Origin of the sequence: Marinovum sp. (assembly GCF_048263515.1) — a bacterium.
Classification (GTDB): domain Bacteria; phylum Pseudomonadota; class Alphaproteobacteria; order Rhodobacterales; family Rhodobacteraceae; genus Marinovum.
The window spans coordinates 54,765-102,329 of the sequence record NZ_JBLXEC010000016.1 but is presented as its reverse complement, the minus strand read 5'-3'; the positions used below and the strand labels follow the sequence as shown (position 1 = coordinate 102,329).

The 47,565-nt window shown below is 67.4% G+C and carries 42 protein-coding genes and 1 pseudogene (1 of these 43 cut by a window edge); 30 read left to right on the top strand and 13 right to left on the bottom strand.

The window, feature by feature from the left end; all coding sequences use genetic code 11:
- Window positions 1-854 (top strand): annotated as a pseudogene (locus ACN0SE_RS14955) (IS256 family transposase); the annotation flags it as partial.
- A 300-nt stretch (window positions 855-1,154) separates the two neighbouring features.
- Here the strand turns inward: ACN0SE_RS14955 and ACN0SE_RS14950 are convergent.
- Window positions 1,155-1,715 (bottom strand): TetR/AcrR family transcriptional regulator, encoded by a 561-nt coding sequence (locus tag ACN0SE_RS14950; protein ID WP_417525335.1) that lies wholly within the window; start codon window positions 1,713-1,715, stop codon window positions 1,155-1,157.
- An 82-nt stretch (window positions 1,716-1,797) separates the two neighbouring features.
- On the opposite strand from ACN0SE_RS14950, the gene ACN0SE_RS14945 reads away from it, so the two are divergent.
- From ACN0SE_RS14945 to ACN0SE_RS14935, 3 genes are all read left to right on the top strand, one after another.
- Window positions 1,798-2,865: an alcohol dehydrogenase family protein gene (locus ACN0SE_RS14945; protein WP_417525334.1), complete on the top strand. Its 1,068-nt coding sequence runs from the start codon at window positions 1,798-1,800 to the stop codon at window positions 2,863-2,865.
- A gap of 82 nt (window positions 2,866-2,947) precedes the next feature.
- The gene (gene htpX, locus ACN0SE_RS14940) at window positions 2,948-3,850 is read left to right on the top strand and encodes a zinc metalloprotease HtpX (protein ID WP_417525333.1); all 903 of its coding nucleotides are present in this window, start codon (window positions 2,948-2,950) and stop codon (window positions 3,848-3,850) included.
- Window positions 3,851-3,988: 138 nt separating this feature from the next.
- Window positions 3,989-4,981 carry a DnaJ C-terminal domain-containing protein gene (locus ACN0SE_RS14935; protein ID WP_417525332.1) on the top strand — a complete coding sequence of 331 codons (993 nt, stop codon included), beginning with the start codon at window positions 3,989-3,991 and terminating at the stop codon, window positions 4,979-4,981.
- A 10-nt stretch (window positions 4,982-4,991) separates the two neighbouring features.
- Here ACN0SE_RS14935 and ACN0SE_RS14930 read toward each other — a convergent pair whose 3' ends face one another.
- The 5 genes from ACN0SE_RS14930 to ACN0SE_RS14910 all read right to left on the bottom strand — a co-directional run bounded on the left by ACN0SE_RS14930 (window position 4,992) and on the right by ACN0SE_RS14910 (window position 12,584).
- Complete coding sequence (locus ACN0SE_RS14930) at window positions 4,992-5,798, bottom strand: hypothetical protein (protein ID WP_417525331.1); 807 nt, start codon at window positions 5,796-5,798, stop codon at window positions 4,992-4,994.
- Between the two features lie 148 nt (window positions 5,799-5,946).
- Window positions 5,947-7,461 carry a sensor histidine kinase gene (locus ACN0SE_RS14925; protein ID WP_417525330.1) on the bottom strand — a complete coding sequence of 505 codons (1,515 nt, stop codon included), beginning with the start codon at window positions 7,459-7,461 and terminating at the stop codon, window positions 5,947-5,949.
- A 181-nt stretch (window positions 7,462-7,642) separates the two neighbouring features.
- Window positions 7,643-8,779, bottom strand: a complete 1,137-nt coding sequence (locus ACN0SE_RS14920) for an AI-2E family transporter (protein ID WP_417525329.1) — start codon at window positions 8,777-8,779, stop codon at window positions 7,643-7,645.
- A 198-nt stretch (window positions 8,780-8,977) separates the two neighbouring features.
- Complete coding sequence (locus ACN0SE_RS14915) at window positions 8,978-11,812, bottom strand: vWA domain-containing protein (RefSeq protein ID WP_417525328.1); 2,835 nt, start codon at window positions 11,810-11,812, stop codon at window positions 8,978-8,980.
- A gap of 70 nt (window positions 11,813-11,882) precedes the next feature.
- On the bottom strand, window positions 11,883-12,584 hold the full coding sequence (locus tag ACN0SE_RS14910) for a hypothetical protein (RefSeq protein WP_417525327.1): 702 nt from the start codon (window positions 12,582-12,584) through the stop codon (window positions 11,883-11,885).
- A gap of 508 nt (window positions 12,585-13,092) precedes the next feature.
- Here ACN0SE_RS14910 and ACN0SE_RS14905 point away from each other — a divergent pair.
- Window positions 13,093-14,220, top strand: a complete 1,128-nt coding sequence (locus ACN0SE_RS14905) for a HupE/UreJ family protein (RefSeq protein WP_417525326.1) — start codon at window positions 13,093-13,095, stop codon at window positions 14,218-14,220.
- A gap of 7 nt (window positions 14,221-14,227) precedes the next feature.
- Here the strand turns inward: ACN0SE_RS14905 and ACN0SE_RS14900 are convergent, their stop codons facing one another.
- On the bottom strand, window positions 14,228-14,965 hold the full coding sequence (locus ACN0SE_RS14900; RefSeq protein WP_417525325.1) for a prepilin peptidase: 738 nt from the start codon (window positions 14,963-14,965) through the stop codon (window positions 14,228-14,230).
- Window positions 14,958-15,638: a rhombosortase gene (gene rrtA, locus ACN0SE_RS14895; protein ID WP_417525324.1), complete on the bottom strand. Its 681-nt coding sequence runs from the start codon at window positions 15,636-15,638 to the stop codon at window positions 14,958-14,960. Before rrtA ends, ACN0SE_RS14900 begins: the two co-directional genes overlap by 8 nt.
- A gap of 44 nt (window positions 15,639-15,682) precedes the next feature.
- Here rrtA and gspG point away from each other — a divergent pair, with 44 nt between their 5' ends.
- The 8 genes from gspG to ACN0SE_RS14855 are packed head-to-tail and all read left to right on the top strand — an operon-like array spanning window position 15,683 to window position 20,904.
- The gene (gene gspG / locus ACN0SE_RS14890) at window positions 15,683-16,141 is read left to right on the top strand and encodes a type II secretion system major pseudopilin GspG (RefSeq protein WP_417525323.1); all 459 of its coding nucleotides are present in this window, start codon (window positions 15,683-15,685) and stop codon (window positions 16,139-16,141) included.
- Window positions 16,126-16,608, top strand: a complete 483-nt coding sequence (locus ACN0SE_RS14885; protein WP_417525322.1) for a pilus assembly FimT family protein — start codon at window positions 16,126-16,128, stop codon at window positions 16,606-16,608. The genes gspG and ACN0SE_RS14885 overlap by 16 nt, the downstream gene beginning before the upstream one ends.
- Window positions 16,590-16,979 (top strand): prepilin-type N-terminal cleavage/methylation domain-containing protein, encoded by a 390-nt coding sequence (locus ACN0SE_RS14880; protein ID WP_417525321.1) that lies wholly within the window; start codon window positions 16,590-16,592, stop codon window positions 16,977-16,979. Before ACN0SE_RS14885 ends, ACN0SE_RS14880 begins: the two co-directional genes overlap by 19 nt.
- The gene (locus ACN0SE_RS14875) at window positions 16,976-17,572 is read left to right on the top strand and encodes a type II secretion system protein GspJ (RefSeq protein WP_417525320.1); all 597 of its coding nucleotides are present in this window, start codon (window positions 16,976-16,978) and stop codon (window positions 17,570-17,572) included. Before ACN0SE_RS14880 ends, ACN0SE_RS14875 begins: the two co-directional genes overlap by 4 nt.
- The gene (gene gspK / locus ACN0SE_RS14870; protein ID WP_417525319.1) at window positions 17,569-18,504 is read left to right on the top strand and encodes a type II secretion system minor pseudopilin GspK; all 936 of its coding nucleotides are present in this window, start codon (window positions 17,569-17,571) and stop codon (window positions 18,502-18,504) included. The genes ACN0SE_RS14875 and gspK overlap by 4 nt, the downstream gene beginning before the upstream one ends.
- Window positions 18,501-19,682 (top strand): type II secretion system protein GspL, encoded by a 1,182-nt coding sequence (gene gspL / locus ACN0SE_RS14865; protein ID WP_417525318.1) that lies wholly within the window; start codon window positions 18,501-18,503, stop codon window positions 19,680-19,682. Before gspK ends, gspL begins: the two co-directional genes overlap by 4 nt.
- Window positions 19,679-20,170, top strand: a complete 492-nt coding sequence (gene gspM, locus ACN0SE_RS14860; RefSeq protein ID WP_417525317.1) for a type II secretion system protein GspM — start codon at window positions 19,679-19,681, stop codon at window positions 20,168-20,170. The genes gspL and gspM overlap by 4 nt, the downstream gene beginning before the upstream one ends.
- Window positions 20,167-20,904 (top strand): hypothetical protein, encoded by a 738-nt coding sequence (locus ACN0SE_RS14855; protein ID WP_417525316.1) that lies wholly within the window; start codon window positions 20,167-20,169, stop codon window positions 20,902-20,904. The genes gspM and ACN0SE_RS14855 overlap by 4 nt, the downstream gene beginning before the upstream one ends.
- Before the next feature lie 5 nt (window positions 20,905-20,909).
- Here the strand turns inward: ACN0SE_RS14855 and ACN0SE_RS14850 are convergent, their stop codons facing one another.
- On the bottom strand, window positions 20,910-21,431 hold the full coding sequence (locus tag ACN0SE_RS14850) for a tetratricopeptide repeat protein (RefSeq protein ID WP_417525315.1): 522 nt from the start codon (window positions 21,429-21,431) through the stop codon (window positions 20,910-20,912).
- Between the two features lie 176 nt (window positions 21,432-21,607).
- Here ACN0SE_RS14850 and ACN0SE_RS14845 point away from each other — a divergent pair, with 176 nt between their 5' ends.
- The 16 genes from ACN0SE_RS14845 to ACN0SE_RS14770 all read left to right on the top strand — a co-directional run bounded on the left by ACN0SE_RS14845 (window position 21,608) and on the right by ACN0SE_RS14770 (window position 41,863).
- On the top strand, window positions 21,608-22,411 hold the full coding sequence (locus tag ACN0SE_RS14845) for a type II secretion system protein N (RefSeq protein WP_417525314.1): 804 nt from the start codon (window positions 21,608-21,610) through the stop codon (window positions 22,409-22,411).
- Window positions 22,398-24,326 (top strand): type II secretion system secretin GspD, encoded by a 1,929-nt coding sequence (gene gspD, locus ACN0SE_RS14840; RefSeq protein WP_417525313.1) that lies wholly within the window; start codon window positions 22,398-22,400, stop codon window positions 24,324-24,326. The genes ACN0SE_RS14845 and gspD overlap by 14 nt, the downstream gene beginning before the upstream one ends.
- Window positions 24,327-24,331: 5 nt before the next feature.
- Entirely contained in the window at window positions 24,332-25,795 is a 1,464-nt protein-coding gene (locus tag ACN0SE_RS14835) for a GspE/PulE family protein (RefSeq protein WP_417525312.1), read from the top strand.
- The gene (locus ACN0SE_RS14830) at window positions 25,792-27,009 is read left to right on the top strand and encodes a type II secretion system F family protein (protein WP_417525311.1); all 1,218 of its coding nucleotides are present in this window, start codon (window positions 25,792-25,794) and stop codon (window positions 27,007-27,009) included. Before ACN0SE_RS14835 ends, ACN0SE_RS14830 begins: the two co-directional genes overlap by 4 nt.
- A gap of 138 nt (window positions 27,010-27,147) precedes the next feature.
- Window positions 27,148-28,254 carry an MlaE family lipid ABC transporter permease subunit gene (locus ACN0SE_RS14825; RefSeq protein ID WP_417525310.1) on the top strand — a complete coding sequence of 369 codons (1,107 nt, stop codon included), beginning with the start codon at window positions 27,148-27,150 and terminating at the stop codon, window positions 28,252-28,254.
- The gene (locus tag ACN0SE_RS14820) at window positions 28,251-29,048 is read left to right on the top strand and encodes an ABC transporter ATP-binding protein (RefSeq protein WP_417525309.1); all 798 of its coding nucleotides are present in this window, start codon (window positions 28,251-28,253) and stop codon (window positions 29,046-29,048) included. The genes ACN0SE_RS14825 and ACN0SE_RS14820 overlap by 4 nt, the downstream gene beginning before the upstream one ends.
- 3 nt (window positions 29,049-29,051) lie before the next feature.
- The gene (locus ACN0SE_RS14815) at window positions 29,052-31,229 is read left to right on the top strand and encodes an MlaD family protein (RefSeq protein ID WP_417525308.1); all 2,178 of its coding nucleotides are present in this window, start codon (window positions 29,052-29,054) and stop codon (window positions 31,227-31,229) included.
- Window positions 31,230-31,240: 11 nt separating this feature from the next.
- Window positions 31,241-31,870: an ABC-type transport auxiliary lipoprotein family protein gene (locus tag ACN0SE_RS14810; RefSeq protein ID WP_417525307.1), complete on the top strand. Its 630-nt coding sequence runs from the start codon at window positions 31,241-31,243 to the stop codon at window positions 31,868-31,870.
- Window positions 31,871-32,285: 415 nt separating this feature from the next.
- Window positions 32,286-33,806 carry a sulfatase gene (locus tag ACN0SE_RS14805; protein WP_417525306.1) on the top strand — a complete coding sequence of 507 codons (1,521 nt, stop codon included), beginning with the start codon at window positions 32,286-32,288 and terminating at the stop codon, window positions 33,804-33,806.
- Window positions 33,807-33,819: 13 nt separating this feature from the next.
- The gene (locus tag ACN0SE_RS14800; RefSeq protein WP_417525305.1) at window positions 33,820-34,974 is read left to right on the top strand and encodes a mandelate racemase/muconate lactonizing enzyme family protein; all 1,155 of its coding nucleotides are present in this window, start codon (window positions 33,820-33,822) and stop codon (window positions 34,972-34,974) included.
- Window positions 34,975-35,001: 27 nt separating this feature from the next.
- Window positions 35,002-36,921 carry an ABC transporter substrate-binding protein gene (locus ACN0SE_RS14795; RefSeq protein ID WP_417525304.1) on the top strand — a complete coding sequence of 640 codons (1,920 nt, stop codon included), beginning with the start codon at window positions 35,002-35,004 and terminating at the stop codon, window positions 36,919-36,921.
- A 76-nt stretch (window positions 36,922-36,997) separates the two neighbouring features.
- Window positions 36,998-37,981, top strand: a complete 984-nt coding sequence (locus tag ACN0SE_RS14790) for an ABC transporter permease (RefSeq protein ID WP_417525303.1) — start codon at window positions 36,998-37,000, stop codon at window positions 37,979-37,981.
- Window positions 37,978-39,123 (top strand): ABC transporter permease, encoded by a 1,146-nt coding sequence (locus ACN0SE_RS14785; RefSeq protein ID WP_417525302.1) that lies wholly within the window; start codon window positions 37,978-37,980, stop codon window positions 39,121-39,123. The genes ACN0SE_RS14790 and ACN0SE_RS14785 overlap by 4 nt, the downstream gene beginning before the upstream one ends.
- The gene (locus tag ACN0SE_RS14780) at window positions 39,113-40,135 is read left to right on the top strand and encodes an ABC transporter ATP-binding protein (RefSeq protein WP_417525301.1); all 1,023 of its coding nucleotides are present in this window, start codon (window positions 39,113-39,115) and stop codon (window positions 40,133-40,135) included. The genes ACN0SE_RS14785 and ACN0SE_RS14780 overlap by 11 nt, the downstream gene beginning before the upstream one ends.
- A complete protein-coding gene (locus ACN0SE_RS14775) occupies window positions 40,128-41,114 on the top strand; it encodes an ABC transporter ATP-binding protein (protein WP_417525300.1) in 987 nt (328 codons plus the stop codon). Before ACN0SE_RS14780 ends, ACN0SE_RS14775 begins: the two co-directional genes overlap by 8 nt.
- Window positions 41,115-41,197: 83 nt before the next feature.
- A complete protein-coding gene (locus ACN0SE_RS14770; protein WP_417525299.1) occupies window positions 41,198-41,863 on the top strand; it encodes a GntR family transcriptional regulator in 666 nt (221 codons plus the stop codon).
- Between the two features lie 6 nt (window positions 41,864-41,869).
- On the opposite strand, the gene ACN0SE_RS14765 is transcribed toward ACN0SE_RS14770, so the two are convergent.
- Complete coding sequence (locus ACN0SE_RS14765) at window positions 41,870-43,789, bottom strand: acyl CoA:acetate/3-ketoacid CoA transferase (protein ID WP_417525298.1); 1,920 nt, start codon at window positions 43,787-43,789, stop codon at window positions 41,870-41,872.
- A 131-nt stretch (window positions 43,790-43,920) separates the two neighbouring features.
- On the opposite strand from ACN0SE_RS14765, the gene ACN0SE_RS14760 reads away from it, so the two are divergent.
- Window positions 43,921-45,999 carry an FAD-binding protein gene (locus ACN0SE_RS14760; RefSeq protein ID WP_417525297.1) on the top strand — a complete coding sequence of 693 codons (2,079 nt, stop codon included), beginning with the start codon at window positions 43,921-43,923 and terminating at the stop codon, window positions 45,997-45,999.
- Here ACN0SE_RS14760 and ACN0SE_RS14755 read toward each other — a convergent pair.
- From ACN0SE_RS14755 to ACN0SE_RS14745, 3 genes are all read right to left on the bottom strand, one after another.
- Window positions 45,966-46,985 carry a LacI family DNA-binding transcriptional regulator gene (locus tag ACN0SE_RS14755; protein WP_417525296.1) on the bottom strand — a complete coding sequence of 340 codons (1,020 nt, stop codon included), beginning with the start codon at window positions 46,983-46,985 and terminating at the stop codon, window positions 45,966-45,968. The two genes, ACN0SE_RS14760 and ACN0SE_RS14755, sit on opposite strands and share 34 nt — an antisense overlap.
- A 69-nt stretch (window positions 46,986-47,054) precedes the next feature.
- A complete protein-coding gene (locus ACN0SE_RS14750; protein WP_417525295.1) occupies window positions 47,055-47,372 on the bottom strand; it encodes a Dabb family protein in 318 nt (105 codons plus the stop codon).
- A 10-nt stretch (window positions 47,373-47,382) separates the two neighbouring features.
- Window positions 47,383-47,565, bottom strand: the 3' portion of a protein-coding gene (locus tag ACN0SE_RS14745; protein WP_417525294.1) for a GMC family oxidoreductase. It continues 1,410 nt past the right edge of the window; 183 of the gene's 1,593 nt are visible here — the last part of the coding sequence; the start codon falls outside the window, past its right edge — the gene reads right to left on this strand; the stop codon is at window positions 47,383-47,385.

Sequence of the window (47,565 nt, the reverse complement as noted above, 5' to 3'; positions counted from 1 at the left end):
CGCGTCGGGTCAAGCGGGCGCTGTTCGGGTTGTTCGAGGGCGCTGTCAGCAAGGACTTGGTCAGCCGGGCTTGGCGGAAGGTCAAGGTAGACTGGGACGCCTGGTGTGCCCGCAGTCTGGCCGATGAGGACATCGTCCGCCTGATCCTCGACGGCACCGTGATCAAAACCCGGCTGGACCGGAAAGCCACGAACATTTCTGTGCTGGCCGCCATCGGCGTGCGCCGAGATGGACAGAAGGTTCTGTTATCCATAAGAAATATGGGCGGCGAGAGCACGGCGGCTTGGCGCCAGTTTCTGGATGACCTGGACGCGCGCGGCTTGAAACGACTAGGGCTCGTGATCGTCGACGGCGCCCCGGGCCTCGAGGCCGCGCTGGTGGCGCTGTGGGGCGACGACCTGCCAATCCAGCGCTGCACGGTTCACAAACACCGCAACCTCCTGGCCCATGCGCCGAAGCATCTCCACGACGAGCTGACCGAGGGCTACCGCGACATGATCTATGCCGACACCGCAGCCGAGATCGAGAAGAGGCGCAAGGCATTCCTGCGCAACTGGCGCCTGAAATGCCGGGCCGTGGCCGAAAGCTTCGAAGAAGCAGGCGATCGGCTTTTCACCTACACACGGCTTGACCCGTCGCAATGGAAATCAGCCCGGACCACCAACGCCATCGAGCGCCTGAACGGAGAGTTCCGCCGCCGCATCAAGACCCAGACCGTGCTGCCCTGTGCCGAGACCGTGCCCATGCTGCTCTGGGCGCTGTGAGCCTCCGGCCAGATCCAGATGCGCAAGGGCGATGGATGGGAAACCCTCTCTCAGCCACTCGAACCGATGTCCCTTGATCTCGCCGCCTGAGGAGCCGAACCTTCACAAGCCCGGAACGCTGCCAGACAATTTCCACAGCTTTCGCGACACGACCCTTACACCATCTCTCGGGGCACTACCACGGAGACCCGTTACCGAAGTCCTGAGCCTAGGCTCAATTGCGTGTTGACAGCTCCCATGGCAAAATCTCCTCATTAGATAACCCATTGGTTTCTGATAGGAGGCGCACTTCAAGGTAGCGCGCGCCCCTCAGAGCCCGGCACGCAAGATGACGTGTATAGAAGATCAGCACTTGTCCAAGGCGACTAGAGAATCTCTCGGGACACCTTCTTAAGCGTCACCCCCCACCCAAATCCGCCCATGACAGGCAACGTCACCCAATCTACCCCCCCCCCGCAGCAAATCCCCCAGCCGCTTCGCCGCAGCCACGGCGGCATCGCCCTGCAGTGGCCAAGCCTGGGTCAGCCCCTCGATAATCACCATCAGTTCGATCGCAGCGTCGGGCAGACCGCAGGCTTCGGCGGCGCGAGAGGCGACTTCGGTCTTGTGGCGTTCGAGCAGGGCGCGCAGGGGGGCGCTGGAGGGATCGGCGGCGACGGCGGCGTGGAAGAGGCAGCCGTGGGACGCTTCGGTCTGCATCCACCGGCCGACCCGCGACACCATCGCGTCGAGCGCTTCGGCCGGCGCTTCGGGCAGCCCCTCGAAGACCTGCGCCATGTAGCGTTGGTGACGGTTTTCCAGCGCCGCCAGCACCATCTCGGCGCGGGAGGGGGTGTATTTGTAGAGCGTGCGCAGGCTCACGCCGGCGGCATCGCGGAGGTCTTCGACGCTGGGGTCGGCAAAGCCGCGGCTGGCGAAGGCGCGTTCGAGCCCGGCGGAGATCTTGCTCATCATGTCAGACATGGTTGACGATGTAGAGGGATCCCTCTACCTACGCAAGTAGAGTAATCATTCTACACCCGGAGCCTGCGTCATGACCCTTCCCGCAACGATGAAAGCCATGCTGCTCACCGGTCACGGCGGGCTGGACAGGCTGGAATGGCGCGAGGAAGTGCCGGTGCCGCAGCCGGGCGGGGGCGAGGTGCTGATCCGGGTTGGTGCCTCGGCGGTCAACAACACCGACGTCAACACCCGCACCGGCTGGTATTCCAAGGCGGTGCGCGGCGACACCGGTTCTGCTGCGGCAGAGGGTTATGGCGGCGCCTCCGACGCCGACGGCGGCTGGTCCGGGGCGCTGAGCTTTCCGCGCATCCAGGGCGCCGACTGCTGCGGCGAGATCGTTGCAGTGGGCGCGGGTGTCGACCGGGCACGCATCGGCCAGCGGGTGCTGGTGCGGCCGATGTACCACCCGGGCGGTGCGGCGGACGCGCTCGAAACCTTCGGGTCCGAGCGCGATGGCGCCTTTGCCGAATACACCACCGCCGCCTCCGAGCATGCGGTGCAGGTCGACAGCCGGCTGTCGGATATCGAGCTTGCCTCCTTTCCGTGCGCCTTTTCCACCGCCGAGGGCATGATCCAGCGGGCTGGACTGGGGGCTGAAAGAGTGCTGATCACCGGCGCCTCCGGCGGTGTCGGCTCGGCGGCGGTGCAACTGGCGAAGCTGCGGGGGGCGCATGTGACGGCCTCGACCAGTGCGGCGAAGAGGCAGGCGCTGGAGGCGCTTGGAGCGGATGTCACCGTTGATCGCACGAAGGCGCTGCCGGCTGACGCCTTCGACGTGGTGCTCGACCTCGTGGGCGGGCCGCGCTGGGGGGACCTGCTCGACGCGCTGGTGCCGCAGGGGCGCTATGTGACCTCGGGGGCGATTGCCGGGCCGATCGTCGAGCTCGACCTCAGGACGCTCTACCTCAAGGACCTGACCCTGATCGGCAGCACCCGACAGGCGCCGCGCGTCTTTACCGATCTGGTCGGCTATATCGAGGCCGGCGAAATCCGCCCGGTGGTGGCCGAGAGCCATCCGCTGCGCGATCTGCCCAAGGCCCAGGAGGCCTTTCTGACCAAGGCGCATATGGGCAAGATCGGCATCCGGATCGCGGGCTGAGAGGCACAAGGCCGACCGATCCAACTTGCCGAGACCCGGCAGCCGACCCATATATTCCGGCAGATCGCAGGAGAGATTGCAGATGTCGGGATACATGCGAACAGCCATGTTGATGGCGGTGATGACGGCGCTCTTCATGGGCATGGGTTGGCTTCTGGGTGGCAGTTCCGGGGCGTTGATCGCGCTGATGGTGGCCGCTGCGATGAACCTCTTCACCTGGTGGAACTCCGACCGCATGGTGCTCTCGATGCAGGGGGCGCGGCCGGCCACCGGGCCCGAGACGCGCGAGCTGAACGCCATGCTGGCCGAGCTGTCGCGCAATGCCGGCATGCCGGTGCCGGCGCTCTACATCATCGAAACCGATCAGCCCAATGCCTTTGCCACCGGCCGCAGCCCCGAGCGCGCGGCGGTGGCGGTGACCCGCGGTCTGTTGCGCAGCCTCAGCCGAGAGGAGGTGGCGGCGGTGATCGCCCATGAGCTGGCGCATATCAGGAACCGCGACACGCTGATCATGACGGTGACGGCGACCTTTGCCGGCGCGATCTCGATGCTGGCCAACTTCGCGCTGTTCTTTGGCGGGCGGCGCGACGGGCCGCTGGGGATCATCGGCGTGATCGCCATGATGATCGTGGCACCGTTGGCGGCGATGCTGGTGCAGATGGCGATCAGCCGGGGCCGGGAATACGAGGCCGACCGGATCGGGGCCGAGATCTGCGGTAACCCGATGTGGCTGGCTTCGGCGCTGCAGCGCATCCAGGGGCTGGCGTCGCGGATCGACAACCACGCAGCCGAGCGCAATCCCGGCATGGCGCATATGTTTATCATCAATCCGCTGCATGCGCATGGTTACGACAACCTGTTCGCCACGCACCCGAAGACCGAGAACCGCATCGCCGCGCTGCAAAAGCTGATGCCCGGGCAGGGCGGCCGGCGCGCCGCGCGGCCTGCTCCGTCGCAGTCAGGCGGGGCCGGGCCCTGGGGCTGAGCCGGGCGCGCGAATGTTGCGCTCCGGCCCTTCAAAACGCGCCTTGCGCCTCCTAATTCCATGAGGAACACGTAACCTTGCCCGTCCGGGAAGGACCGGTTGCGGCTGATCTCTCGGCGGGCGTTTCCAAGGCTCCGAATGACGATGACCCAGAACCCGTATGATGTCCTCGGGGTGTCTAAGACGGCCACGCAGGACGAGATCAAGAAGGCCTATCGCAAGCGCGCCAAGGCGCTGCACCCCGATCTGCACCCCGACGATCCCGAGAAACAGGCGGCCTTTCAGGCGGCCGCCGCGGCCTATGACCTGCTGAGCGATCCCGTGCGCCGCCGCCGCTTTGACGTCGGCGAGATCGACGCCTCGGGGCAGGAGCGCCACGGCTACCGCCATTACGCCGACGAAGCGGCGGGTGCCGGATTTGGCGGGCAGGGCTTCGGGCAAGGGTTTGGCGGCGGGTTTGGCAAGGACTTCGGCAAGGACTTCGGGCCCGGTGTCGGCGGCGGCTTCGGCGTCGGGCAGGGCGAGGACCTGTCCGACCTGTTCTCGAGGCTCTTCGGCCGTGGCGCGCGGGGCGGCCCAGGCCACCCGGGCGTCCAGACCCGCGGCGAGGACCTGCGCTACAATCTCGAGGTCGAGTTCCTCGACGCCGCCCGCGGTGGCAAACGCGCCGTGACCATGCCCGACGGCAACAGGATCGAGATCACCATCCCCGCCGGAGTGCGCGACGGCCAGACCCTGCGTCTGCGCGGCAAGGGCGCGCCGGGGCAGGGACAGGCCGGGGATGCGCTGGTGACGATCGCGGTCAAACCGCATCCGGTCTTTGTCCGCGACGGCGACGATATCGAGATCGACCTGCCGATCACCTTTGACGAGGCCGTGCTGGGCGCGAGGGTCGATGTGCCGACGATCCACGGGCCGGTGACAATGACAATCCCGGCGGGGGCGTCCTCGGGCCAGCGGCTGCGGCTCAAGGGAAAGGGCATCCGGCGCGGCAAGAGTGCCGGCGATCAGCATGTGCGGCTGAAGATCGTACTGCCCAAGGGCCCGGATGACGAGATGCGCCGGCTGGCCAGGCGCTGGCGCGATCACAGCCGCTTCGATCCGCGCGCCGAGCTGCGGCGCAAGACCTGACGACCCGGTTTCAGAACTCGAACTGCTGCGACCAGCGCTCGAGCGCGTCGAGGTAGGCGTGATCGTCCAGCCCGTCCGGCGGATAGAACCGCGGCAGCTCTGCCAGGGCGATCCGCCAGGCGCGGATGGCCTGCGCGTCGCCGCGCTCGACCGCGCCGCGAAACAGGGTGACCAGCCCGCGGGGCAGCCTGCGCGTCTCGAAGGGCGAGGAGTAATAAAGCGCCATCGGCACCGAGTTCAGCCTGACGATCAGAGTCGCCAGATCGGCCAGCGTGCCGGGGGTGTCGGCGACCCGGCCATCCAGCAGCTCGGCCGTGGTCAGAAAGGCGCGGCCCTGCGACACCGCCTGCGTGGTGTTGAGCACGAAGCTGACCGAGAGCGTCAGGATCACCATGCCGTTGACCGCCACCAGCACCGCCGCCAGCGCCCAGCCGACATCGCCGGGCTTGCCCAGCGAGCCGCCCAGGGTGGAGAGCAGATGGCCCACATAAGCCATGTCCATCCACCAGGCCGCGGGCGCCTCGTCGGCGCTGCGCACGATGGCCCGGGATTGCAGCTGAAAGATCAGCGTCCAGGCCAGCGCCGTGCCGATGATCCAGTAGGAGGCGACGCTGGTCATCACCACGGGCCCGATGCAGACCCGGACCCAGCGCCGGTCGGGCAGCGCCCAGGACACCAGCCGCCACATGCTGCTGGCAATCCGGTGTGACGGGACTTCGAAAAACGCCGCGCTGATGGTGACCAGCAGAAAGTCGGCCACGACGATCAGCAGCAGCAGGACACCGACGAGCGCCAACAGGATGCCTGCGAGGTCCATCAAATGATCTGCGTCCGGTCGCTGTCCTGCATCCGCGCTCCGCGAAGTGGTGTCTGTAGGGGCTCCTGAGAGGTCAACCGCTCTGCGGCGCATGGGTTCCGACCGGGACGATCTGAGGTCCGGTCCGGCACGGCGCTGTCGACGCGCGTCAGCCCTCGGCCACGTCCGCCGGCGCCGAAATGCGCTCGGTCGGCAGGCGCAGGGTGCAGGCAAAGCCGGTCTCGTCGAGCTGTCGCGTGATGCTCCCGCCCAGACGCCCTTCGACCATCAGCTGAATGAGCTGGGTGCCGAAACCCACGCGCTCTGGCGCAGGGGGCGGAGCCGAGAGCGGAGTCGCCCGGGTTTCGCGCCACTCGAGCACGAAGTGGCTCTGGTCCGGCTCCACTTGGCCGCGGATTGACAGATGGGTGTCCTCGTAGGCGGCGGTGTGCTTCAGCGTGTTGGTCGCAAGCTCGTTCAGCACCAACACCAGCGGCATGACGTTCTCGCCGCTGACGAAAAGCTCGGGGGTCTCGATGGCGATGCTGTCATGGTAGGGCAGGATCTCGATCGCCGCCCGGATCAGCGCCGGCATCGCGAGGCCACGGCCGCCATCCTCGACGGCAATGCGGTTGGCCTGACCGACCGCCATCAGCCGGCCGAGGAAGGCCTCGTCCAGCTCCGCCTTGTCCTTGGCCACGCGCGAGCAGCTGCGGTAGATCGAGGCCAGCACCGTCAGGCTGTTGCCCACCCGGTGACTCATCTCGCGGCGCAGGGTCTCGCGGTGCTCGTTGCTTTCCTTGCGCCGGATGGCGACGCCGATCTGGCTGCCGATGGTCTGCAGCATGCGCAAGAGCTCGTCGTCGAGCCGCGCCTCTTCGGTGCCGAAGAACTCCAGCACGCCGTGCACCTGGCCACCATGCGACACCGGCAGGGCGACGGCGCGGGTCAGGCCGACCCGGGCAAAGACCTCGCGGCGCAGGAACTGATCGCAGGCCACCAGGTCATCGAGCGCCTCGAGCGACCCCGAAGCCCAGGCTCGCCCCGGCAGCCCCTCGCCGCGGCGAAAGCGCAGCGGCGTGGTGACCTCGGCCACCGGGCCAAAGCGCGGATCGGCGAGGTGCCAGATGCCCGTCGGGCGCAGGCAGGCCTGATCGCCGGTGCCTCGGACCACGTGGAAATGCCCGGCCTCCATGCCCGAGACCGAACAGATGGTGTCGAGACAGAACTGGGTGAAATCATCGAGCGAGACATCGTCCAGCAACTTCTGCGCCACCGCCAGCAGCGCCTCGCCCTCGCGGGCGCGCAGCTCCTGCTGGCGGCGGGCGGCCTCTTCGACGACCATGCTGCGGATGAAGGCGTAGAAGCTCTTCTCGCCGGGCATCGGAAAGATCGACAGCTCGACCGGAAACTCATGGCCCTCGCGGTGCAGCGCGGTGATGCGGATGCGTTGTTCGAGAACCGGCCCTTCGCCGGTGCGGTTGTAATGTGCCAACCCCTTGGCATGGGCCTCGCGGTGCTGCGGCGGCACGATCAGGTCGCCCATCGAGGCGCCGAGGGCCTCGTCGCGGGACCAGCCGAAGATCTCTTCGGCGGAACCATTCCAGGCGGTCACACGTCCGGCGTCGTCCATGCCGACAACGGCATCAAGCGCACGGTCGAAGAGGGATTGCAGAGATACCATCGGGCCTTTCCGCGATTTCAACAAGAGCTAGCGCTCACAGGCCCATATGTCGAGACACATGGCGCTTTGGCTGACCCGGCGTCGTCATGCAGGGCGCGGGCCCGGCTTTGGGGCCGAGCCTCGCAGATGGTTGCAGGGGGGCGCCGTTCGACACGATCGAGGCGCTGCACGGCGGCCGCCGTCACGCCTCGGTGTCCTTTGCCTCCGGCTTGGTCTCGAACTCCGCCCCCCGGGCCGAGAGGAAATGCCCGAAGCCCTCCAGCGCCGGCACGTGTTCGGCAAAGGTCCGCACCGCCACCAGCAGCGGCGTCGCCACCAGCATGCCGACGACAGACCAGAGCCAGGCAAAGAGCGACACGCTGAGAAACACCACCACGGTGTTCAGCCGCAGGCTGCGGCCGACGAAATAGGGCGTGATCAGCTGGCCTTCGATGCTGGTCAGCAGGAAATAGGTGCCCGCCGCCATGAAGGCCTGGTTGATCGGGTCGAGGCTGACGATGCCCACGACCAGCGCCAGCGCCATGCCCACGACCGAACCGACGTAGGGGATGAAGTTCAGCAGGAAGGCGAGGATGCCGAAGAGCGCCGGGTTCGGCATGCCGTACCACCACATCGCCATCCCCACCGAAAGGCCGAGGCAGGCGTTGATCAGCGCGATGGTGAAGAGATAGCGCGACAGCTTGCGCTCGATGTCATAGGCAATGCGGATCGCCCGCCGCTTGTCCTTGAATGCCGGCAGGACGTGGACGATCTTTTCATAGAACATGTCCCCCGAGGCCAGCAGAAAGAGCAGCAGGATCAGGGTGAAAAGCACCTGCGCCAGCAGGGCGGGCAGCGACATGGCGATATACATCGCATTGCCTTCGGGCTCGACCTTGACGCGCTGCACGCCGGGCTCCTCCTCGCCCTTGGTGACCTCGTCGAGCTGTTCGGCGGCCTGTTCCACGCCTTCGGTCACGCCGCGGATTTCCTTGAGCTTTTCCTTCAGTTCGCGGCCCATGGTGGGCGCCCGTTCGACCCAGTTGCTGGCCGGCACCGCGAGGCTGGCCACTCCGGCGGCGAGCCCGGCGACCAGGCAACCGACGATCAGGAAGCCGCTGAGCGTATCCGGCACGCCCCAGCGGCACAGCTGCCGGCGCACCGGCGAGAACACCAGCAGCAGCAGCACCGCCAGCACCACCGGCATCAGGAAATCGCGGGCATAGGCCAGCCCCGCCACCAGCAGCATCAGAAAGATGCCGATGATCGCCCATCGCGGCACGCCGGAGGGCGAGGCGGGGGGCCGGGGCACCTCGGGGGCAGGCAACGGATTCGACATCTGAAAAAGCTCCACGGGTTCAGGATACCGGTGACAGGTAGGCCGAAGCCGGATTTTGCCCAGCGACTTTGATGCGCTGTCGGATAAAGTTCCCGGTTGGCGATCGTGGCCTTGAGGGCAGGGCAGGTCCCCTTGGCCAAGCGTGACGAAAAAGGGCGGCGGGAAACCCGCCGCCCTTTCGTTTGTCTCAGCCGGAGATCACATCATCCGGCGGCGCTGTCTCAGGCCGACAAAGGCCAGCAGCGCGGCGAAGAGCACGCCCCAGGGGCCGATCGCCCCACCGGAGCCGCCGCTATCGCCGCCGCCGCCACCACCGCCGCCGCCACCGCCGCCACCGCCGCCACCGCCGCCGCCGCCGCTTTGCGACACCGGTTCGTCAGAGGCCAGCGGGGCGCCGACCGAGACCGCATAGGTCCCCTGCGCCGCCGTCGCATCGGCATGCTCGATGGTCACCACGTGACCCGCCGCATCCAGCGACGCGGCCGGAACCCTGGCCACCGCGCCAGAGGCGATGTTGGTGCTGGTAGCGAGGTCGACCATCAGCAGCTCGGTCGTGCCGGCTGCGTTGTAGACCCGGACCACCGGGTCCATGTCCAGAGCCAGCGAAGTCACCCGGGCAATCAGGTCATTGGCGGTCGAGGTCGGCGTGAAGAAGAAGCAATCCACGTCGCCTGCCGCATCGATCCGGCCTGCGGTGTCGACGTTGTCGTCCGAGATCGCCGTACAGGCGCCAGGGACAGCCGGATTGTTGCTGTGGTCATCCGCCGCCGTACCATTCACCGCCGCGTTGGACACCGAGACACGGGTAAAGGGCTCGGTGATATTGGTCGGTGTCGGAAGCACGCCGTTGCCGTTCTCGTCGACCGCGATCGCGGTCCCGTTGAACGTGGTCTGGGCATTGCCCGCCGCATTCGAGGCCGTGACAACGGCGGTATAGGTGCCGTCCATGTCATAGGCCACGTCAACGGTGTAGATGCCGTCATCCGCGATCCGGTCCGAGTTCTTGCCGTCGTCCAGCAGCGGCAGGTTGACGACCGAAGAGTCGGGCTTGGTCACCGCGGCTGTCACGTCGAGACCGGTGATCGCCGGCCCGTTGGTGACGGTTGCTTCGATGGCAAAGCTTGCGGGATAGTTCACGTTGTTGAACTCGACGGCGATGTCGTAGCTCTCGAAGCTCGAGGGCGTCCCTGACACCAGAACCGAGACATTCACCGCGGATGCGGTGTTGTTGACCACCTCGATGCCGTATTCCCCGGCGCCCAGGGCCGAGACATCGACCTCGGCATCGCAGGAGACCTCGGCCCCGGCGTTGCAGGTAAAGGCCGTGCCGGTGTCCGCCCCGGTGCTGTCGAGCAGGCGCAGCGTCACGTCGGTCACCGCCCCGGCATAGGAGACGTTGATCGCCGCCGTCGCCAGCGAGCTGTCAAGCTGGATGGTCCGGACGTCGGTGCCGCTCGCCGCTGCCGGTGTGGTCGAAGAGGTCACCACGACACTGGACGAGAAGGCCGCATTGGCCGCGACAAAGGCTTGCTGGATCTGCGCCAGCGTGGTGGGCGAGAAGAAGTATTGCCCGCCGGTGCCATTGGCCAGGTTCTGCAACAGGCCGGCGTTCACGCCGGCACCGAAGCCAAAGGTCACCAGGGGCACCTTGGCGGCGGAATAGGCGTTGATCACATTGGCCTCGTTGACCGAGCTCTGACCGTCGGTCAGCAGGTAGACCACCGAAGGACGAACGCCGCCTTGGAAGGCCTGCACTTCCGACAGCGCGGTCAGCGCCGCAGTCTCGATGTCAGTGCCGCCGCCGGCAGAAAACGCCGCGATGGCGGTCTGCGCCGCGGTGCGAATACCGGTGTCCGGATCGGGGATGTCGGTGATCGCAAAGGGCTGGGAGGCGCTGCTGGTAAAGCGGCCCACACCCACGGCGTTCTCGCCCGGGGTCAGCTGACCGACCAGCAGGCTGGCGGCGGTCTTGGCGTTGGCCATCGGCGTGCCGCCCATCGAGCCGGAGGTGTCGATCATCAGCTCGGCCACCTGATTGCCGGCCCAGATGATGTCGAGCTCGCTGCGCGCGGTGCTCTCGTCATCATTGACGATGAAGTTGGGGCTCGTTGGGGCCACCAGATTGGTGTACTGCGTCCGCGTCGGCAGGAAGGAATGCCGCGGGTCAGTGGTGGGGCTGCGGGTCAGCGTCGCCCAGCCGTTCTCGGCAAAGGTGCGGGCCTGACCGTTCTTGTTGTCGCCATCGGCCTGGGTCTTGTAGGGCTCGACGTTCACGGTCGACACCTCGAGCCAGTCCTGGCTGCCGCTCACCGCGGTCCACTGGTTGTGCATGATCGACGGCGAAGACGCCGTATCGGTCGAGCGCGGAAAGTAGATCACGCAGTTGGTCTCCGGCGTCTGTCCGCAGTTGGCAACATATTCGTCATAGATGCCAAGGGTGTAGTGCCCCCATTCGTGCGCCAGGGTAAAGCCTGCGCCCTTGGGCGTGTCCATCAGCCCCGGTGCGCCTTCCCAGTTGGTGCAGAAATAAATCCGCGCGCCGGCCACGCCAAAGCCGCTCGGGTTGGCCCGCGGGCCGGGGGCGGTGGTGGTCGGGTCGCTGTCGGTGCAGTTTTCCTTCCACTGCACGTCGGTGTTGTTGGCCTGATCGCCATCGCGGAAGATCGTGACCTTGCCGATCTTGTGCTTGCCGTTGGTCATCTGGAAGACAGCGTCGGCGAACTCTTCGATCTTCTTCTCGAACTTGTTCTGCGCATCGTCTCCGTTGGCCGGGGTCGGCTCTTCGGGATATTCGTCGTCGCCCTGCGGGTTTTCCTCGAGCGAGATGCTGAGGTCGAAGACCGAGGTCGTGCTGGTGGCCATCGGCGCTGGTCGCGCATTGAGCGTGCCGGCGGCATAGGTCGTGCGCGCGCCGCTCTCGATGGTTGTTACTCTGGATAGCCAGCTTGATGCGGCATAGACCGGTTGGGTTGCCAGGCAGGCCACCCCCGCGGTCGCCAGCAAATTGGCTATGTTGTGTCTTAAACGCTTCATTTGACTAGTCCCCTTCGATCAATGGTTTTTCGTACAAACATCTTCGGAAGGAAGGCCGTTGAACCGCCGGTCACTTCCCCGAAAGAATACCAAAATACGCATGTCCCGCCGGCAGATCCGCAATGAACCGGGACCGACCGGGGTGGGTCTTGAGAAATGGCCCGGAGGCCGGGCCGGCCTGGGCCACCATGGTCGCCGCGTCCAGCGCTTGCGCCAGATCCGGACCGAGACCGCCGCCGCAGCTTGCCGTTCCGAGGTCGAGATCGGCCGGGCCGGGATTGTCCGGTGCCAGAATGGACCAGAGGTAAGTCCCGCGGGGTGGCCGGGAAAGCGGGGCCGCCGCGCGCCAGGCTTCGATCAGCTCGCTCAGTGCCGGAGTGGCGGCATTGCGAAACACGAAGCGGGTCTTCCCGCGGTCGAAATAGGCAATTTCGATGGTGAAAGTGGGAGGCGAGGGAATGGTGCCGTCGGTCGGCACGGCGGCATGGCGCGGCCGGGTCCGGGACATCTTGCCTTGGGCGGATTTGAACGCCTGGGCACCAAGTGTCGCAGGGGCGGAGAGGCCAAGCAGCTCGTTGCGGTCGTTCCACAGTGCCCGGCTGAGCGTGCCGTCCGGACTGATCCTGAAACCTTCGCGCCGGTAGACGCCGGCATCCAGTTGGCCCATGACCAGATCGATGGTGCCGTCATTGCGGGTGTCGCAGGTGGCAAGCGCCGCGCCGGGTAGGGCAAGGCACAACAGACACACCAGTATGGAAAGAACATTCCGCAAGACCGGGCCCCCGGCAAACAATAGATAAAATATGAGACAAGAGGATAGACCCGAGGGTGTCCATGCGTCAACTCTCGTCTTAATTGTCTGTTAAGGCGGATTTTATTTGCTGCTGCCTGCCGCAATTCGACTCGCTGTTCCGGGGGGAGGGCCTCTGCCGGCTCCGATTTGCTCCGAAACGGGACGAAGTTCGTACCGCCCACAGGGCCGGTCGAGCCTTGACGCAGGGCGCAAAGATTGCCTCCATGACGTCACCCGCTGCACCTCGAAGGGACGGCCCGGCCCTAAAGCAGGGCCAAAGGCGTTACTGCGGCCCATTCAGGTCAACATTCCGCGGCGGGGCGAAACATTTTGACCGGAGCCTCGCAACGACATGCGGCTTTTACTTTCCACAGCATTTCCCGGTTTTTCCTCGCCACGCCGGACCCTCCTTATCCTGACCTGTCTCTGCCTTCTCCTCGCCGGGGTCGCTCAGGCGCATTTCGCGCTCGGCACGAAGATCCGCCACATGCTGCTGACCGAGCGCGACGGCGGCACCGAGGTCTATGTCTTCTCGCCGGTCCCGCTGGTCTTTGCCGACGTGCTGACCGGCGGCAAAGACCCCGAGCGCTTCCTCGCCAAGGGCGGGCCCGAGAGCGCTCCGGGCGTCATCCTGCTGCCAGAGGCGGTTGCGGCGGCGCCGGAGGCCTTTGCCGAGCGACTCTCGCGCAGCCTCGACTGGCGGATCGGCCCGCGCCAGCTGACCCCCGAGGTGCTGGGCTTCAACATCCTGCCCGGCCCACCACCCGAGGGCACCATGACCTCACCCGGCACCGCCGCCGCGCTGCTGGCGCATCCTTCGCCGGAGGTCCCGGTGGCGATCGGCACCGGCTATGTCGGCATGCTGCTGCGGCTCGAGGCGCAGCCACGGCTGCTGCCGCTGACGGTCGAGGCCGGGATGCCGGCGCTGACGCTGTCGGACGGCGTGCGGATCGACAATCACGTGGTCGACGCCCGCGGCGCCGGCAGCCGCAGCTTCACCCGGCCCGGCCAGTTGGAGCGCCCGCTGACGCTGCCGCAAAGCTGGGTCGGTTGGGCGGCCGAATACATCTACCAGGGCGTGGTGCATATCCTCGAAGGCATCGATCACGTCTTTCTGGTGGTGGCGATGTCGCTGGCCGCCACGGCGGGCCTCGGGCTCCTGCGCAACATCACCGCCTTCACCCTGGGCCATGCAGTGACGCTGGCGGTCGGGTTCATGGGCTACGTTCCCGCAAGCTCCTGGTTCATTCCCGGCGTCGAGGCGGCGATTGCGGCGACGATCATCCTGGCGGCGGTGACCAGCTATCTGCGGCTGCAGTCCTCGGCGCTGATCTACGTGGCGATCGGCCTGCTGCACGGCTTCGGCTTCTCCTTCGTGCTCGGGCGTCTGCTGGGGCCGGGCTCGCCCGATCTGCTGCCGGCACTGGCGGCCTTTACTGTCGGGGTCGAGATCGGCCAGCTGGCCATCGTGGCCGGGGTGCTGGCGCTGTTTTTCGCGCTGCGACAGGTCTCGGCACCGGGGGCCGAGGGGCTGCGCAAGGGCGTGCTCGTGCTGCTGGGCCTCGCCGCAGCCTACATGGTGGTCGAGCGCATACCGGACGTGATCTTCGCCTGACGCGCTGTCAGAGCCAGGGCGCGGCAACCACCAGCCCCGCCGCCGCCGCGCAGAGAAAGACGCCAAAGGGCAGGGGCGTGGCGCGATCGGTCGGGCCGAAAAGCCCGAGCGCCGCCGCGGCCAGCCCCGAGAGCGAGGCCAGCAGCCCGACCCAAGGCAGGGCGGTCGCGCCCAAGGCCGCGCCGATCCCCAGCGCCAGCTTGACGTCGCCCAACCCCAGGCCCTCGGCACCGCGCAGGCTCTGATAGGCCAGCCGCAGCGCCAGCAGGACCGCGCCGCCCACTGCCGCGCCGGTCAGCCCGTCGACGAGGTCCCGGCCCGGGGCCACCCAGGCCAGCCCGAGGCCGACCGCCAGCAGCGGTGCGGTCATCACGTCGGGCAGACGCAGGCAGATCAGGTCGGTCAGCGCCAGCGCCAGCAGCGACCAGAGAAAGGCTAGCGTCAGCGCCATTTCGGCCAGTGTCTCGGTCACCGCAATCGCTGCCAGCGCCGCCGCAAAGGCCAGCACCTCGGCCACCATCAACCGCCATGGCAGGGGTGCGCGGCAGGCTCGGCAGCGCCGCCGGAGCAGCAGGAAGGAGATCACCGGGATCAGGTCGCGCGCCGCGATCCGGGCCTCACAGGTGGAACAGGCCGAAGGCGCCAGCAACGAACGGCCAGCGCAAGTGCGCTCGGCCCAGACCGCGAGGAAAGAGCCCACGGGCGCGGCGATCAGCACCGCCAGCCAGAGCCAGACCTCATCCATCGGCGCGCGCCCTCTCGGCCATTGGCAGGTCCGCCGCCTCGCGCTCGGCATGGATCAGCGACAGGACGACGCAGACAGCCATCACCGCCATCCGGTGCCAGAGCGGCCCTTCACGCGCCGCCAAGGCCCCGCCGAACGTCCCCAACGTATGCGAAATGAAGCTGACCCGGCCACCAATCGCCGCATCGGCGCCGGGCACCGCGCCGTTGAAGAACTCCTGCCCAAGCTTGGCCGCGAGGCAGACGAGGATCAGCCAACCGAACCAGCGCGGCCCGACCCGCAGCATCACCAGACCGCCAAAGCCCATCACCCCGTGGGTGATGCCGGAAAATCCCACATAGGTGACCCCCTCAGGCATCAACAGCACCCAGCCCAGGCTGATCGCCCCGCCGGAAAACACCACCGCCCGCGCCAGCATCGCCGGCGTCAGCACCGACCAGAGGCTGATCAGGATCAGCCCGAGCCCGAGGTTGTTGAGCAGCGTGTGCACCGTCGAGAGGTTGACCAGATGCGCCGTGGCCAGCCGCCAGACCTCTCCACCCAGCACCGCGCCGCGTTCCAGCAGCAGCCAGCCGCGCAGCACGTCGCCGCCCCGGTCGGTCGCCAGCATCACCAGCGCCAGCGCCCCGGCCATGGCCCCGAGGCGCAACAGCATTGAGCGCTGGTCACTCATGCGCTAGGCTCCAAGCAATACTTACTCGTGGCATTGATAAATCCATGATTGCAAACAAACATATTCCCTCGAAAACGCAAGGGCGCGACGCCGGCTTCTCGCTGCTGGAACTGATGGTCGTGGTGGTCATCATGTCGATCCTGGCGCTGGTCATCGTGCCCCGGGTGATCGACCGTCCCGATCAGGCGCGAGCGGCGCGGGTGCAGACCGATCTCAGCGTGCTCAAAAGCGCGGTCGAGCTCTACCGGCTGGACAATTTCCGCTATCCCACCACCGAGCAGGGGCTGGCGGCGCTGACCGACAAGCCGACCCTGCCGCCGGTGCCCGAAAACTGGGCCGAGAAAGGCTATATCGACGGGGTGCCGCGCGATCCCTGGGGGCGCGAGTACCTCTATCTTCAGCCCGGCATCCACGGCAGCTTCGACATCTTTTCGCTCGGGGCCGACGGTCAGGAGGGCGGCAGCGGCAGCGACGCGGATCTGGGGACATGGCAGGTCGAGTGACGCCACGCAGGACACCGGAGAGCGGGTTTTCCCTGGTCGAACTGATGATTGTCGTCACCGTGCTGTCGATCCTGAGCCTCGGCGCGGTGCTGGCGCTCAACCTGCGCGATCCGCAGGGTGCGCGCGACGTGGCCTGGCTGGAACGCACCTTTGCCACAACGCAGCGCGAGGCCATCCTGACCCGTCAGCAGGCGCGGCTTGCCATCGGCGCGCGGGGGGTAACACGGCTGATGCCGGACGCCGAGACGGCCGATTGGGTGGCGTCCGATGCCGAAACCCCGCTGGATGCGCTGGTGATCGCGACGCCGGGCTACGGCGCGCAGCTGCGTGACGACGGCAGCCTGATGGTCACGCTTCTGCCCGACGGGCGCACCAGCGCCTTTGATCTGCGGCTCGAGGCCGGGCGGCAGCTCTGGTCCTGCGCCGCCGACGGCTGGGGGGGCTTTGCATGTCGGCAGGAGGGCTGATCCAGGGCACGCGCGACCATGGCCTCACCCTGATCGAGGTGGCGGTGGCGGTGCTGATCCTGTCGATCGGCACGGTCGCGGCGCTGGGCGCCTTCGATGCCGCGCGGGTCCAGATCGGCGGCGCACCGGAACGGCTTTTCGCCCAGCAGGTTGCGCTGAACCGCACCGCCGAGTTCCGCGCGCTGGGCGCGCAGGCCGGCCGCGCGCTTCCGGAGGTGGTGAGCTTCGCCGGCCGCGACTGGCGGCTCGAGGTCAGCGAAACCGCGACCTTGGGCGGCTACACCGAGCTGCGCGTCAGGGCCACAGGCCCGCAGGGCGAGGGCGCGCTGGTGGTGGGGTTTCTGGGCGAAGAGGAAGAGGAGGAGGAATGACATCCGACCGTGGCCTCACCCTGCTCGAACTGACCGCCGCCATGGCGATCTTTGCGCTGATCGCGGTGATGGGCCTGCAGGCGCTGGGCGCCACGGTGCTGTTGCAGGACCGGCTCGGCAAGCGCCACGCCGCGACATGGGACCTCGGGGTGGCGCTGGTGCGGCTGCGCGCCGACCTCGACGCGATGGCGCCCTTTGCCTTTGCCGCGCCGCAGGGGCAGGACCGCGCGGCCGCCTTTGTCGCCGATCCGGGCCGCGGGCAATTCAGCCTGTCATTGGCCGGTGTCGGGCGGCTGCCCGGCACGCAGGAGACCGGGCTGGGCCGCGCCGATTGGTGGCTCGATCCCGGCAGCGACACGCTGATGCGGCGCTACTGGCCGGACCTTGCGCCGCTCGACGCCTCGGTGGCGGGGCCCGATCAGGCGGTGCTGCGCGGCGTCACCGCGCTGTCCCTTCGGGCGCTGACCGAGACCGGCTGGGTCAGCGACTTCGGCCGCGACGCCTCCGCTTCGCGCACGCAGCTGCCGCTGGCGGTGGAGCTGACCCTGAGGACCGAGGCGCATGGCGACCTGCGCCTGGTGGCGGCGCGATGAGGAGGCTGGGGGCAAAGCCGACGGCCGACCGGGGCGTCGTCCTGCTCAACGCGCTGCTGCTGGTCGTGGCCATGGCGGCCGCGGCCAATGGCGTGCTGGCGCTGGCGGTGGGCGATACCACGCGGCTGGCCGCCATCCATCGGGGCGATCAGGCGGCGCTCTACCTCGACGCCGGCACGCCGCTGGTGTCGCATGTGCTGAAATCCGACTGGGACAACGGCGCCGAGATCGACCACGAGGGCGAGCTCTGGGCGACCGAGGGCTATTCCGTGCCGATCGACCGCGGCATTCTGGCCGGCCGCATTTCGGACCTGCAAGGCCGCTTCAACGTCAACTGGCTGGCGGCCGAGGACAATGGCGCCGCGCAACAGGCCTTTGCCCGGCTGGTGCAGCTTCTGGGGCTGGACGTCGCGCTGGGCCGCGCGGTGAGCGACTATCTCCGCTCCGGCGGCCCGAGCAACCCGACGCCCTATGCCAACCGCGCCCTGCCGGTGCGCACGCCGGGCGGGGCGCTGGTGACCGTCGCGCAGCTGCGGGTGGTGCCGGGAATGAGTGACGCGGCCTTTGCCACGCTCTCGCCGCATCTGGCGGCGCTGCCCGTCGACAGCGGGCTCAACGTCAACACCGCCAGCGCCCCGGTGCTGGCCGCGGTGCTGCCCGGCGCGGCGCTGCGCGATGTCGAAAAGCTGCTGCTCGACCGTCAGGCCACGCCTTTCGACAGCCCCTCGGCCTTTGCCCGCCGCGCCGGTTCCGCCCTGCGGCGCGAGGTGACCGTCGGCCCGTCACCGCGTGATTTCCGCGTCGTCAGCGAATATTTCGCCGCGCGGCTCGATCTGGCGCTGGACGAACGCCGCCAAAGCCGGATGATCTGGCTGCATCGCAGCCTGACATCGGGCAAGGTGACGGAACTTTACAGAATGACCCTGCCATGACGCGGCGCAACACATCTTCAGGACCCGCGGTCTGGCATCTCGACGGCGGTGCACAGCCCCCTGCCAAGGGCGCATTCGTGGCCGTGGTCGACGGCGAGGCCGCGCCGCTGTTTCCGCTCGATCTGCCCCGGCGCCTGCGCGACAGTGTGCGCGGCCAGATCGCCAGACAGCAGGTCGAGACGCTGCTGCAGGACGGGCTCGACGGGCTGGAGCTTCGCGTCAACCGGCCGGCCAGCGACGGCGCGTCGGCGGCGCTGGTGGTGGCCGCCGACCGCGCTGCCCACTGGCGCGACAGGCTGAGGGGGCAGGACCGGCGGGTCACCGCGCTGCTGCCGGATTACCTGACGCTGCCGGTGGTGGCCGAGGGCTGGGCGCTGCGCGTTGATTCCGAGGGGCCGCGGGTGCTGGCACGCCTCGGCCCGGTCGACGGCTTTGCCGCGCCTCTGCCCGTGGCGCTCGCCCAGCTCCGCGCTGCCTTGGCGCGCAAGGACGGCCCGCCGCGGCAGGTCTACCTGTGCGACAGCCCGGCGCCAGAGGCGCTGGCGGCGCTGCTCGCCGACACCGGGGCAGAGGTTCACGCGGGCTGGCCCACGGCCGGGGCAGGGCCTGACCCGGAGGCGCTGGCCTTCAACCTGTTCCGCGATCCGGCCGCCGACCGGCGCGCGGTGCAGAAGCTGGTGCGGCGCTGGCGGGGGCCCCTGATCGCGGGCTTTGCCGGTCTCGCCGCCCTGGCCGCGGCGCTCTGGATCGAGGTGCAGCGCATCGACACCGCCGCCCGGCAACAGCGCGCCGCCGCCACCGAACTGGCCCGCAGCGCCTTTGTCCCGAGCGGTCCGATCCTCAACCTGCGGCTGCAGGTCGGCCGTGCCGTGAGCGAGCGGCAGGCCGACCGGCAGAGCCCGACACAAGGGGCGGCTCCGCTCGACGTCTTCCATGCCGCAGCCGGGGTGCTGGCGCAGAGCCCCGCACGGGTGCGCCGGGTGAGCCGGAGCAGCGGCGCGCCGCTGCGGATCGAGCTCGACGTTTCTGATTTCGCCGCCCTCGACCGGCTGGTGACAGAGTTGAACACCGGGCCGATCCGCGCGCGGGTGGTCAACTCCTCCGCCGAGGCCGAAGCGCGGGTGCTGGCATTGGTCGAAGTCGTCAGCGCCCCCGGCGCGGAAAGGAACCGGCAATGATCCCGCTGACCGACAGCCTCGCCGCGCTCAGTGGTCGCGAACGCCGGCTGGTCGGCCTGCTGGTCGGGCTGGCGCTGCCGCTGGCGGCGGTCTTCCTGCTGATCCTGCCGCTGGTCGAGGCGCGTCAGGCAGCGATGCAGCGGCTGGCCGAGGCGCGCGACCTCCACCTCTGGGTCGCCACCCAGGCGCGGCTTTATCCGCCGGCGCGGGGCAGCGAAACGCCCGCGAGCGCCCGCCCCGATGCCAGCATGGCGGGGCTGGAGCAGAGCCTTGTGGCCGCCGGGTTGCGCGAGGCGGTGACCGCGCTGTCGAACCAGGGCGCTGACCGGGTGGCGCTGCGCTTCGAGCGGGTGAGCTTTGATGGCTTCATGCGGTGGTTCGCCGCGCTGGAAGCGACTGCCGGTTACCGCCCCGAGAACTTCACCATCGAAGACGCCGGCACGCCCGGCCACGTCGCGGTGGCGCTGGTGCTGGAGCCCGCGCAATGAGGGCGCTGCTTGGCCTGATCGGGTTGGTTCTTGGCGGGCTGATGGCCGTGGCGCTTTTCGGCACGCTGGGCCATCTGCGGCAGGTGGCCCCCGAGCATCTGCCGCCCTGGACCGCGGCGGTGAGCGATGGCTCCGGGGTGATCTCCGGTCAGGCGGAACTGCCCGGCGGCGCAGCTTGGCCCGGCGCCCTGGACCTCAGCTGGACCTGGGCCGGGCTGGAGGGCACGGCGCCGCGCTGGCGCCTCGTGCTGGCCGCCACGGGTGCCTCTGGGTCGGCCCATCTGGCGGTGCCTGCGCCGTTTGAACGGGCGCGCCTGAGCGAGGGGCGGGGCAGTCTCGATCTCTCGGCCCTGCCGCTGGCGGGGCTGGGAGGCGAAATGCGGCTGGAGACATTGGACGGCGTGCTGGTGGCAGAGGACCTGCGGGCCGAGCGGTTGACCGGGGCAGGGCGCATCCTTGGCGCCAGCTACGAAGGCGTCGCGATCGGCGACGGCACCTTCGATCTGGCGACCGATGCCGGCGGTGCCTGGCGGATGCGCTTTGCGACAGAGGGGCCGGCGGGCACCCTTGAGGGGCGGCTGTCGGGGCTGATCGGCGGCGGTGCGGCGACGCTCGAGGCCGAGATCACGCCGGGCGCGGCCATGTCCGAGGACTGGCGGCAGACGCTCGATCTGCTGGCCGACAGGCAGGAAAACGGCGGCTGGCGGGTGCGCAGGCGGTTCGACCTGCGCTGAAGCGCTCAGCCCAGCGCGGCCAGTTCGGTGCTGATCAGCGCGCGGCGCCGGGCCATGGCCTCGCCGACGTCGAGCTTGGGGTATTCCGCCAGCAGCACATCCAGTGCCGAGGCCGCGGCTTTCAGCCGTCGCCGCGTGTCGCCGCCCCGGTTGCCGGCGGCAATGCCGCGCCGGGCGATCTCGTGGTCGGCCGAGGCCGCCACGGCCAGCGCCAGACCCCGTACCTGGCCGGTCTGTCCGGCGGCCAGCTGGCGGGCCGCGCGCGAGGCGGCCTCGAAGTCGCCGCCGCGCAGCAGGGAATGCGCCAGTTCCAGGGTCAGCCGCGCCTCGATGGCGCCGGCGGGATAGCTCGAGAGCAGCTTCTGATAGCTGCGGGAGGCCTTGTCGTACTGCCCGGTTTCCAGCGCATCACGCGCTGCGAAGTATTGCTGCTGGAAGCTGCCGCCGCTGGTCGAGACGGTTTCAGAACAGCCCGAAAACCCCAGCAGGGCCAGTCCGACCGTTGCCAGAACGCGGAGGTGTGCCATGCTCATATCCATTGATTTGGTTTGAAATTCTGCCTCGTTTTTCTTAAACTGTATGCAAAAGTTCGCCTTGGCTCAATCTGCCGGAAATAGTCTTTCGTCCGGCGAGGAGTGCGCGCAACACAATGAATAATCGCCAATGAGGCTGGCGGACCCCATGGAGGAGCGAAGCGCAACTCGTGTTTCGGGCAGACCACATCCTGTCGCTTGTCGGATCCGCGATGCTCGGGCTGGGCGGGGGTGCGCTGGCGCTGACCCTCACCGCGCCGCCGGAGCTGGTGCCGCGTTTGCCGATTTTCGACGACATCGCCGTGACCGAAGCCGCCGAGAGCCCCGCCGCGCGCAGCTGGCCGGCGCTTTTCGGCGAGGTTCCGCCGGAGCCTGTGGCCGAAGAGACCCCCGCCGCGCCGGAGCCTTCGCCGGATTTCCGCCTCAAGGGGCTGGTGGCCGGCGGTGACAGCGGCTGGGCCATCGTTTCGGCCAGTGACGGCGATCATCTGGTCAGCGTCGGATCGGTGTTGCCTGGCGGGGCCGAGGTCGTGGCGATCGACCCCGACGGGGTGCGCATCCTGCTGGACGGCAAGGACTTCCTGATCTCCTTTGACGAAGAGGACGAGGCGCCGGTGGCAGCTGCCCCGGCCGTCGCGGCACCGGTGGTGCAGACCGCCACACTGTCGCTGACCGAGCTGCGCAACGACGGCTTCCAGCGCTCGCTGGGGCTGGCCGGCGGATCCAAGGTGGTGGACCAGGGCAACGGTCATCTGGCGCAACAGATAATGTGGGTGCGCAATGGCCGGCTCTATGACAAGGTCGGATTGCAAAAGGGCGACATCCTCCTGACGCTGAACGGCGTGCCGGCAGGGGACATGAAGGCGCTCACCGAGGCGGCCCCGAAGCTGCTGCGGGAACGTGTCTTCGAGCTCGAATTTCTGCGGGCAGGGGCGCGCATGACATTGAAAGTGCAGATTGATGAAGACAGTTGAGCGTCTCTTCCTTGCCGGGCTGGTCTGGCTGGTCCTGGCCACAGCCGGCATTGCCCAGGTCAAGCTCGACATGCGGCAGGCCAATCTGCGGGACTTCGTTTCGATCGTGGCCGACAGCACCGGGCGCAACTTCATCCTCGATCCGCGGGTGCAGGGCACGGTCACGGTGCTGGCCCCGCGAGAGGTGACGCCGGCGGCGCTTTACGAGATCTTCCTCAACGTGCTCGAGCTCAACCGTCTGACCATCGTCGAAGGCGCCGAGGCCGACCGCATCGTGCCGCTCGATGTCGCCCGCGAACTGGCGCCGGCGCGGCTGGTGGGCAGCAGCGGCTACCAGACCCGGGTGATCCCGGTGAACAACGTGCCGGTGACCGAGATCATCGATGTCATCCGCCCGCTGGTGGCGGGCGAGGCGGTGCTGACCGCGGTGCCCGATGCCAACCTGCTGGTGCTGTCCGACCGGCTCGAGAGCTATCAGCGGATCGTGGCGCTGGTGGCGCGGCTCGACACCCCGCGCAACGACGCGGTCGAGACGATCCGGCTGCGCAATGCCAATGCGGTGGATCTGCTGGCGGTGGTGCAATCGCTCGATCTCGGCCCCGAGGGCAGCAATGTCTCGGCCGATGCCCGGGCCAATGCGCTGGTGGTCTCTGGCGACCGGGACTATCGCCAGCGGGTGCGCCGGCTGGTGGGTCAGCTCGACACGCCGCAGCGCAGTTTCGCCACGGTGGTGGTGCGGCTGAACTACGCCGATGCCAAGGAGCTGGAGCCGGTGATCCAGCGCTCTTTCGGTGCCGCCACCGGCGAAGACGGCAGCACCGCCGGCGAGATCAACATCGTCGCCGAACCGCAGCAGAACTCGCTGATCATCACCGGCCCGACCGAACGCATCCGGACCGTGGCGCAATCGATCGCCGCGCTCGACCAGAAACCCAGCCAGGTGCTGATCGAGGCGGTGGTCTTCGAGCTCTCGGTCGAGAATTTCTCGGACCTCTCGGTGCAGTTCGGCGCGCTTCTCAACGATGCGCTGGTGGGCGGGGTGGAATTCTCGCTCGATGGGCGGCCGACGCTGACCGGGCTGGTCAGCTCGGTGTTGCAGGGCAATGTCGCGGCGCCGGGCAATGGCGGCTTCATCGGCGGCCGGCACGTCAGGGGCAACTCGGGGATCGGTGGCTTTCTCGCCGCGCTGGCGAGCCAGAGCTCCACCCGGCTGCTTTCGACCCCGTCGATCCTGACGCTGAACAACGAAGAGGCGCGGATCGTGGTGGCGCAGAACGTGCCCTTCGTGACCGGCAGCTATTCCACCGTCGGCAACAGCGCCGTGCCGCAGGACCCCTTCCAGACCATCCAGCGCGAGGATGTCGGCCTGACGCTCGAGGTCACGCCGCAGATCACCGCCGACAACAACGTGCGGCTCAAGATCAACCAGGAGGTCTCGAACCTGACCAATTCGGCCTCGGCCGCCGGCGGCGAGATCACCTCGAAGCGCACGCTGTCGACCAATGCCATCGTGCGCGATGACCATGTCATCATCCTCGGCGGGCTGGTCGAAGACGGCTCTGGCGTCAACAGCCAGCGGGTGCCGGGGCTCAGCCGCGCGCCGATCATTGGCGGGCTGTTTCGCGGGCGCAATGTCTCGTCCGGTCAACGAGTGCTGCTGATCATGCTGCGGCCCCGCATCCTCGACAGTGCTGCCGAGGCGACGCGCTATACCCGCAAGATCGCCCAGGAGGCGCGGCTGGTGTCCGAGAAGATCGCGCCGCGCGACGATGGCCGCTACCCCAGCATTCCCGACGGGCGGCTGCCGTTCGACGGTGCCGACCTGAACCAGCCCTTCGAGGCCGGGGCGCAGGATAACATGGTCATCGAACGGTTGATGCCGGCCCTCCCCAAAAGGCTCCAGTTCGACAAGTGAGCGCGATGGGCACGACCGCACAGCTTCCCTTTGCCTTTGCCCGCGACCACCAGGTCGTGCTGACGGAGGGGAGGCTTGTGGCGGGCCCCGAGGCCACGCCCACCGGATTGCGCGAGGCGCTGCGCCGCGCCGCCGAAACGCCGCTCGATTTCACCCAGCTTGATGCCGAGGGCTTTCAGGACCGGCTGATGGCCACCTATCAGGGCCGCGCCGGTGACGGGCCCGAGGACGAGGCCTCCGGCGACAGCGTGGTGCTCGACGACAGCGCGCTCGAGGCGCCGCCGCTCGATCTGCTGGACACCGGCAGCGATGCGCCGGTGATCCGGCTGGTCAACCATTTCCTGCGCCGCGCGGTCGAGGCCCAGGCCTCTGACCTGCATGTCGAGCCGCACGAGGGCGGGCTGCGCGCCCGCATTCGCGTCGACGGCTATCTGCAGACGATCTACGACCGCTCCGGTGCGCCGGCGCGGCGGGTGATCTCGCGGCTCAAGGTGATGGCCGGGCTCGACATCGCCGAAACCCGACTGCCGCAGGACGGCCATATCGCGCTGCGTTACGGCGGGCGGTCGATCGACGTGCGGGTTTCCACGCTGCCCGGCAACTACGGCGAACGGGTGGTGATGCGGGTGCTGGACAAGACCGCCGGGCTGATGCCCTTGGCCGATCTCGGGCTGCGGCCGGGGCAGGTGGCGCAGCTCGAGGCGCTCAGCGTTTCGCCGCATGGCATCGTGCTGGCGGCGGGGCCCACCGGTTCGGGCAAGACCACGACGCTCTATTCCCTGCTCAAGTTCGCCAACCAGGCCGAGCGCAACATCCTCACCGTCGAGGACCCGATCGAATACGATCTGCCCGGCATCAACCAGAGCCAGATCCACGCCGAAATCGGGCTGACCTTTGCCGCCGGGCTGCGCGCCGCGCTGCGACAGGACCCCGACATCATTCTCGTGGGCGAGATCCGCGATCAGGAAACCGCCAGCGTCGCGGCGCAGGCGGCGCTGACCGGGCATCTGGTGTTTTCCTCGGTACACGCCAATTCCTCGGTCGCGGCGATCATCCGGCTGCGCGATCTCGGGCTCGAGGATTACCTGATTGCCGCCACAGTGCGCGCGATCATCGCGCAGCGGCTGCTGCGCCAGCTTTGCCCCAGCTGTCGCCGCGCCGCATCGCCCGATACGGTGACCTGCGCCGCCTATGAGGCCGTCGGGATGAGCCCGCCGGAACAGGTCTTCCACGCCGAGGGCTGCCCCGCCTGCAACGGCAGCGGCTACGCCGGGCGCGCCGGCGTCTATGAAATCGCGCCGGTCACCGACGCGCTGCGCGCCGCCATCGACGAGGGCGCGCCGGAGCAGCGGCTCAAGGCGCTGGCGCTCAACCCGCAGGAGACGCTGCTGGGCGAGGCGCTGCGGCTGGTCACCGCCGGCACCACCGATTTCCGCGAGGTGGCGCGGGTGATCGGAACCAGCCCATGACCGCCTTTCGCTATACCGCCTATACCGCGACGGGGCAGCGGCGGCGCGGCACGCTGGTGGCCGAGACCCGCACACAGGCCAATGACCAGCTGCGCGCCAAGGGGCTGTTTCCGGCCGAGATCGAGGCCCGCGCCGGCGCGCGGCCTCTGGCCTTTCTGCGGCCCCGTGCCATGCTCAGCGCCGACGAGCGCACGGTTTTCACCCGCCAGCTCGAGGTGCTGCTCTCGGCCGATATCCCGGTCGACATGGCGCTAGAGACGGTCAGCGCCTCTGGCGGGTCGCAGCGGATCGAGGCGGTGGCCAATGCCGCCCGCGCCGCGCTTCAGGAAGGCGAGAGCCTGAGCCATGCGCTGGGCCAGAGCGACGCCGGGTTTCCCCCGTATTTTCTCGCCGCGATTGCCGCCGGCGAGACCTCGGGCGAGCTGTCCCGGGTGGTCAACGAACTGGCCAACCACCTGGAGACCATCGGCCAGGACCAGTCGCGCCTGGCCACCGCGCTGATCTACCCGACTTTCGTCGCCTTGGTCTCGCTGGTGGTCTGCGCCATCCTGGTGACCAGCGTCGCGCCACAACTGGTGTCGATGTTCGAGGCCACCGGCCAGCCGCTGCCTGCGATCACCGTCAGGCTGCTGGCGGTGTCCGACTGGCTGCAGCGCAACTGGCTGGGCTGCCTGATCGCGCTGGTCGCCGGGGCGCTGGCGGCGCGCTGGGCGCTGCGGGTGCCACGGCTGCGCGACCGTTGGGACAATTTTCTGCTGAAGCTGCCGATTGCCGGGCGGCTGATCCGCAATGCCGCCGCGCTGCAATACCTGCAGACATTGGCGCTGGTGATCTCCAGCCGGCAGACCGCGCTCGATGCGGTGCGCAGCGCCGAGCGCGTGCTGACCATCCGCCGCTTCCAGACCGAGGCGCAGGCGGTCTCGACCGCGCTGCAGCGGGGCGAAAGCCTGAGCCGGGCGCTGGCGCATCTGACGCTGATCCCGCCGGTCTGCTGCCAGTTGATCGGCGCCGGGGAACAAAGCGCCAGGGTCGCGCCGATGGCCGACCGCGCGGCGCGGCTGGTGGCCAGCTGGCTCGAGACCGACCGCAAACGCATCGCTGCGCTGATGGACCCGCTGCTCATGATGATCGTCGGCAGCTTTGTCCTGGTGGTCGTGCTGGCAATCCTGCTGCCGATCTTCGACCTGCAGGCGATGGTGTCGGCGCCGGGGTAGGCCCCGGGCGACATCTCGGCCACGGGCAAAAGACAAAGCCTCTTAATGACTTCCGCCGCGCCGCCAGAGGCGTTACCCTGTGATCAAACATCATGGCACCGCCGGCCCTGAACCGGACGGCAAGAGCACCGAGGACCCTTGGACATCAAGATCGAGCCCGGAGATTCCGCCGGTGTGGTTGCCGTCTCGGGGCGGCTGACGATCCACACGGTGACGCAGGCCCGGGCGGCGCTGGCTTCGGCCATGCGCGAGGAGGTGACCGCGCTCGACCTCTCCGGGGTCGAACGGCTCGACACCGCCGGGGCCTGGGTGCTGATCTCGCAGCAACGCGCGCTTGAAGGGCGGGAGCTTGCGCTGACTGGTCTGAACCCAGAGGCCGCCAGCCTGCTCGAGACTGTCGAGCGCGCCATGCCGGTGCCGGAAGAAGTGCCGCCCGCCCGCGTCACGCTGACCGGGCTGCTCGACATGACCGGGCGGCGGCTGGTGGACGGGGTGAATTTCGTGCTGGCGCTGGTCGGCTATCTCGGCATCTTCCTGCACCGCCTCGGCCGCTCGATCCGCCACCCGAGCGAGTTCCGCCTGACCGCGCTGGTGCATCATTGCGAGGAAGTCGGGCTGAAGGCGGTGCCGATCGTGGCGCTGATGTCCTTTCTCATCGGAGTGGTGCTGGCCTTTCAGGGCTCGACCCAGCTCCGCCAGTTCGGGGCCGAGGTCTTTGTCGTCGACCTGATCGCCATCTCCGTGCTGCGTGAGCTGGGTATTCTTCTGACCTCGATCATCGTCGCGGGGCGCACGGCGTCGTCCTATACCGCCGCCATCGGCTCGATGAAGATGCGCGAGGAGATCGATGCCATGCGCACCCTCGGGCTCGACCCGGCGATGAACCTCTTCGTGCCGCGCATCCTCGCGCTTTTGGTGATGCTGCCGATCCTCGGGCTGATCGCCAATCTCTCGGGGCTGTTCGGCGGCGCGCTGATGGCCTGGATCGACCTTGGCATCTCGCCCGATCTGTTCCGCACGAGGTTGCTGGAAGGCACCGACATCAACCACGTGATCGTCGGTATGGTAAAGGCACCGGCATTCGCGCTGATCATCGGCGTGGTCGGCTGCCACGCCGGCATGCAGGTCAAGAGCAACGCCGAGTCGCTGGGCCGGATGACCTCGAATGCGGTGGTGACGGCGATCTTTGCGGTGATCGTCGCCGATGCGGTCTTTTCCATCTTCTTCGCGCGGCTCGGCATATGAGCGGGTCGGACGTGGTCATCAAGCTGCGGGGCATCCGCAACCAGTTCGGCCGGCAGGTGGTGCATGACGGGCTCGACCTCGACGTGCATCGCGGGGAAATCCTCGGCGTGGTGGGCGGCTCGGGCACCGGCAAGTCGGTGCTGCTGCGCACCATCACCGGGCTGCAAACAACTGCGGCGGGCAGCGTTACCGTTCTGGGCACCGATCTGATGACCGCCGACCATGACACCCGCACCGCGATCGAGCGGCGCTGGGGCGTGATGTTTCAGGACGGCGCGCTGTTTTCCTCGCTCACGGTGCGCGAGAACGTCGAAGTGCCGATGCGCGCGATCAAGGACCTGACCCCAGAGCTGCGCCGGTCGCTGGCCGATCTCAAGATCTCGCTGGTCGGGCTGCCGTATCTCGCCGGCGACAAATACCCCTCCGAACTGTCAGGCGGCATGCGCAAGCGCGCGGGGCTGGCGCGGGCGCTGGCGCTCGATCCGGACCTTTTGTTCCTCGACGAGCCCACCGCGGGGCTCGATCCGATCGGGGCGGCGGACTTCGATCTGTTGATCCGCGGGCTCAGCCGGTCGTTGGGGCTGACGGTCTTTCTGGTGACCCATGATCTCGACACCTTGCACGCCACCTGTGACCGGATTGCGGTACTGGCGGAAAAGAGGGTGCTGGTCACCGGCACCATGACGGATATGCTGGACGTGGATCACCCGTGGGTGCACGAGTATTTCCACGGCCCTCGCGCCCGGGCATCCGCCGCGAACGCAAGCGCCAGCGCGGCACGGAAAGGCAGTTAGGTTTTGGAGACACGGGCGCATTTTGTACTGATCGGCACCTTTGCCATCGCCGGTCTTCTGGCGATCCTCGGGTTCCTGCTCTGGTTCGCCCAGGTCGAGCTGGACCAGCAGTTTGCCTATTACGACATCCGCTTCAGCTCGGTCTCGGGGTTGAGCAACGCCTCCGACGTGCGCTTCAGCGGCTTGCCGGTGGGGCAGGTGGTTTTCGTGCGGCTGGCGCCCGAGCGTGACGGTTCGGTCCTCGTGCGGGTCGAGGTCGATGCCGCCACCCCGGTGCGCGAGGACAGCATCGCCCGGATCGAGGCCCAGGGCGTGACCGGCGTGTCCTATGTGGGCATCGGCCCCGGCACGCCCGACGCGCCCATTCTGGAACCGACAGAGGACCGGCCGATCCCCGAGATCGTCGCAGGCCGCTCGACCCTGCAATCGCTGAGCGAGGATGCGCCGCGGCTGCTGGAAAACGCCCTCGCGGTGATCGAAGAGATCAGCGAGATGTTCGACGAAGAGAACAAGAACCGCGTCAACACCATCCTCGCCAATGTCGAGGAAGCCTCCAAGGCCTTTGCCTCCTCGCTCGAGGATTTCTCGGCCGTCACCGGCAGCGTGTCGGAATTCGCCGAGCAGATCGGCCAGTTCAACGAGACGCTCGATGAGCTTTCGGGCGACCTGACCACCGTGCTGGAGACCGCCGATACCGCGCTCGGCACCTTTGCCGAGCTGTCGGAGCAGGGCAAGGGCGTGCTGACCGAGGCCAACACCACCCTGACCACCGCGCAATCGGCCATCGCCCGCACCGAGGCCTACATTGCCGAAGACCTGGCGCAGACCACCAACGAGCTGCGCGAGACCAGCGCCGAGGTGCGCCGTCAGGTCGGCACGCTCAGCCTCGGCGCGACCGAGGTCATGGACAGCCTCAAGCAGACCGGCGAGACCGCCACGGCGCGACTGGACGAGGCGCAGGAAACCATTGCCTCGGCCAATGCGCTGATCGCGCGGCTTGACGGTGTGGCGGGTGTGGTGGGCGAGACCGCCGGCCGCGTCGACAGCCTGATCGAGGAAGAGGGCCGCCCGCTGGTGGCCGAGACCCGCGCCATGGTCGACGCCGGCACCCGCGCGGCCTCGGCCGTGACCGATCTTGCGACGCAGGGCGAGGGCGTGATTGCCGACGCCGGCGAGACGCTGGACCTGGCGAAGAACACCCTGACCAGCGCCGGATCGGCCATCAACACGACCGAGACCTTCATCGCCCAGGACCTGACCCGGACCACCACCGATCTGCGCGAGACCAGCGCCGAGGTGCGCCGGCAGGTCGGCACGCTCAGCACCAGCGCCACCGAGGTCATGGACACGCTCAAGGTCACCGGCGAAACCGCCACCGCCCGGCTGGAAGAGGCGCGCGAGACCATTGCCGCCACCAATGCGCTGATCGCCCGGATCGACACGGTGGCAGGCTCGGTGAGCGACACCGCCAGCCTCGTCGACGACCTGGTCCGCAACGAGGGCCAGCCGCTGATGGCCGATGCCCGGTTGATGGTCACCGAGGCGCGGCGCGCGGTGACGGCGGTGACCGCCGTGGTCGAGCAGGACCTGCCGGTCGTGGTCTCCGACATCCGCGCCGCCACTGCCAACGCCAATCGCACCATAACCGAGGTCGGCGAAAACCTCAGCACCGCCAGCGCCGGCGTGGACGAGCTGATCACCGTCGCCCGCGGCACGCTCGAGGATGCCACGGTGGCCTTCGACAACGCCAATGTCACGCTCGAGGCGATCAACGAGGCGATGGATTCGGCGATCGAGACGCTGGACATCGCCGAGCAGGCCTTTGCCGGCGCCGACCGCATCATGAACGAGGACGTGGCCGGGATTGTCGAAGGGCTCAGGGGCACGATCGACACGCTGCAGACCGCGATCCGCCGGGTGTCCGACGACATCCCCGGCATCACCGCCGACCTGCGCGCCGCCAGCCAGTCGGCCACCGCCACCTTTGCCGACATTCGCCGGGTCACCAATGCCTCGGCCCCGGCGGTGCAGGAATTCACCACCCAGACGCTGCCGCTCTTTACCAGGCTGGCGCAGGAAAGCCGGAGCTTGATCGGCAATCTCGACCGGCTTACCAACCAGTTGCAACGCGACCCGGCCCGTTTCCTGCTTGATCGGGAAACGCCGGAATTCAGACGATGAAAGTATTGCCCATGTTCGGACGCCTCCTGCGGGTCACCGCGGTCCTTGCCGCCCCAGCGCTCCTCTCGGCCTGCGCCGCGATCTCTGCCGTCAACGATATCGGCAAATCGCTCGAGGTCTACGAGCTGCGCCCGCCGGCGAGCATCGCCACGGTCCGGGGCCGGCCGTTGCAGCGCGACGTCATCGTCGAGCTGCCGACCACCTCGGGCGCGCTGGAGACCGACCGGATCATGATCCGCCCCAATGCACTGCAGGCGCAATACCTGCCCGGCGTACGCTGGAGCGAAGAAACCCCGGTGATGGTGCAGACCCTGATGCTGCGCTCGGTCGAGGCCACGGGCGCCGTGCGCTACGTCGGCCGCAAGCCGCTGGGGCCGGGCGGAGACTACGCACTGGTCACCGAAGTGGTGGATTTCCAGGCCGAGGTCGCTGACGAGGCCGAGGCGGCTACCGTTCGGATCAGGATGATCGTGCGGGTAGTACGCGAACGCGACGCCCGCATCGTCGCCAGCCGCACCTTCGAGGCCACCGCGGCCTCGGCCAGCCTCGAGACGCCCGACGTGGTCTCGGCCTTTGACGCCGCCGCCGGCCAGGCGATGACCGATTTCGCCGCCTGGCTGCCCGGCGTCGTTCGGGGGTAGAGGCGGGGCCTCGGCTCGCCGGATGTCGGCGATTCCCGGTCCTGTTTGTGGGCACTGACGCACGTTGAGGCGCGGGCTCTTTCGTGGCGATAACTGCTGCGTGACGCCACCTTTGGTTGCCGAAAATCCGGGATTGTCCCGCCGTGCTTGCGGGCGGGTGCCCTTTGACTGCCCCTCCGCGCAAACGTGCCCCTCGTAGAACCTTCTGAGAATAAACCATTTTTCGTTAGAGGCGCGATTTTCGTCGTGACTCTCTTCATCTTCACACGACGAAATGAAAAAAATCGTCGACTATTTTGAAATGTTCATCTAACCTTTGTTCGAGGGGACAACTTCGATCCCGGGAGGATGACATGCACCGCAGTGCGCCGGCCTTGGCCGAACAGAGAGAGTTTGCCTGCTGTGAGGGTCGCCCGTGACCTCTGCACCCGACATCCTCCTGATCACCACCGACCAGCAGCGCGGCGACTGCATTTCCGGGTCCGGGCGCCGGCTGCGCACGCCCAATATCGACAGGATTGCCGCCCGCGGCGCGCGGTTCGACACCTGCATCACGCCGCATCCGATGTGTCAGCCCGCTCGTGCCTCGATCCTGACGGGCAAGCTGCCCTATTCGCACGGTGTCCGCGACAACGGCCGCAACCTCGATCCGGCCTTGGCCGAAGAGGGGATGGGAGGCCTGTTTGCCCGTGCCGGTTATGACACCCGGTTCATCGGCAAGGCGCATCTCTCCACCCATGAGACCTTTGCTCCCACGGGCGCTGCCGAATGCTACAACTCGGTGGCTGATTACGGTGACGACTGGACCGGGCCCTACATGGGATTCGATCGGGTCGAGCTGACCTTGCGGCCGCATCATCACTGCGGCTGGAAAGACCGTCCCCATACGCTGCACTACGAGACCTTTCTCGATCAGGGCGGGCAGGGCGGCGCGCGCTGGGCGAAGGCCAAGGAACAGGTGCCGCCGCTGACCACGCACAAGCAGGTCTGGCGTTCGGCGCTCGAGGAAGACTGGTTTTCCACTGCCTGGGTCGGGGACCGGACAATCGACATGCTCGAGGAAGAGCGTGATGGCCCGCTGATGTCCTGGGTGTCCTTCCCTGATCCGCACCCCCCGTTTCTGGCCGCCGCGCCCTGGGCCACGATGTACGATCCCGCGCAGGTGGATCTGCCGCCGCATCGCGCGCTCGATCTCGACCGGCGGCCCTGGTGGCACCGCGCCTTCCTCGAGAGCCCGGCGCGCCGCAATCAGAAGCGGCCCCACGCCGGCGATCAGCCCTACTGGGGCAACGACGAGCCGCTTTCGGACAAGGATCTGCGCGACGTGATCGCGGTTTACTACGGCATGATCAGTGCAATCGACCAGCAGATCGGCCGCATCCTCGATCATCTCGAAGCCGCCGGACGACTGGAGAACACGATTGTCATCTTCACCTCGGATCACGGCGAATGGCTGGGCGATCACGGCCTGCTGCTGAAGGGGCCGATGCTCTATGACGGATTGCTGCGGGTGCCGCTGGTGATGGCGGGGCCGGGGATCAGGCAGGGCCGCTTCGATGCGCCGGTCTCGACCCTCGACCTGCGCGCCACGCTGGCCGACCTTTGCGGGCTGTCTGCCTCGGAGGATGACGGAAGATCCCTTACCGACGTCCTCGGTGGCGCCACGCGCGACGTGGCGCACAATGAATGGGAGGTGGATGCCGCGCGCAGCGGTGTCGATCTCGACCTCAGAACGGTCCGGTCGGCCACCCACCGACTCTCCGTCGATCTCAAGAGCGGGGCGGGCGAGCTTTATGACCTCACCGTCGATCCGCATGAAATGTTCAATCTCTGGGACGAGGCTTTGGCTGCGACGCAGCGCGACCGGCTGGTCGCGATGATCGCAGCCGAACGTCCCGGCATGATCCCCGCCGCCCCCCGCGTCGGCTGGCACTGAAAGGCCCTGTTGAATGTCAAAGATCACCGCAATCGAACCGCTTCTCGCCCGTGTGGGCATCCGCAACCAGCTGCTGGTCAAGGTCAGCACCGATGACGGGCTGGTGGGCTGGGGGGAATCCGGGCTCTCGGCGCGCGAGGATGCAGTTGCCGCCACCATCCACCATTTCGCGGCATTTCTGGTGGGCAAGGACAGCAACCAGATCGGCCGCATCTGGCAGGAGAGCTACCGCAGCCAGTATTTCGAGGGCGGCCGGGTGCTGACCGCCGCCATGTCGGCCATCGACATCGCGCTCTACGACATCCTCGGCAAGCGTCTCGGCGTGCCGGTCTACCAGCTGCTAGGCGGCAAGCAGCGCGACGAGATCCCGACCTTCCCGAGCGCCCAGTCGACCGATCTGGACACGCTGATCGCCAAGGCGCGGGTGCTGGTGGGCGCCGGCTGGGATTGCCTGCGGATTTACACCGGCGAGTTCAACGGCGACGGCGTCTTCGACCCGCGCCAGAACCTCAACCGCGCCACCAAGGAGCTGATCGCCCTGCGCGAGGAATTCGGTCCCGACCTGGTGCTGGGCATCGACCTGCACCACCGGCTGTCGCTGGCCGAGACCGCCGATTTCTGCAACCGCCTGCCGCAGGGCACGCTGGATTTCCTCGAAGAGCCGATCCGCTGCGAAACGCCGGAAGCCTATCGCACCCTGCGTGGCATGACCAATATCCCCTTTGCGGTAGGCGAGGAGTTTGCGTCCAAGTGGCAGGCGGCGCCCTATATCGAGCAGGGCCTGACGCAATACATGCGGCTCGACATCTGCAACATCGGCGGCTTCACCGAGGCGATGAAGGTCGCCGGCTGGTGCGAGCGCCATTACATCGACCTGATGCCGCACAATCCGCTTGGTCCGGTCTGCACCGCGGCCACCGTGCATCTGGCCGCGGCGGTGCCCAATTTCAGCTGGGCAGAGACCCGGCAAGGGCCGACCGAAGACCTTGGCTTCCACGACCCCGAGCTGTTCCCGGTTCAGATCGGGCTCGACGGCATCACCTACAAGGTGCCCGACAGCCCCGGCCTGGGCGTCGAGGTCAACGAGGAAAAGATCCGGGCCACCCGGCCCACCCATGTCGAACCGCCGCATCTGACGCGGCCGGACGGCTCTGTCACCAACTGGTGATGACTTTCAACGGAGGAGGAGACGACAATGACCAAAAGGTGGAGATTTACCACGCTGGCAAGCGCGCTTGCCCTGGCAGTGGCCAGCCAGGCCTATGCCTATGACGAGGCGCCGGCACTGGCCGAACAGGTGGCCGCAGGCAGCCTGCCACCGGTGGACGAGCGCCTGCCGGCCGAGCCGCTGGTGATGGACCTGATCGATGGCCCCGGCGAATACGGCGGCACCCTGCGCCGCGCCATCCTCGGCGGTGGCGACCAGCACAACATGGTGCGCACCATCGGCAGCGACAACATGGTGCGCTGGTCCCCCGACTGGTCGGAAGTGCGGCCCAATATTGCCAAGACCTGGGACGTCTCCGACGACGCCTCCAAGTTCACCTTCCACCTGCGCGAGGGGATGAAGTGGTCCGACGGCGCGCCGTTCACCGCCGATGACATCATGTTCTGGTACGAGGATGTCTTCTCCAATCCGCAGCTGACGCCCAACAAGGACGCCACCTTTGTCGGCCCCGAAGGCCCGGTGGTGGTGCGCAAGATCGACGATGTCACGGTCGAGTTCGACTTCGGCGCGCCCAACGGTCTGTTCCTGCAAGGTCTCGCCTATGGTTTCGGCTATCACCCGACTGCGTACCCGAAGCATTACCTCGGCCAGTTCCACGAGAAGTACAACGACAAGCTCGACGAGCTGGTGGCGGCAGAGCCGGCGGCCGGCGACTGGGTGCAGCTCTTCAACCTCAAGGCCGGGCCGATGGACACGCCGCTGTTCTGGCAGAACCCGGACCGTCCGACACTGCATGCCTGGCATCTGACCAATGCCTATGGCGCCACCGACCGCGTGGTGGCCGAGCGCAACCCCTATTACTACAAGGTCGACAGCGAAGGGCAGCAGCTGCCCTATATCGACCGGATCACCTATGATCAGGTCGAGGATGTCGAGACCATCCTTCTCAAGGCCTTCAACGGCGAGATCGACTACATGCTGCGCCACATCGGGCGGCCGTCGAACAAGGCGGCGCTGACCGACAATGCCGAGCGTGGCAAGTACCGCTTCTTCGACGTGGCCGACCTGCCGGGCAACAGCATGATCCCGATGATGAACCTCAACCACACCGATCCGGTCAAGCGCGAGGTGATCGGCAACCGTGATTTCCGCATCGGCGTCAGCCACGCGGTGAACCGGCAGGAGATCATCGACCTGCTCTACTTCGGCGCGGGCGAGCCGGCGCAGGTGTCGCCCCGCCGCGGCAACAAGTTCTACAAGGAGAGCTACCAGAAGCAGTACACCGAGTATGACCCCGATCTCGCCAACGAGTACCTCGACAAGGTGCTGCCCGAGAAGGACGCCGAGGGCTATCGCCTCGGGCCGGATGGCAACCGCTTTACCCTGGTCTTCCTGGTGGCCGATGTCTTCGGCATGCAATACCCCGACGCGATGGAGCTGATCGCGGGCTATGCCCGTGACGTCGGGCTCGACTTCCAGGTGCGTGCCACCGACCGGTCGCGGCTGATCGAGCTGCATACCTCGAACGACTTCGACGGCTATCTCTGGAACTGCTCCGGCGGGCAGGCCGACATCTACACCTCGCCGATGTGCTACATGCCGATGATCTCGAATTCGGTCAGCTGGGCGCGGGAATGGGCGGCCTGGAACCTCGATCCCACGACGGGTGAGGAACCGCCGCAAGCTGTCAAGGATATCTTCAACAAGTACAAGGAGATCCGGGCCGAAGCTTCACCAGAGAAGCAGGAAGCGCTGATGTTCGAAATCCTCGACATGCAGGCCGAGCAGTTCTTTACCGTCGGCATGATCCACACCGATCCGGTGTTCGGCATCGCCCGCAACAACGTGCGGAACGTGCCCGATCCGCTGCCGATTGCCGGTCAGCTTTGGTTCCCGGCGCCCTATACCGCGCAGATGTACTTCGAAGGTGGCACAAACCTGCCCTGATCCGAGGTACTGTGACGGGGCGTCCGGTGTCCTCCCTTCCGGGCGCCCCACTTGAACTCTAACGCAAGGAGCGGACATGGGTGGCTTCATCCTCCGACGGGTTGTCTACATGATCCCGACGGTCTTTCTGGTCTCCATCGTGACCTTCATCATCATCCAGCTGCCGCCTGGCGATTACCTCGACAGCCTGGCCGCCGAGATGGGCGAGGCCGGGGTCGACAACACCGCCGTCGTCGAACAGCTGCGCGAGCAATACGGTCTCGGCGAGCCGATGTACCTGCAATACTGGAAGTGGATGACCGGCATCCTGTTCGAGGGCGACTTCGGCATTTCCTTCGAAAAGAACCTGCCGGTGACCGACGTGATCTGGGACCGGCTCGGCTGGACCTTCGCGATCTCGCTGCTGACGCTGGCCTTCATCTGGGCGGTGGCCCTGCCGATCGGCATCTATTCTGCAGTGCGCAAGTATTCGGTGGGCGACTACATCGCCACCTTCCTGGGGTTCGTGGGCCTCGCCGTGCCGAATTTCCTGCTGGCGCTGGTGATGATGTATGTGGCCTTCAAGTACTTCGGCCAATCGGTCGGCGGGCTGGTCAGCCCCGAGTATCTGGATCAGCCGTGGTCCTGGGCCAAGTTCGGCAACCTGCTGCAGCACATCTGGATGCCGGTCTTTGTCGTCGGCACCTCGGGCGCGGCCGCGCTGATCCGCATCATGCGCGCCAACCTGCTGGATGAACTTTACCGGCCTTACGTCGTCACTGCCCGGGCCAAGGGCATGTCGGAATTCCAGCTGCTGCTGCGCTATCCCGTGCGCGTGGCGCTCAATCCCTTCATCTCGACCATCGGGTGGATCCTGCCGACGCTGGTCTCGGGCGAGATCATCGTTGCCGTGGTGATGAACCTGCCAACCACCGGGCCGCTGCTGCTGCGCGCGCTGCTGGTGCAGGACATGTACCTGGCCGGCTCGCTGATCCTGATCGTCAGCATGCTGACGGTGATCGGCACGCTCCTGTCCGATGTCCTTCTTGCCTGGGTCGACCCGAGGATACGTTACCAATGACAGCCATCGATACAGCCTCCGACGTCGAGGCCGCCGCCTCGGTCAAATCGCCAGAGCTTCTGGGCCCCTGGGCGCTGATGTGGCGGCAGTTCCGCCGGCACAAGATCGCCTGGGTCAGCCTCTATCTGGTAGGATTTGTCTATTTCGTCGCGCTCTTCGGCGAATTCCTCGCCCCCGCCAACTATCTGCAGACCAACACCCGCGCGCCCTTTGCGCCGCCGCAGGGACTGCATTTCTTCACCGAGGCCGAGGATGGCAGCCGGCAGTTCCAGCTGCATGCCCGTGGTCTCAAGATGGAGATCGACCGCGAGGTGATGCGCCGGCATTTCGTCGAGGACCCGGAAAAGGTGATCCCGCTGGGTTTCTTCGTCAGGGGCGCCGAGTACAAGCTGCTCTGGCTTATCCCGACCGACCGGCATTTCTTTGGCCCCAAGGACCCGAAGCAGACGGTCTATTTCTGGGGCGCCGACCGGCTGGGCCGCGATATCCTGAGCCGGATCATCATGGGCACGCGGATTTCCATGTCGATCGGGCTGGTGGGCGTTGCGGTCTCTCTGATCGTGGGCGTCAGCCTTGGCGGCATCTCGGGCTATTACGGTGGCTGGATCGACAATGCCATCCAGCGGCTGATCGAGTTCCTGCGCTCGATCCCGACCATTCCGCTGTGGATGGGCCTTGCCGCCGCCATCCCGCTCGACTGGCCGCCGCTGCGCACCTATTTCGTGGTGACGCTGATCGTCTCGATGATCGGCTGGACGACGCTGGCGCGCGAGGTGCGCGGCAAGTTCCTGTCGCTCCGGCACGAGGATTTCGTGGTCGCCGCGCGGCTTGACGGGTTGTCGGACTGGGAGGTGATCCGCAAGCACCTGGTGCCGAGCTTCGCCAGCCACATCATCGCCTCGCTGACGCTGGCGGTGCCGCTGATGATCCTCGCGGAGACCTCGCTGTCCTTCCTCGGCATCGGGTTGCAACCGCCCATCGTGTCCTGGGGCACGCTGCTGAAAGAGGCGCAGAACATCCGCACCATCATCGAGGCGCCCTGGCTTCTGATCGCGCCCGGTTCGATCATCGTGATCACCGTGCTTGCCCTCAACTTCCTAGGAGACGGCCTTCGCGATGCCGCTGATCCCTATGCAAACTGACAAAGACACCCCCCTGGTCGAGATCAAGGGCCTGAAAACCCACTTCTTCACCGATGACGGGCTGGTCAAGGCGGTCGAGGGCGTCGACCTCGACATCCTGCCGGACCGCACCCTCTGCCTTCTGGGCGAGAGCGGCTGCGGCAAGTCGATCCTCGCCCGATCGATCCTGCGCATCGTCGATGCGCCGGGGCGGATCACCGGCGGCTCGATCCTCTATCATGCGGCCGACGGCCGGACGGTGGACCTGGCCAGCGCCCGCACCGGGTCGCGGCAGCTGCGGTCGATCCGCGGCAGCGACATCGCGATGATCTTTCAGGAGCCGATGTCTTCGCTCGGACCGATTCAGAAGATCGGCAAGCAGATCACCGAGACGATCCTGCTGCACCGCAAGGTGACCAAGGCCGAGGCGCGCGAGGAAGCGATCGACATGCTGGCCCGCGTCGGCATTCCGCGCCCGGCGGAACGGTTCGAGGCCTATCCCTTCGAACTGTCGGGCGGGATGCGGCAGCGGGCGATGATCGCCATGGCGTTGTCGTGCCAGCCCCGCCTGTTGATCGCCGACGAGCCGACCACCGCGCTCGACGTCACGACGCAGGCGCAGATCCTCGACCTGATCGCCGAGCTCAAGGACGAGTTCAAGATGGCGGTGATGCTGATCACCCATGATCTGGGCGTCGTGGCCGAGGTCGCCGATGACGTGGCGGTGATGTACATGGGCCGGATCGTCGAGAAATCGGACGTCTACGGGCTCTTCGAGGCGCCGCAGCACCCCTATACCCGGGCGCTGCTGGACAGCGTGCCGCGCATCGGGGTGACGACGCGCGACCGCCTGCCGGCCATTCGCGGCATGGTGCCCCATCCGCTGGCGCGGCCGTCGGGCTGCACCTTCCGCACCCGCTGCGATCACTACGTGGCGGGGCTCTGCGACCGGCGCGAACCGCTGCTGAGGCCGCATGGCGCAGGCGAAGTGGCCTGTTTCCTGCACGAAGAGGAGGCGCGTGCCGATGTCTGAGGCCATTCTCGAGGTCAAGGACCTCACCATGCAATTCGGCGGCCACAAGGGCGGCTGGCTGACCAAGCCGCGCGACGGCTTCGTCGCGGTCGATGCCGTGTCCTTCGAGGTGCGGCGCGGCGAGACCTTCGGCATCGTCGGCGAAAGCGGCAGCGGCAAGACGACGCTCGGCCGCTGCATCCTGCGGGTGCTCGACCCAAGCTCGGGCAGCATCCGCTTTCAGCCCAAGTCCGGCACCGCCACCGAGCTGGCCGATGCGCCGCTCGACGAGCTGCGCCGGGTCTGGCGCAAGGTGCGGATGATCTTTCAGGATCCGCAGGCCTCGCTCAACCCGCGGCTGCGGGTGATCGACGTGGTCGGGCAGGCGCTGCAGAAATCCGAGGGGCTGAAGGGCAAGGCGCTGGGCGACCGGGTCGGCGAACTGCTGGAAAGCGTGGGCCTGCGCCGCGAGTTCATGCACCGCTATCCCAACGCCTTTTCCGGCGGCCAGCGGCAGCGGCTGGGCATTGCCCGCGCGCTTTCGACCCACCCCGAGCTGGTGGTGGCGGACGAGGCGGTCTCGGCGCTCGACGTCTCGATCCAGGCGCAGACGCTGAACCTGTTGCAGGACCTGCAGGAGAAGTTCGACCTGACCTTCCTGTTCATCGCCCATGATCTGGCGGTGGTGGAACACATCTGCGACCGGGTGGCGGTGATGTACCGCGGCCAGTTCGTCGAGGTGGCCGAGACGCACACACTCTTTGCGCAACCGCAGCACCCCTACACCCGTGCGCTGCTGCAGGCGGTGCCGGTCGCCGATCCGCGCCAGCGCGGTCGCCGGGCCAAAAGGGTCGAGCCGGTCGATGTCGGCGTGCCCTCCAAGGGCTGCCGCTTCAGCCCGCGCTGCCCGCATGCCACCGATCTCTGCCGCACGACCCGGCCGCCGGCGCGGCGGATCGGCAGCGCCGACGTGCTGTGCCACTACGCCGGCGAGATTTGACACCCCGGCGGGCCCCGGCCGCTCTGGCACAGGGCGGGGCCCGCCGCTATGATGACGCCTGATCCGACAAACAGGGCAAGACCATGAAAACCGGCGACGATACCGCGGAACTCCCGCTCTACGACGCGATCCTCGACGACATCTACGATGGCCGTCTGGCAGGGGGGCAGCGGCTCAAGGTCTCGGAGATTGCCGAGCGCTACGGCACCAGCACCAGCCCGGTGCGCGAGGTGCTGCGGCGAATGCAGGGCGAGGGCTTTGTCGAGATCCACCCCAACCGCGGCGCCACCATCAAGCCGACCGATGCCGGCTCGATCCAGAACATCTTCGAGGTTCTGCAGATGCTCGAGCCGTATTTCGTCAACTGGTTCGCCGATTACGCGCCGCCCGATCTGCTCGACGAGCTCGAGGATATCCAGGCCCGGATCCACAGGATCCCGCATGGCGAGCAGCGCGCCTTTCGCAAGCTCGACTTCCAGTTCCACGAGATCTTCTGCCGCGGCCATTACAACCAGACCGCGGCCGAGATCTGGCGCAACCTGCGCACCACCCTGAACGTTCAGGCCGCGCGGCTGCGGATTTCACCGGCGCGCTACGAGGCGATCAAGGAAGAGCATGACGAGCTGATCAAGGCGCTGCGCGCCAATGACGTGGCGCGGGCGGACACGATGATCCGTAAACATGTCGACGGCTCTTTCGTGCAGATGTCGCAGCAGATCCGCGCGCTGGGCATGAAGGCCGGGGGCTGACCGCGCTCAGCCGTCGAGATAGGCGCGCGCCTGATCGGCGGTTTCGTAGATATGGGTGCGGGCCTCAGGGAAAACCTCACCCAGCTTCATCCGCATGAAGGCCGAGCCGGAATAGCGCGAGACCTTGGCATAGAAGAGCGCGTCGAGATCGGCGACCATGCGCGCCCAGGCGGTCTCGAGCGCCTCGTCGATGCGGAACCCGTCGTAGTTGACCACCACGTCGACCTTGTGGCCCAGCGGCGCGCAGCGTTCCTCGACCAGACGGCCGACGCGGTCGACCTCGGCTTGCGTACGCACCCGCATCTTCTCGAAGTTGAGAAACAGCTGGCCGGAATTGGCATCCAGCGCGATCCGGTCGGGCAGGTCGAGGTGCAGCAGGTCCCGGCGCAGGTCCATCTCTCGGTCGAGGAAGAGGCGCGGGTCCATCTGCACGACCTCTCCGACAATCGGCGGCACCTCCATCTGCGCCAGGATGTCCCGTTCGAGATCGACGCCGGGGGCGATCTCGGTCAGGCGCAGCCCCTCGGGCGTCAGCTCGAAGACGCAGCGCTCGGTGACATAGAGCACCGGCTGGCCCAGCCGCGCGGCGCGTGCACCGGAGAAGGTCACCTGTTCGACCGCCTCTAGGAACTTGCGCGACCGGCCCTCGCGGCGAATCTCCACCGCGCCGTTGTCTATCACAACCTCCAGCCCCTGCGCCGTGAAGGTCCCGGCAAAGACCACCGCGCGGGCGTTCTGCGAGATGTTGATGAAGCCGCCGGCGCCGGCCAGCCGCGGGCCGAAGCGCGAGACATTGACGTTGCCGAAACGGTCGGCCTGGGCCAGCCCGAGGCAGGTCATGTCGAGCCCGCCACCGTCGTAGAAATCGAACTGGTTGGCCTGCGGGATCACCGCGTCGGTATTGACCGCCGCGCCGAAATCGAGCCCCGAGGCCGGCTGGCCGCCGATCACCCCGGGCTCTGCCGTCAGGGTCAGATGCTCGAGCAGACCCTCTTCGGCGGCAATCCCCGCCACGCCTTCGGGCATGCCGATCCCGAGGTTGACCACGCCGTTGACCGGCAGCTCGAAGGCACAACGCCGGGCGATCACCTTGCGCGCATCGAGCCGCATCGGCGGGATTTCCCCCGCCGGCGTGCGCATCCGGTTGGTAAATCCCTGGCTGAACCCGGTGGCATAGGTCTGCACGTGGTTTTCCGGCTGGGCCACCACCACCGCATCGACCAGGATGCCCGGGATATGCACCTCGCGCGCGGGCAGGGTGCGCGCCTTGGCCACCCGCTCGACCTGGACGATGACCACGCCGCCGGCATTCCTGACTGCCATCGCCTGGGCCAGGTTGTCGATCAGCAGCGCCTCGCGCTCCATGGTGATGTTACCGGCCTCATCCGCCGTGGTGCCGCGCAGAAGCGCCACGGTCAGCCGCTGTGATTTGTAGAACAGAACCTCCTCGTTACCGACCTGCATCAGCTCTAGCTGAGGATCGGTTGAGATTTCGTTAATCGCGCCGCCCCCGTTGCGCGGATCGACAAAGGTGTCGAGCCCGACCTTCGACAGCATCCCTAGTTTGCCCGCCGCAATGTCGCGGTAAAGCTGGCTGATGCAGCCCTGCGGCAGGTTCCAGCCCTCGATCTTGCCCGCCACCGCCAGCGCCGCCACCTTGGGGATCAGCCCCCAATGCCCGCCGATCACCCGCTTCAGCAGCCCCTCGTGGCCCAACCGATTGAGACCAAGGGTTTTTCCGTCTCCCTGGCCGGCGGCAAAGACCAGGCTCAGATCGCGCGGCTGGCCGGTTTCGAGGAACCGCGCCTCGAGCGCCGCGAGCAATTCGTCGGGCACGCCGATGCCGACAAAGCCCGAGGTGGTGAGGGTATCGCCGCTCTTGATCAGGGCAGCGGCTTCGGCGGCGGAGACGACCTTGTTTGTCATGTCGGGCAGATTAGGGGCGCGTTGCCGGGCCGTCCAGCGGCAGCTGCAAGCCAAGCCGTCTTGACATGGTTGGACCGTTCCAATACTTCATTATGGAACGTTCCAATTACAACAGACTCGGACCGAGCCACGTGACCCAAGCCATCCCGCAAGACATCCTTGATGCCCTGACCGACGTCGACATGCCGCGCCTGACGCCCGAGCCGGGGTTCGACGAGACCCTGAGCCTCGTCGGGCATGTCATTCCGGTGCATCGCAGCGGCGCGCTGGTGGTGGGCAGCGGCGCGGCCGGGCTGCGCGCGGCGGTGGAACTGCGCCGCCGGGGCGGTCACGTGAAGATCATCAGCCAAAGCGCCTGGGGCGGCACCTCGGCCTGTTCCGGCTCTGACAAGCAGACGCTGCACACCGCCAATACCGCCGACCAGGGCGACAACTTCAAGGCCATGGCCCGCGCCATCCGATCCGGCGGCGCGATGGACGAGGACATCGCCTATATCGAGGCGGTGGGATCGGTCAGGGCCATGGCATCATTGCAGTTTCTTGGGTTGCCGTTGCCGCAGGACGCGCTTGGCGGCACGCTGCGCTATCAGACCGACCACGACGAGACCGGCCGCGCCACAAGCTGCGGGCCGCGCACCTCGCGGCTGATGGTCAAGGTGCTGGCGGAAGAGGCGCTGCGGCTGGGCGTGGGGTTCTTCAACCAGACCACCGCGGTTCGCATCCTCACGCGCGACGGCCAGGTCACCGGCGTGCTGGCGGTGCGTCCCAAGGATCGGTCAGAGCGGAACCCGCACGGCCTCGCGCTCTATCGCTGCAATGCGCTGGTGCTGGCGGCGGGGGGGCCGGGCGAGCTCTACCGTGACAGCGTCTTTCCCAACGGCTGTTTCGGCTCGCTGGGGCTGGCGCTCGAGGCCGGGCTCGAACTGGTCAACATCACCGAGAGCCAGTTCGGCATCGGCACCCGGCGCGAGGGCTTTCCCTGGAACCTGTCGGGCACCTATGTGCAGGTCATTCCGCATATCTACTCGGTCGATGCCGAGGGGCAGGAGCATCACTTCCTCGCCGAGTACTACCGCACGACGCAGGAACTGGCCTCAAACGTCTTTCGCAAGGGCTATCAATGGCCGTTCCACGCCAGCCGCATGCTGGATTTCCGCTCCAGCCTTGTCGACCTCGCGATCTTTCGCGAGACGCAGGCCGGGCGGCGGGTGTTCATGGACTTCAATCGCAACCCGGCACCGATGCCGGGGGATGCGCCCTTCAGCCTCGACCGGCTGGACGATGACGTGACGCGCTATCTGCGCGATGCCGGGGCGGACCAGGCGTTGCCGATCGACCGGTTGCGGCAGATGAACCCGCTCGCGATCGAGCTGTATCGGCGCTACAAGGTTGATATTGCTGCCGAACCGCTGGAGTTCGCGGTGAACAACCAGCACATGAACGGTGGTATTGCGGTGGATACCTGGGGGCGGACCAATGTCGCCGGCATCTACGCGGTGGGCGAGGCGGCGGGCACCCACGGCGCCACGCGGCCGGGCGGCTCGGCGCTGAACGCGGGTCAGGTCTTCGGCACGCGGGTGGGCGAGCATATTGCCGCCAGTGGCCGTGCGGTCGCGCCTGCTGAGGGCGCGGACGGCGATGTGGCCGCGGCGGTCGCGGGCATCGAAGCGATCCTGCAGCCTGAGGGCGGCGTGCCCTTGCAGGAGGTGCGGCAGGAGGTGCAGGCGCGGATGAGCGACCAGGCCGGAATTCTTTGCAATCCCCGCGACGTGCGCGCGGCACTGGCCGAGGCGCGGGCGCTGAACGCGCGGATCAGGGCGCAGGGGATCGGCTATGCCCGCGGCGGCGAGATCGGCCGGGCGCTGCAATGGCAGCAGATGGCGCTGACCTCCGAGGCGGTGCTGACCGCGCTGGATCACTACATCTCGCAGGGCGGCGGCAGCCGCGGGGCGCGGGCGATCTGCGATCCCGAGGGCGAGGCGCTGCCGATGTCGGTGAAAGGCCCGCTGGAGGAGGTGCGGTTCCGGCCAGAGCGCGAGGTGGACAAGGAGAGCCAGATCACCCTGCGGATGGCGGGCGGCGAGATGGTGCTGGCGGAACGGCCCAACCGCAGCTTTGACGAGAACGCGAAAGCGGTTTTCGAGCGGGATTGGCCGGCCTGGCTGACCGGGGCGATCTATGAACTGGGCGAGGCGCCGCCGCTCGACTGACGCACAACGAGGCTCACCGGCGTCCGGGTTTCCCCGGGCGGCGGCGTGCCGCTGTCGAGCCAGTCGATCACCGTGCCGGCGGCCTTGGCGCCGATGCCGGCAATGTCGCAGCGGACTGAGGACAGCGTCGGAAAGCATTGCGCCGCCTCGGAAATATCGTCGAATCCGACGATGCGGAAGGTGTCGCCGACGCTGCGGCCCTGCTCCTGAAAGCCCGAGATCATCCCCAAAGCCACCAGGTCGTTGAAGCAGACCGCGGCATCGACCTCTGGGTGCTTTTCGGCAAGCTCCGCCACCGCCGCGCGGCCGAAGGCGCGCGAGGATTGGCCGGTCAGCATTACCGGCGCCAGCCCGGCCTCTGCCAGCACGCCGAGATAGCCGGCCTGACGTTCCTCGGTCACCGCACGGCCCTGAAGACCGCCGACGAAGGCCACGCGGCCCGCCCCCTGATCCAGCAGGTGCTGCGTCGCCTCGCGGCTGCCGCGGGCGTAATCGGGGGCGGAGAGGGGGAAGAGGTCGAGCCGGTCATCCACCCGTCGCAGCATCTGCATCGCTGGAATGTTTGCGCGCGCAATGGCGTCGAAGGTCGGCCGCGTCTCGCCATAGGCCGGGCAGAGGATCAGCGCGGACACCCCGTGTTCGATCATCGAGCCCACCACCTGCGCCTGCAGGCCCGGGTCTTCGTCGGTATTGGCGATGACGGCGGAATAGCCCTTGTCAGCCAGCGCCATCTGCAGCGACGTGGCGAATTCGGTAAAGAACGGGTTGCGCAAGTCGTTGATCACCAGCCCGACCAGACCGGCGTCGGATTTGCGCATGTTGGCGGCCGAGCGGTTGTAGACATAGCCGATCCGCGCCATCGCCTCGCGCACCTGCTTGCGGGTCTCGTCGCGCACCGAGGGGCTGTTCTGCAGCACCAGGCTGACGGTCGACTTGGAAACGCCGGCCTCGCGCGCCACGTCGATGATGGTCGGTCTGCGGGTCATGTCTGTGCTCTTGCCGGTTGCCTCTCGGTCAGAGTGCCATAAGCGCGCGGCCAAGAGAACGCCAGCCGCTCACCCCACGTCGACCGGCAGGTCGAAGCAGAGGATGCCGTCCTTGCCGCCCACCGCATGGGCGCTGAGCTTGGCGCCCGCCACCTGATGGTCGGGGTGGTCCTGATAGGCCTGCAGCCCGTCCCAATCGGTGAAATCGGCAATGAAGCCATGCATGTAGCCGCGCTCCATCTTTTCCGGGCTCTCGCTCTTGCCGGCGGTGATGCCGAGGCAGGCGGGCAGCTTGTCCTCGATCTCCTTCAGCTCGGCAAAGAGCGCGGCAATCGTCTCTTCGCTGACCTCCGGCTTGAACCGGATCAGAACCACGTGGCGGATCATTGCGTCTTCCTCATGTTGTCAGTCCATTGTCCTGCTTGATCATGTCAGCGGCTTTTTCGCCGATCATGATGGCAGCAGCGTTGGTGTTGGACGAGATCACCGTCGGCATGATCGAATTGTCGACGATGCGCAGCCCCTCGATCCCGTTGAAGCGCAGCCTTGTGTCGACCACCGCGCCATCGTCGACGCCCAT

Bases quoted from the DNA above. Each gene is read 5' to 3' on its own strand.
- ACN0SE_RS14950 (WP_417525335.1), bottom strand. From the start codon at position 1,715: ATGAGCAAGATCTCCGCCGGGCTCGAACGCGCCTTCGCCAGCCGCGGC.
- ACN0SE_RS14945 (WP_417525334.1), top strand. From the start codon at position 1,798: ATGACCCTTCCCGCAACGATGAAAGCCATGCTGCTCACCGGTCACGGC.
- htpX (WP_417525333.1), top strand. From the start codon at position 2,948: ATGTCGGGATACATGCGAACAGCCATGTTGATGGCGGTGATGACGGCG.
- ACN0SE_RS14935 (WP_417525332.1), top strand. From the start codon at position 3,989: ATGACGATGACCCAGAACCCGTATGATGTCCTCGGGGTGTCTAAGACG.
- ACN0SE_RS14930 (WP_417525331.1), bottom strand. From the start codon at position 5,798: ATGGACCTCGCAGGCATCCTGTTGGCGCTCGTCGGTGTCCTGCTGCTG.
- ACN0SE_RS14925 (WP_417525330.1), bottom strand. From the start codon at position 7,461: ATGGTATCTCTGCAATCCCTCTTCGACCGTGCGCTTGATGCCGTTGTC.
- ACN0SE_RS14920 (WP_417525329.1), bottom strand. From the start codon at position 8,779: ATGTCGAATCCGTTGCCTGCCCCCGAGGTGCCCCGGCCCCCCGCCTCG.
- ACN0SE_RS14915 (WP_417525328.1), bottom strand. From the start codon at position 11,812: ATGAAGCGTTTAAGACACAACATAGCCAATTTGCTGGCGACCGCGGGG.
- ACN0SE_RS14905 (WP_417525326.1), top strand. From the start codon at position 13,093: ATGCTGCTGACCGAGCGCGACGGCGGCACCGAGGTCTATGTCTTCTCG.
- ACN0SE_RS14900 (WP_417525325.1), bottom strand. From the start codon at position 14,965: ATGGATGAGGTCTGGCTCTGGCTGGCGGTGCTGATCGCCGCGCCCGTG.
- rrtA (WP_417525324.1), bottom strand. From the start codon at position 15,638: ATGAGTGACCAGCGCTCAATGCTGTTGCGCCTCGGGGCCATGGCCGGG.
- gspG (WP_417525323.1), top strand. From the start codon at position 15,683: ATGATTGCAAACAAACATATTCCCTCGAAAACGCAAGGGCGCGACGCC.
- ACN0SE_RS14885 (WP_417525322.1), top strand. From the start codon at position 16,126: ATGGCAGGTCGAGTGACGCCACGCAGGACACCGGAGAGCGGGTTTTCC.
- ACN0SE_RS14880 (WP_417525321.1), top strand. From the start codon at position 16,590: ATGTCGGCAGGAGGGCTGATCCAGGGCACGCGCGACCATGGCCTCACC.
- ACN0SE_RS14875 (WP_417525320.1), top strand. From the start codon at position 16,976: ATGACATCCGACCGTGGCCTCACCCTGCTCGAACTGACCGCCGCCATG.
- gspK (WP_417525319.1), top strand. From the start codon at position 17,569: ATGAGGAGGCTGGGGGCAAAGCCGACGGCCGACCGGGGCGTCGTCCTG.
- gspL (WP_417525318.1), top strand. From the start codon at position 18,501: ATGACGCGGCGCAACACATCTTCAGGACCCGCGGTCTGGCATCTCGAC.
- gspM (WP_417525317.1), top strand. From the start codon at position 19,679: ATGATCCCGCTGACCGACAGCCTCGCCGCGCTCAGTGGTCGCGAACGC.
- ACN0SE_RS14855 (WP_417525316.1), top strand. From the start codon at position 20,167: ATGAGGGCGCTGCTTGGCCTGATCGGGTTGGTTCTTGGCGGGCTGATG.
- ACN0SE_RS14850 (WP_417525315.1), bottom strand. From the start codon at position 21,431: ATGGCACACCTCCGCGTTCTGGCAACGGTCGGACTGGCCCTGCTGGGG.
- gspD (WP_417525313.1), top strand. From the start codon at position 22,398: ATGAAGACAGTTGAGCGTCTCTTCCTTGCCGGGCTGGTCTGGCTGGTC.
- ACN0SE_RS14835 (WP_417525312.1), top strand. From the start codon at position 24,332: ATGGGCACGACCGCACAGCTTCCCTTTGCCTTTGCCCGCGACCACCAG.
- ACN0SE_RS14830 (WP_417525311.1), top strand. From the start codon at position 25,792: ATGACCGCCTTTCGCTATACCGCCTATACCGCGACGGGGCAGCGGCGG.
- ACN0SE_RS14820 (WP_417525309.1), top strand. From the start codon at position 28,251: ATGAGCGGGTCGGACGTGGTCATCAAGCTGCGGGGCATCCGCAACCAG.
- ACN0SE_RS14810 (WP_417525307.1), top strand. From the start codon at position 31,241: ATGTTCGGACGCCTCCTGCGGGTCACCGCGGTCCTTGCCGCCCCAGCG.
- ACN0SE_RS14800 (WP_417525305.1), top strand. From the start codon at position 33,820: ATGTCAAAGATCACCGCAATCGAACCGCTTCTCGCCCGTGTGGGCATC.
- ACN0SE_RS14795 (WP_417525304.1), top strand. From the start codon at position 35,002: ATGACCAAAAGGTGGAGATTTACCACGCTGGCAAGCGCGCTTGCCCTG.
- ACN0SE_RS14790 (WP_417525303.1), top strand. From the start codon at position 36,998: ATGGGTGGCTTCATCCTCCGACGGGTTGTCTACATGATCCCGACGGTC.
- ACN0SE_RS14785 (WP_417525302.1), top strand. From the start codon at position 37,978: ATGACAGCCATCGATACAGCCTCCGACGTCGAGGCCGCCGCCTCGGTC.
- ACN0SE_RS14780 (WP_417525301.1), top strand. From the start codon at position 39,113: ATGCAAACTGACAAAGACACCCCCCTGGTCGAGATCAAGGGCCTGAAA.
- ACN0SE_RS14775 (WP_417525300.1), top strand. From the start codon at position 40,128: ATGTCTGAGGCCATTCTCGAGGTCAAGGACCTCACCATGCAATTCGGC.
- ACN0SE_RS14770 (WP_417525299.1), top strand. From the start codon at position 41,198: ATGAAAACCGGCGACGATACCGCGGAACTCCCGCTCTACGACGCGATC.
- ACN0SE_RS14765 (WP_417525298.1), bottom strand. From the start codon at position 43,789: ATGACAAACAAGGTCGTCTCCGCCGCCGAAGCCGCTGCCCTGATCAAG.
- ACN0SE_RS14755 (WP_417525296.1), bottom strand. From the start codon at position 46,985: ATGACCCGCAGACCGACCATCATCGACGTGGCGCGCGAGGCCGGCGTT.
- ACN0SE_RS14750 (WP_417525295.1), bottom strand. From the start codon at position 47,372: ATGATCCGCCACGTGGTTCTGATCCGGTTCAAGCCGGAGGTCAGCGAA.